Source organism: Desulfovibrio sp. MES5 (genome assembly GCF_002237645.1).
GTDB lineage: Bacteria > Desulfobacterota > Desulfovibrionia > Desulfovibrionales > Desulfovibrionaceae > Desulfovibrio.
The window spans coordinates 57512-114797 of the sequence record NZ_MJUZ01000049.1 but is presented as its reverse complement, the minus strand read 5'-3'; the positions used below and the strand labels follow the sequence as shown (position 1 = coordinate 114797).

Genomic DNA, 57286 nt, shown 5'->3' with positions numbered 1-57286 from the left:
TGTTTCGTTGCGTACCCTTCTGGCGAGCGGCCTTTCATTCCCATTGGAATATGCGGAAGGCGGGGCAGCCAAGGCAGGCATCGTCAAGCAGATCAACTGGGTTCTTACTGACGCTCCGGAAGCGAAAGACGTGGGGACTGAGGAAAAAAAGGCAATTGTTGAAGGCATCGCGGCTGCCAATGCTTCCGGCTTCAGAACCGGAATGAAGTATGTGGACCACCGCCTGCGCCAGTTGCTTATTCCCAAAAAAGACGCGCCGGGCGGCTATGTGAGCATGACGCCTATGACAGCAAGCAGCATTTGTCCGCTGTTTTTTGACCGTGAACAGGGGCTCGTGCAGCGCCATAATGAGGCCGTAAAGGTTGAACCAGACGGACCGAGGCGAAAACTGCGTCAGGCTCAGTTCGGTATAGGAGGTTCCAAACCATTGAATGTCGGCTACTTGGCGAGCTACATGCAACGTCCTCTTATGGTGTCGGCTCCAGGAACGTCTGCCTCAACACGTGAGGCCTTCGCGTTGTACCATAAAGGCCTGTCGCTTGATGTACATGCACTCGGTCCCTTTAGGGAAGCTGTCCAGACGTACGCCGCTTTTCGCGAAGAGGTGCTGAGGGCGGAACCGGATGAAAGCACAGTTACCTTGAGGGAAAGGGAGCGGGAAGAGGAGCTTGTTGCCGCCATTGCGCTCGCCGTGCTGGATATGGCGGCAGAGGCTCAGGAACTGCTGGCGCAGCATGCGCACCTTCTGCCGGAAGACGAGCTTCTGCCCGAACTGGACCCGCCGCGTCATGCCCGTGTTTCGCCCCTCGTGCGGCCGCTGGAAATCAGGGGATTACTGGACCCATCGGTACGCGGGCTTTGCAATAACTGGCCCCGCGCCATGGCACGGCTGGCGGTCAGCAGAATGCTGATGCCCCACAAAGGCACCGGGCAGAGTCTTTTGAAGCTGGATTCGTCTGCCCGCGTCAGCCTTGAGGCCATTATGGAGGAGGCGTTTCGATGACAGCCTATCTTGTTCTACCGCATATGCGGGTTCAGGGCGCCAACATGTATAATGCCGCCTTTCTTGTGGGCGGCCCGCCAGTACTTGCGGCATGGCTCATGGCGCACGCTCTTGGCCGCAAAATAGATATGGCGGACGACGTGCTTGCAATGGCTTTTATACTGCACAGCTACACGCCGCTAGGTGATTCATTTTACGGTATATTCAACCCGCAGTTACGTCGCGGAGCGGCCTATACCTTCGGCTCATCCCTAAACGGATCGGACTATTCCTCCAAAAACAAGCAGGCATTGTCCCTGCAGCCGGTGGCCCGCGCCCATATGGAGGTTTCTCTGGTTATTGGCATCCGGGACCTTGCTACGACTGAAGGCATTGATTCCCATATTGCAACAAGCCGACTTGCCGGCGGCGCGATTACCCGTATGGGCAAAGTCCGTTTGTGCAGTGACGCCAGTGAGGCTCTGGAGCATATAGGCGTCGGCTATGCTGTGATGGATCGCCGCGACCTGTTGGAAAAGGAAGGTGCGGGCAACCGCGCGGAGCAGTTCGTGGCCGCGCTGGGCCACAAACCTGTGGAGGGCGACGGCATGGGCTGGCTTTCTGCCACCTGCCTTGGTTATGCCGCCACCACCCCGTTTGAAAAACGCTCCGGCGTGCGTGAAGGGTACGAACATGCCTTTGCGGAACCGCTTGTGGGGCTTGTGCAGTATGTACCCATACGCCGCTGCCTTGATGAAGACAGGGCGGAGCAAACTTTGTGGAGATCAGAGTGGGCAACGCCCGACGTGTACAGAATATATCAGGAACAACGCTAACCCCCAGTAAAAAGGAAAATATCATGGCAAAATCTCTTAAAAAACTGCCCGGTGTTCTTTCATTTCAGCGTTGCCTCATGGTTACTGACGCCCTTTTTTTCAATGTGTTTGCCGATGGCAGTATTTCGCCGCTCCCCGTCGTGCGTCATGGCATCAGGGGAACGCAAAATATCAATAAATCTGGCAAGAAAGAAAATGACGATGCCAGTGTAAAAAGCGCTTCACGCGAAGAAGTTTCCAATATTCAGACTACAGATTCAGCCAAGCTTGACCCCCTGGCTGAAAAGTTGCGCGTTCGTTTTGATGTGCGTTTTCTTGATCTTTCATCGGCGCTTTTTGCCTGCGCGCCTGGGAAAGCGGACGATATGGACGACCTGACGGCCTTCAGGGAAGGGCTGACTGCCTTTATCAATAATGGCAAGGCCAGCGCTGGCATGATAGAACTCGCATGCCGCTATGCGCGCAACCTGGCCAATGGACGGTTTTTGTGGCGCAACAGAGCCATTGCGGAGCATGTGAGCGTTCGTGTGCGGGACAGGGCTGATCTGGATGTTCGTTTTGACGCTCTGCAAATGCCCCTGAATACGTTTGATTCCTATTCCGAGGCAGAAAAGGCCGTTGCCGAGCGTATCGCCGCCGGGCTGCGTGGGCAGCGTGATGTGTCCTTACTGGTGGAGGCGGATGTGGACTTTGGGGTACGTGGCGCTCTGGAAGTGTTCCCTTCCCAAAACTATCTGGAAAATAAGGCCAAGGGTTTTGCACGTCCTTTGTATTGCGTTGGCGAAGTACCGAAAAATCAGGACAAGCACAGTGTTCAGGAGCGCGGGCAGGCGGCTTTGCGCGACCAGAAGGTGGGCAATGCCCTGCGCACTATTGATACCTGGTATCCAGCTTATACAGAGCGTGGCCTTGCCATCCCGGTGGAACCCAATGGCGCAAGTCTGGATGCGCAGCTCTTTTTCCGTAATGATAAAAAAGTCTCTGGTTTCGGCTATATGTTGCGAGCGGGCGATATGGACCCCGATACGGCCGAGGGCATGTTTTTGATGGCCTGCATCATCCGCGGCGGCGTCTTTTCAGAGAGTGCATAGCCATGATGCCGCGCGTGTATTTTGACATTGAGGCCTTGGCCGCCACTGAAGACACGGGTATGAGCGCTCCCGCATTACGGGGGCGCATGCTGGCTTTACTGCATCCCCTGTTTGCGGCAAAGCCGCATACCTATGCGCTGGCAATACCGGCAGGGCGTCAGGCCGTCTGCGACAGGGGTGGAGGAGCATTACGGGTATTCGCCTCCAGTCGGGATGATCTGGATGCCCTGGTGGCCTCGCTCTCTCGGCTGCCCTGGGTACGGGACTATGCCAGGCTGCAATATCCCGCATCTGTTCCTGAAAATTATGCGGGAGCCTGGGTGGCCTTCAGGCGGTATCGTGTACCTAGTTTGAATAGCGACCGTAGAACTGGTGCGGAGGCCGGGCAACTGCGGCAGCGCCGTATGCAGACCGTGCAAAAGGAGAAGATGGACTACTTTATTGTTAGCAGCAAAACCACGGAGCAGCGTTTTACGCTGGCGGTGCGCCGTGAATCAGGGCCGCCGCCGCAGGCCGAGTGCCTGCCGAATAGTTATGGCCTGTGCAGCGCGCACAACTTTTTTTGTGTACCGGACTTGCCGTGATCTGCCATGAAGGAGAAAAAACAGGTTAATCCCCGGCCCGTGATGCTCTCCAAGCGCGCCAATGTGTTTTATCTGGAACACGTGCGCGTGATGCAGATGGACAACCGTATCGTCTACGCGACGCAGGACGGCGGAGAGATTGAGTCATATTTCAATCTTCCGGAGCGTAACACCGCCTTTGTTTTGCTGGGCAAAGGGTCATCCATAACGGATGCGGCCATGCGGCGTATGGCCGAATCCCATGTGATGGTCGGGTTTTGCGGGTCTGGAGGCTCACCGCTTTTTGGCGCTCTGGATATGGCTTTCATGCCGCCACAAAGTGAATATCGTCCGACAGAATATATGCAGTCATGGATGGTCAAATGGCTGGACGAAAATGAGCGGGTTAAAATTGGAAAACAACTGCTGAAAGAACGCGCCAGCTATGCTGAAAGTCAATGGCGAAAAAATGCGGATCTGCAAAAAGGCGAGTATTGGCATCCCCAATGCTCTTCATGAGTCTTTTCTCAAAGATGTGGAGGGTGCTGAATCCACCCAGCAACTTTTGCTTGCTGAGGCCAGATGGGCCAAGGCCCTTTATGGCATCTTGGCCAAAGCGTTCGACTTCAGCTTTAGCCGTGAGGAAGGCAAAAGAGCCGGAGCCACTCGCGCTGATGTGTGTAACGCTTTTCTCGATCACGGAAACTACATCGCTTATGGGTATGCCTCCGTTGCATTGTGCGGACTTGGGATAAGTTTTTCCTTGCCCGTATTGCACGGAAAAACTCGGCGGGGAGCCTTGGTTTTTGATTTTGCGGACGTAGTAAAGGACGCCTTGGTCATGCCAACGGCCTTTACCTGCGCTGCGGGCAAAAAAACGCATAAGGATTTTAGGGAAGAGCTGATTGAGCGTTGCCAGCAACAGGAGGTGTTGGACTATCTTTTCAGGTTCATTATTGGGCTGTGCGAAAATAGTTAATAGTTCAAACGTATTATGTGTGGCTTGAAATAATGAAGCATACTGCTGCAAAAAACACGTAACATACCTTATATGTTATATTTTTTGCGGAAAGTATCTAGTTAACCGCCGCGTAGGCGGCTTAGAAGTTACCGTCCCCCGCTGGTGCAACCAGCAGTGGGTTAACCGCCGCGTAGGCGGCTTAGAAGAAAACAGACAGCTATGAAAACCAGCTCATCAAGTTAACCGCCGCGTAGGCGGCTTAGAAGGGGGTGCAAGCGCCGAAGGCGGGGGAGGTGAGGTTAACCGCCGCGTAGGCGGCTTAGAAGAGATGGGGTTCAGATTGCCTCGCACAAACCACGTTAACCGCCGCGTAGGCGGCTTAGAAGAAGATCGATTGAAGATCCATCGGGAAGAACCAGTTAACCGCCGCGTAGGCGGCTTAGAAGCAATCCTCCAAAGCTACCGGTGCCCCCATTACGTTAACCGCCGCGTAGGCGGCTTAGAAGGATGGTGAAGCTGAGAGTAGACCCGGCAGGTAGTTAACCGCCGCGTAGGCGGCTTAGAAGTTTTTGTCGCCTCTCGGCGTGGGAGGCGTGCAGTTAACCGCCGCGTAGGCGGCTTAGAAGTTCGGCAATAGCTTCAGTAGCAAAAGCGTGCCGTTAACCGCCGCGTAGGCGGCTTAGAAGTCCAGGGTGGCAGAAGGCGTCAACCCTGTGGCGTTAACCGCCGCGTAGGCGGCTTAGAAGACAGGGTTGTACAGTGTGACAAACACGCAGTCGTTAACCGCCGCGTAGGCGGCTTAGAAGATGTCCTCAATTTAGCATTGAGGCGTATGGATGTTAACCGCCGCGTAGGCGGCTTAGAAGAGCTCTGGACAATCCACGCCGTAAATGCGCACGTTAACCGCCGCGTAGGCGGCTTAGAAGGTCATGCCGTTTTCAGCAAGATACTTCTTTGCGTTAACCGCCGCGTAGGCGGCTTAGAAGCATACAAGACGTACCTTGAAGTGACCATTACCGTTAACCGCCGCGTAGGCGGCTTAGAAGTGAGGGCCACGCGCCCCAACACAGCAGGCCGTGTTAACCGCCGCGTAGGCGGCTTAGAAGCAATACCCTTTGTTTTCCTCCGGTACGCGTACGTTAACCGCCGCGTAGGCGGCTTAGAAGGCGTGCTTGGGGTGCGCTGGCTTGCGCCTACCGTTAACCGCCGCGTAGGCGGCTTAGAAGGTGGCGATTGGACGTTTGAAGACGCGGACTACGTTAACCGCCGCGTAGGCGGCTTAGAAGAGAGTGATGAATGACTTCTGTGTGTAGTTGAGGTTAACCGCCGCGTAGGCGGCTTAGAAGAGCAAGGCGGCGCACGCCAGTAACCAGGCCGGGTTAACCGCCGCGTAGGCGGCTTAGAAGAACGCGAAGGGTGAACAACTCAAGGATGCTGAGTTAACCGCCGCGTAGGCGGCTTAGAAGAAGTTATATACTGCAAACGGGCCAGAAGTATAGTTAACCGCCGCGTAGGCGGCTTAGAAGGGCCCGGCTTCATGCGCCGAGGTTCTGATTTTGTTAACCGCCGCGTAGGCGGCTTAGAAGGGCCCGGCTTCATGCGCCGAGGTTCTGATTTTGTTAACCGCCGCGTAGGCGGCTTAGAAGGTGTGTGGGCGATATACAGCGCGAGGCATTGCGTTAACCGCCGCGTAGGCGGCTTAGAAGACACTCGGCTATTCTGTGGCCTTTGCGCCTGAGTTAACCGCCGCGTAGGCGGCTTAGAAGATCGCGTACAAGCGGCTCAAGGGCTTGCTCCGGTTAACCGCCGCGTAGGCGGCTTAGAAGAGCAGTCGGCGCAAAGCGTGGGCGAAGATCCCGTTAACCGCCGCGTAGGCGGCTTAGAAGTGAGGGCCACGCGCCCCAACACAGCAGGCCGTGTTAACCGCCGCGTAGGCGGCTTAGAAGCAATACCCTTTGTTTTCCTCCGGTACGCGTACGTTAACCGCCGCGTAGGCGGCTTAGAAGACCCGATGAGCATCTCATGTTTTGATCAAGACGTTAACCGCCGCGTAGGCGGCTTAGAAGTTACGTTGAACACGGCGCAACCAACACCAAGAGTTAACCGCCGCGTAGGCGGCTTAGAAGATGCGACAAATCTTGACAAGCTCTTTGGAAAAGTTAACCGCCGCGTAGGCGGCTTAGAAGGACATGCAAGCTATACTGCGCGGCCTTTATAAGTTAACCGCCGTGTAGGCGGCTTAGAAGGCAGTACGGGAGGCAGCGGAAACAGTTGGATCGTTAACCGCCGCGTAGGCGGCTTAGAAGATGTTGTGGGGCGTCACCTATCCTGCATTTATGTTAACCGCCGCGTAGGCGGTTCAGAAGACCAGCAGTAATCCGCCACCGCTCCGTAATCCGTCCCCCGCCGCGCAGGCGGTCAAAGTTGTATGTCGCCGTTCCGTATATCACGTCCGTGTCGGTTCACGACTGCACAGGCGATAGTAGAACAGCAAGATGTAGAGCGGGACGAGATACGCGGCGGCCATAAGCGCTTCTGTAGCACTGAAGAATTCCATACAGACGATCATCAACAGGACGTTGTTGATGACGCCGAATGAAATGAGAAAAGCCAGCCGTGTCTGTCGCGTCATGTGGCGGGTGAGAGGCAGCGCTGCCAGCGTCATGAGCACGCACAGCAGGCAGGCTGCGCCCAGCGCCTGAAGAATGAATGAAGGTGATTGCCGCAACACGCCGCCATAATTGCTGAAAATGGCGATATTGGAAACAGCGATGGCGACCGTCAGCAGGGGAAACTGCTGGCGCAGCAGGGTGCAGCGTAGCCTGTTCCAATATGTACGGGTCAGATGGGCAGCGGCGAAGGGCAGCAGAATGGTCACGGCAAGAGAAAGGCCCATATGCCCAAGTTCCAGATGCGGGGGCAGGTTCAGAGGGGTAAGGCCGAGCAGACGCAAAGCGCTGTCGGTAAAAGAAAGCATGGCAGGCAGGCTCAGGGGCAGCAGCAGCGAGGTAGCGATATTAGCCACAAGAATAAGGGCGGTGTTGGCCCTGAGCATAAGCGAAAAAACCGCAGCCATGACGCCCACCGGCGCCGCGCCCAGCAAGAACGCCCCAAGGGCGAATTGCGGCATGATCAGACGAAAAACAACCATACAAAGTATGGGCAGCAAGGCGAGCCGATAAAAGGTCAGCAGACACAGCGGTACAGCCATGGTGCGGCTTTCCTGCCGCAGTTCCTCCACGCCCACAGCCAGAAAACTCATGAACAGCATAAATATGAGGATAAGACGCGGCATGGCCGCCAGAGGGGCAGCCAACTGGGGTAAAAAAACGCCAGCCGCCATGGAGGCCAGCGACGAAAACACCATCACGAGATCACGAGGATTCATTAAAGCCTCAATTTTTTCGCCACCCTGCCCAAATCGGACATAAAATTCAAGAGGGCGGCAGACCTTGCATTGCCGGGATTTTTACAGGGCCGACCGAAGCGTAAAAGTGGCCGTGCCCGTTCGATGTGTGTGTTTTTTCCGTGACGGTGAAGATTTGTGATGGTGAAGGCTGGCAAAAGCGGCAGCACTAATGAACCCGCTTAGCCCGTCTTTGCCCTGTGACGTCCCTGCGCTTGAGTGACGGAAAATTAATAGGCCATGTACCGCCCATATCCCTCTGAGAGCAACTTCATTAGAGCAGATAACCTTGAGGTGGAATGCTGCCTGAAAGACATTGTTTTAGGAAACCCGCTTCAGATCAGAAAATCCTTTGCCATATAATAAAGCCACTAAAGGTTTTAGGGGGTGGGGGCGTGGGGGAGGGACCCTTTTGCAAAAGGATCCCTCCCCCACAAAGCATTTCAAAAGGAGCTATACGGCTGGGGCAGGGGATAACCGGCACGCCCCCTCCACAAAGCATTTCAACGTACCATTGCGCTACCGGTGCTGTCGCCATCCAGATGGCTCCCCGGTCGCCTGACGGCTGTGCTTGAAATTCCTCGCGGCTGCGCGCATCGGCAAAACGCCCGGCAAGGGCAAAAGCGTTCCGCGCGGAAAGGCCGTTGAAACAGCAAGGCCCCGACGCGCGTCGGGGCCTTGCCAGCAGAAAATTCTCAATGCCCGGCGGCATCACGGCCATGCAGACTACTGGTCCACCCGGATATCCAGAGAGAGCTTGTCCTTGGACAGGACATAGCGGACGCTGGCGGGCTTGCCGGAGAGGTCAATGACAACTCTGGTTTTGCCGTCCATCTTACCCAGCCGCACATTGGTAACCACGGGGTTTTTGGGCACGCCCGGCGCTTTGACCTGCCATTTGCCGTCCAGATCAACCACAAGTCTTTCAGGACTGTTGAGGGTCATGTTCTTGTAATTGAGGGGAGCCGTGCCCACGAGGCGAACGGTTGCTCCCTTGTCGCGGGCAAAAACCACAAATCGCGTGATTTCCAGCTTTTGCGGCGCGGCTTTTGCGGCTTTTTCCGTATTGCCGGAAGCAGGTTTTTCCGCAGGGGCGGCTTTTTCCGGCGTTCTGGCTTTTTCCGGAGCGGCGGATGCGCCGGACGCGGCAGGAGCGGCGGTGCTGGCCGTTTCGGGCTTGGCGGCGTCGGATGATTTTTCAGGCGTGCCGGAAAAATCGGGTTTGTGTTTCGCCGGTTCAGGCAGCGGCGGGTGCACGGGCACGGCTTCAGCCGTGTATGGGGCTTTGTCGCCCAGGTGGGGCGCGGTGTCGGCCGGAGCCGGGGTATGCCCGGACTCCACAGGCAGGGGCGGAAGGTATGGCTGTGCGCCTCCACTGCTTTTGGGAGCCTGCACGGCATCGCCAAGCGACGGCAAAGCCGCCTCCGGCCCTGTCTGACTGTCCACGCCGGGGTCGGCGGCCTGCTGATTGACGCTCGCCTGAGCAACGGGGGCCTGCTCCGGCTTGCGCATCTTTTCATTGAGCATAATGAGGGCCATGCCCAACACGCAGACTGCCAGAAGAAGACTTAAAATCACTTTATTCATGCCAAAAGGCTCCTGCCGAAACGAGTTTGTCCTGGATATGTTCAGCGGTCACGGGAGGCGGATTGTCCCCGTTTTTGCAGCATTTCTTTGCGAATATGCACCAGCATCCGAAAGTACAACGGCTCTTCGCCACCCATATTCATGGCTGTACGTACATGGGCCGCGGCTTCATCAAAGTGGCCCAGCGAACAGAGAATGCGGGCCAGATTGAAGTGGGCATGGTCATCATCCGGGGCCAGTTCCACCACTCTGCGGCTGAACAAAAGAGCCAGCGCGAGTTGCGAATTCTGACGCAGACTGACGCCAAAATCTCTGAACATGTGCTTGTGCGCGGTGCAGATGTTTTCGGTTGATTGTGCAAGCTGTTCCAGCGCGGCCAGCGCGCCCTTGCGTTCGCGCGGACGCCTGAGGCGCAGCAAGGTCTGACGAAAGGTTTCGCGCAGGCGCGCTTCCGTCATCTTGGCCTTGCGCATGGCCTCCAGATCCATCGGGCGGCTCATGGCCGTCGGGCTTACGTCCGGCTGGACCCGACGCGCGGGCGTGTCCGTTGCAGCCGTCAAAATATCTTTTTCTACCGGCTGCAGGCGCAACTGGGGAGTTCGCGCCGGAGCGGCGACCTCGTTTTTCTGCGTAGCAGCAGCTCGCTTCAGGCCCTCTGGCTCATCGGTGGCCACGGGACGCAGCGACTCGGGAGCAAGCTTGCGCGCTTGCTTTGGTCGTAGCGCGCCGGGCGTTGCGGCGCTTTGACTCACGCTGGCGACAAGGCTGTCAGACTCGTTGGCAAAAAGTAGCGAATCAAGGGATTGCGGCCCAGCCTGCGGGGTGGGTTGGGTTCCGCTTTGCGCGCGGCTTTTCAGGGCAGCCGATGCGTTGCCAGTTTCGCCGCCAGAAGTTCTGGCGGGTGTGCCGCCAGCAGCACTTCCAGACGTGGCGGCGTCGGGGGGTGCGCCAGGCGTGGCCGGAGTTTTGGGGCGGGGGCTGGTCTCGCCAGACGGCTCAGAGGCTGCCGTGTCCGCTTGCCCGGCCTGCTGTGCGGTGCCGGATCCGTCAGCGGATTTTCCTTTGGCTTCAAGATGTGAAAGGTCAGGAGTCATGACGGGCATTGCCAGAATTTCTGGTTCTGCCCTGAAGTTTTTTGCAAATGAACTGGCGCTGATCCTTTCTGGCTCGGCCAACGGTTGGAACGCCTTGTTGAGTTCCTGTACCGCAAAAGCTCCGTCAGACAGTTCCCAGACGAAGTAGTGGTTCTTGCGGTTATTTCCCGTCCAGTCGGTGGAAAAAGAGTACACGCCTGAAAATTTTGAGCGACGCATGGCAGAAATGTACATTATTTACGCCGAATGGCAAGAATGCCTTACAGCCTTTACCTTGCCGGGGGTTTGCGTTATTGTGTCGTTATGCACGAAATGGCAATTGCACAAAGTCTGCTGAAGATGTCGGAAGAGGAAATCTCCCGGTTGGGCTGCACACGTATTGAGGCCGTGAACGTCAGGTACGGTGCCCTTGCTGGTATTGTGCCCGAGTCTCTTCAGTTCTGTTTTGAGACTATGATTCAGGGCACGCCTCATGAAGGGGCACGCCTTGAACTTGAAGAACTTCCCCTGCAACTGCACTGCCCCTTCTGCGGCGCGGATTTTGGCGGTGAGGGGCAAGACGCCCTTGTGCAGCCCTGTCCGGGGTGCGGCGAGCAGTTCGGCCATGTGGTCAAGCAGGGCAGGGAACTGTACCTGAACCGCCTTGAGGCAAGCTAGAGCATTGTACCTTTGAAAAAAGGTACATGTTCCAACGCCGCACGAGAGTGCAGCGCGCCACGACGTGGCGTGGGCTCTGTCGAGCTTTGGCCGTTGCGACGAAGGAAGCTACGGATGCTTCAAGCGCTGTGACGCAGGAAACTACGCTTGAAGACAGCATGCGTAACGACACGGCTTGTCCCATATAATCGCTGTCGCCATCCGTAGCGATGCTGTCCTGCCCCGTAAGAGGTTCCGTCAACGGTTCAGGCAAGCCCTGCGGGCAACGGCTGCCGCAACGACAGCACTTGGTTACTTAAACGGACAGCCTACTGATGACTCTCGCTGCTTTAGCCGTTGTGACGAAGGAAGCTACGGATAAAGACAGCACTTGGTTACTTAAACGGACAGCCTACTGATGACTCTCGCTGTCCGTAAGCGGCAAAGACCCGCTAACGGCTCACAAATCACACTTTTGGGCAGAATGGCACATTGAAATGTGAAGTATTTCTATGGTGATCCGGTCTAAATCAGGTTCGTCCGATGTCATTTAACAACGCCAGCCAGATCGCGGCCAGAAATGGCGGCAGGCCATAACGCGGTTTTTTGTTCCGGCTGCGGGCGTTGCTTTGCTGCCGGGCTTTTTTTTGACTTTTTTATAGATAGAGCCAGTTTTCGTTGAAATTGCTCAGGCGGCAGTGTAAGCGAGGCGCTCGCCAAAAAGGCGCATGCGGTTTGCTCGCGCTGCCCAACGCCGTAAAGGGCGTGCCGCAGGCGTTGAAACGGCATATTCTCAATGTTGATCCGCCCCAGTGTTCCCATATCGCCCCATACTTCAGACCAAGGACTCCACACGGAGTCTGTTAGGAGACAGGCATGCAAATTCCCGTGGTTCGCAATGTGCTGGAAGCCAATGAAAAAATGGCGGCCCATGTGCGCAAGCGTTTGTCTGACAATGGGATTCTGACGTTGAATCTCATCAGTTCGCCGGGGGCAGGCAAGACCACGCTGCTCGAACGCACGCTGACCGATCTGGCGGGAGAGTTTCGCATGGCCGTGGTTGAAGGCGACCTGCAAACGGATAACGACGCCCGCCGTGTGGCCGCCACAGGCGCTCAGGCTGTGCAGATCAATACGGATGGCGGCTGCCACCTCGACAGCAACATGATTCTGACCGCTCTGGACAGCCTTGATCTGACAGGCGTGGACATCCTTTTTATCGAAAATGTGGGCAACCTCGTGTGCCCGGTGGAGTTCGACTGCGGCGAAGACGCCAAGGTTGCCCTGCTGAGCGTGGCCGAAGGCGACGACAAGCCCGAAAAATATCCCCTTCTTTTCAATCTGGCGCGCGCCCTTGTGCTCAACAAGGTTGATCTTTTGCCCTATGTGGACTTTGACATGACACGGGCCCGCAACTTTGCCACCAAGCTGAACAAAGACCTGGATATTTTTGAGGTTTCCTGCCGCCAGGGACAGGGACTTCAGGAGTGGTACAGCTGGCTGCGCGACAAACGCGCGGCCAAAAAGGAAGGGCGGCCTGTTTAGGGTAGTCCGGGCTCACTTTGAAATGTTTTGTAGGGGAGAGATATTTTGTGGGGGAGGGACCCTTTTGCAAAAGAGTCTCCTCCCCCACGCCCCCACCCCCTAAAACTCTTATTGCCTTTTCGTATGGACAACGAGTTTTCTGACGTGAAGCGGAAACATTGCATCTAATGCGCAAGTGCGGCTGTCCGTGCGATTATGGGTTCGGTCAAGCGCCGGAGCGGGCGCGCCGCAAACGCGCAGAATGCACTTTCTTGCAGGTAGTCAGCTTCAGATAAAAAACCCGGCCCGGATTTTATCCGGGCCGGGTTTTTGGTAAACATCTTCATGAACGCCTTGCCGTCAAAGAGCCGGATCAGCGGCCACCTTCGCTGGCCTGATACGCGGCCACATCCACCACAAGATTTTTTGAGCTGTGGCGCAGGGTCAGCGTAAACAGCTGTACATCGCTTTGCGGCTTGTCGGCGTCAGCCAGCTTGGGCAGCATGGACGCGGGGGCCAGCATGACTGTGGCTTCGCCCTGGCCGGAAGACATAAAGTAGCCCAGCACCTGCTGCAGTATTTCCTTGTGCTTGGCCGTATCTGTCTTGGGCATTTCAACAAAATTCATATCCAGGCCGGGCAGTTCGGCCTGCCACGGGGCGTAGCCCTGCGCGTACAGGGTTGTAAGCAGCTTGTTCAGCGTTGCGGCGTCCAGTTTGCGGCGCAGTTCCATATGCTCAAGACGGTCAGGCCCGCTTGTACGGGCAATGCCGGTTTTGCCGTTTTCGGCCTGGCCCGGCAGCAGGCGCGCCGCCCACACCATGCCCGCGAAACCAAGACTGGTGAGCACGGCATCATTGTCGTCATGCGGGGGGCTTTGGTCCAGCAGGGCGCACACGTCCTTCATGCGCATGCCGGGGCGAAACTGGTCCAGAGCGCAGACCGGCCCGCTGTTTTCATCCGGCAGCAGGCTGCGCATGCGGGCGCGAAACTGGAGGCTCTCGCCCTTGCCTGTGGCCACGGTCAGGGTGTCGGGCTGCGGGCCGAAGGTCAGACTTATTGCCTGCCCCAGAGAAACGCGGCTGAATGTCCACAGGGCCAGCCCCGTATCAAGGCGCAACTCGACCATGCCGCCGGGGTTTTCAATTTCTTCGCTGCTGCCGGGCGTCATGTCCAGACGCATGAATTGCGTGACCTTTCCCCTCTGCAGGTGAATATTGAGCAGATCTTCGCCCGTTTGGTTGACGATGGACAGGTTTTGCGGCGTTGCCGCCATCGAGGCGGCGGCCCACAAAACGAGCATGAAACAGGCGAGAATCAGAGGCAGAATGTACCGTGAACGATTGCTGATGGTCATGAGCTTACTCCCAATGTCTTTGTAAGACACAAAATATATACCAGAGCGCAGGGCGTGCCCGCAAGTCGCGACGCGAGCGCGTCGCCGCCGCTCTTTACGCTTGAAGCCGCGCCTGTTATGTTACGAAAGGTTTGAAGATTCGTATAAAAAGTATATAGAATTCATTAGCCTTAAGGAAAGATTATGCCTCCAGCGTCACGTAATTCTCCGTCAGACCAGCAAGATTCGCCAAAAAGCCTGTGTCTGCGGCCTTCTTCACTGCTGGCGGCCTGTTTTCTCATTGTGGCGGCCATTGCGCTTGCCTATGTGGGCGGCGTCATGAGCGGCAGAGCCTATTGGCGGGGGCACCCTGCGCAGGTCGGCGTAGCCGGCGGCGCGCTGAAAAAGGGTGTCGTTGTGGAACCGGCGGAAGAAGCCGCTCCCAAGCAGAAAATTCTTGCAGCCGAAGAACTGCGTTTTGCCCGCGTGCTGCGTGGCGAAAGCCTGCCGCCAGGCATGACTGACGGGCCTCAGGCGCGCACTCCCGCCGCAGTCGCTCCGGCTGCCGGGCAGGCTCCGGCGGCGCAGGCTGGTGCGCCCGCAAACGCGCCCGCATCAGGCGCAAACGCGGGGCAAGCTGCGCAGCCTGTCCCGGAAAACCACCCCGTGGTGCTGAACAGCCTGCAGCCCGTGGGCAATATGTTTGATTATGTGTTTCAGGTTGGAGCCTTTAAGGATGAAGAGAGCGTTGACAATCTCCGGCAGCGCCTTGAGGGGCGCGGCCTGAGAACGCGCTTGCAGCGGTCGGGCAAACTGCTGGTTATTCTGGTACTTTTGAGAGGGAACGAAGCCAGAGCGGCCGAAGTGACGCATGCCTGTGAAAGCTTGAATCTAGGCAAGCCCATTTTACGCAGCAAGACTCCGGTGAAGCAGTAAGTTATCCAGTAAGTTCAAAGAGTTTGAGGGGGTTTAAAGGATTGTTGGTAAATAGTAACAATTACTATTTACAATAGGCTCTTTCCATGTCATCGTCGTGTCAGGGCAGGCAGTAGCGCCCCTTGGCCCGCACAGACAAACCAAGGAGAAGACCACAATGCCGAACGATCAAAACAAACTCACCAACAATGCCGGTGCTCCGGTGGCCGACAACAACAGGGTTCTCACCGCCGGGCCGCGCGGTCCCATGCTTTTGCAGGACGTATGGTTTCTTGAAAAGCTGGCCCATTTCGACCGCGAAGTCATCCCGGAAAGGCGCATGCACGCCAAAGGATCGGGAGCCTACGGCACGTTTACAGTCACTCACGACATAACGCGTTTTACCAAAGCTTCGCTCTTTTCTCAGGTAGGCAAAAAAACTGATCTCTTTGTTCGCTTCTCCACTGTGGCTGGCGAACGCGGCGCGGCCGACGCCGAACGCGATATTCGCGGTTTTGCCGTCAAATTCTATACTGATGAAGGCAACTTTGACCTTGTAGGCAACAATACTCCTGTCTTCTTCCTGCGTGACCCCCTCAAATTTCCCGACCTCAACCATGTGGTGAAACGCAATCCGCACACCAACATGCACAGCGCCCAAGACAACTGGGATTTCTGGTCTCTCCTGCCCGAGGCCCTGCATCAGGTCACCGTGGTTATGAGCGATCGCGGCATCCCCGCTTCTTACCGGCACATGCACGGCTTCAGCAGCCACACCATGAGCTTTATCAATGCCAAGAACGAGCGCTACTGGATCAAGTTCCACTTCAAAACCCAGCAGGGCATTAAAAACCTCACTGACGCCGAAGCCCAGGAACTTATCGGGCGCGACCGCGACAGCCATCAGCGTGACCTGTTCGAACATATCCAAAAGGGCGATTTCCCGCGCTGGACGCTCTTTGTGCAGGTCATGCCCGAGCTTGACGCCGAAAAGCTGCCCTACCATCCCTTTGACCTCACCAAGGTCTGGTACCACAAGGACGTGCCCATGTATGAAGTGGGCGTGATGGAACTGAACCGTAACCCCGAGAATTACTTCGCCGAAGTGGAGCAGGCAGCCTTCAACCCCGCCAACATCGTGCCCGGCATAGGCTTTTCGCCGGACAAGATGCTCCAGGGACGGCTCTTCTCCTACGGGGATGCGCAGCGCTACCGTCTGGGCGTGAACCATCATCTCATCCCGGTCAACAAGGCCCGCTGCCCCTTCCACAGCTACCACCGCGACGGTCAGATGCGGGTGGACGGCAACTATGGAGGCCATACCAATTATGAACCCAACAGCTACGGCGCGTGGCAGGAACAGCCGGGCGCGGCCGAACCGCCGCTCAAGATCAACGGCGATGCCGATCACTGGTCGTATCCCTGCGACGACGCGGATTATTACGAACAGCCCGGCAAGCTCTTCCGCCTTATGACGCCCGAGCAGCAGGAAGCCCTTTTTGGCAACACTGCCCGCCAGCTGGGCGACGCGCCCATGATGATCAAACTGCGGCACATCCGTAACTGCGCCAAGGCCGACCCGGCTTATGGGGCGGGTGTTGCCCGCGCCTGCGGCATCGATCCTTCTGAAATATGATAACTGAGGGCCAAGCGCCCTCTGCCTGCCCTTCAGCTTCACAGGTTCTGTAAAACGCCCCAATTCCGCCCCCGGCAGCAATGCCGGGGGCGGCGCGTTATGGCGCTGCACTTTCGTGCAGCGTGAGAGCACGTCAACTTTTTTCAAAGTTGACGTGCTCTATGCCCGTGATCCTTCCAGCGCCATTATAAGGCAGATAACTTCCGAGGCGTGTGATGCGCGCAAGACGCCGTCTCTGGCCTCCGGCTCAGATCAGAGAACACATTGTACTATGCTAAAATACGATAAGAATTTTCGGGGGTGAGGGTGTGGGGGGGGGGCGACCCTTTTGCTAAAGAATCCTTCTCCCACAAGGCATTTCAACGTGCCATTACTCCAGAATGTCGTGGTCTTATGTCGTCGTTTACGCGCATGGCTGTGGACAAGGCGCACGGAACTGGGTATGTTTTGTACAGGTCGCTTTACGTGGTATGCGGCGGCCGGTCATAAAGCAGATTAACTTTGAAATGCTTCACGTTTCAAAGTTTTCATTCAGCTGAAAATCGCATTTTTCGGCTGAACCCACGCCACGTTGTGGCGCGCGGCACTTTCGTGCAGCGTTAGAGCATTTACACTTTTTTCAAGCCAAAATGCTCTGGAAGAGGCGGGCAGACAGTGGCGATTCAAGCCCGACGGCTGCCCGCGCCAACTACGGCAGACGTTCTTTTCTGAAGGCGTCTTACTAAAGATCGGGAGGCCCATGCAAACTTCTCGCAAGGTTATGGGTGTGGTTACTGCGGTGGTTCTGGTGCTGGCAGCCTTTTTTTTGTGGCGCTGGCTGGACGGCCGACACTCAGGCAACCTCACGCTATATGGCAATGTTGATATACGTCAGGTGGATCTGGCCTTTCGCGTCGGCGGGCGCATAGCCGAAGTGCTGGTGGATGAGGGCGACAGCGTGGTCGAAGGGCAGGCCCTGGCCAGACTGGACGCCGATCTGCTGACCCAGCAGCGGGATGAGGCCGCCGCCCGCCTTGAAGGTGAAAAGGCCGCTCTGGCCCGCCTTGAGCGCGGTTACCGTGTTGAAGAAATTGCCCAGGCCAGGGCTGCGGTAAACGCGGCCACGGCTCTGTCTGAGAATGCCGCCATCAATCTGCGCCGCGTCACGGCCATGCGTTCTTCCAACGCCGTCTCCCAGAAAGAGCTGGACAATGCCCGCGCCCAGTCGCGTGAAACGGCGGCAAAACTCCGTTCTGCCCAGGATCAGCTGGATATGCTGCTTTCCGGCTATCGGGAAGAAGACGTGCTGGCGCAGCGCGCCGCCGTGGCTGGGGCGGAAGCCGCTCTGAAGCGCGTTGAAATACAGCTGCACGACAGCGTGCTTGCCGCTCCGCAAAAGGGCATTGTGCTCACCCGCGCCCGCGAGGCCGGGGCCATCGTGCAGGAGGGCCAGACCGTATACACGCTGACCCTCACGGATCCGGTATGGCTGCGGGCCTACGTGGACGAGCCAAACCTTGGGCGCATCAAGCCGGGCATGGCTGTGCGCGTCATGGTGGATGCGGCTCCGGGCAAAAGTTTTCCCGGCAAGGTGGGGTTCATTTCCCCCACGGCGGAGTTCACGCCCAAAACCGTGGAAACCCGCGAGGTGCGCACCGCGCTGGTGTACCGTCTGCGGGTGCAGGTCGCTGACCCTGAAAATCTCATGCGCCAGGGCATGCCCGTTACCATTGTTGTTGACGAGGCCGCCGGGTCATGAGCGTGGCGACAGCGGTTCAAAGCCCTTCCATTGAGGGTGAAGCGGCCGTGCAACTGCGTGATCTGGGCATGACTTTCGGCAAGGGGCCCCACCTCGTAACAGCGCTGAGCGGCGTTTCGGCCACTGTGCCCGCCGGGCGCATAACCGGGCTTGTGGGGCCGGACGCGGCGGGCAAGACCACCCTTATGCGCATTCTCGCCGGGCTCATGCGCCCAACGAGCGGCGAGGCCATGGTTTTTGGCAAAGCCCCGTACAAGCTTGTGAGCGAAAGCGCCAACAGCATTGGATATATGCCGCAACGCTTCGGCCTGTACGAAGACATCAGCGTTATGGGCAACCTGACCTTGCACGCCAGTTTGCGCGGCCTGGAAGGGCAGGCACGGCAGGAGCTTTTTGACCGTCTTCTCAAGTTTACGTCGCTGGCCCCCTTTGCGGACAGGCTGGCCGGGCGTCTTTCTGGCGGCATGAAGCAAAAGCTTGGCATTGCCTGCGCGCTCCTGGGGTCGCCCCGTCTGTTGCTGCTGGACGAGCCGGGCGTGGGCGTTGATCCGCAGTCACGGCGCGAACTGTGGCGGATGGTGCAGGATCTGAGCCGCAACGGCATGACCGTGATCTGGGCCACATCCTATCTGGATGAAGCCGAACGCTGCCCGCAGGTGGTTGTTCTGGACAAGGGCGGGGTTCTTTACTCCGGAGCCCCGCAGGAATTCACGGACAGGGTGCGGGACAGGGTTTTTTTGCTTAAAACGCCCGCCGGGGCCCACAGGCACGAGCTGGCCACCTGGAGTATGCGCCCCGGTATTGAGGACGCGCTTGTTCAGGGCAGCCGTATCCGTCTTGTGCTGGCAAAGGATGCCCCGCCGGAGTTGCAGCGTGACGTTCGGGAAAAGGGCGGCGAACCCGTGTCGCCGCGTTTTGAAGACGCCTATATGAGCGCGGTGGGCGGCATCAACCAGAAGCCGTCGCCGTATGGCAGGCTGTATGCGATAAATGGCTCCGGCCCGTCAGGGGCATCCGGCGTTCCCGGCCCGGCGAACTCGTCCGGCGCAGAGGCAAACCCGTCAGGCACAGGGGCTGACCTGCCCGGTGCTGAGTCTGGCCCGACCCATTCGTCAGGTGCACCGTCTGGCCCCGCTGGCGCGCCATCTGGCTCCGCGCCAGGCGCAAGGGGGGACGCCCCGGCAGAGTCCCAGTCCTCACCCAGCATTGAGGCCAACAACCTCACCAAAAAATTCGGAGACTTTACCGCTGCGCACGACATCAGTTTTTCCGTGCGGCCCGGCGAGATTTTCGGTCTGCTTGGCCCCAACGGAGCGGGCAAATCCACCACCTTTCGCATGCTTTGCGGTCTTTCGCGGCCCACTTCGGGCCAGTGCGCGGTTGACGGCATGGATCTGCTCACGGCGGGCAGCAATGCCCGCGCCCGCCTGGGCTACATGGCGCAGAAGTTTTCTTTGTATCCCGACATCCCGGTGACGGAAAATATAAAAATATTTGCGGAACTGTATGGCCTGAACCGTCAACGGCGCGACGAACTTTTGCCCGTACTGGCCGGGGCCCTTGAGTTGCAGGATTTTTTGCACAGCCGCACCGCTGACCTGCCCCTGGGCCAGAAGCAGCGCCTGGCCCTGTTGTGCGCCACGCTGCACGAGCCGCCCGTGCTTTTTCTGGACGAGCCCACCTCCGGCGTGGACGCCCGCACCCGCCGTGACTTCTGGAAGCATATTTCGGCCATGACCACAGCCGGAGCGGCCGTTCTGGTCACCACGCACTTTATGGAAGAAGCCGAATACTGCGACCGCATAGCCCTCATCTACCGTGGGGCCATGATCCACATGGGTACGCCCGATGAACTCAAGGCCTCCTGTAAAACAGTGGAAGACCCCACGCTGGAGGAGGCCTTTATCGCCAGTATTGAAGAGTATGACAGGCAGCATCCCCAGTAGGGCATGCGCGACAATGGAAAATCCGCGCTGCCCTCAAGGCGCAGCGTCGTCCTTTGTTCTTTTGGTGGAAGGCATATGAAGCAAAACCTCTGGCTCCGGCAGTTGCTTGCCCTTGTCCGAAAGGAGTTTCAGCAGATCGTGCGCGACCCGTCCTCCTATCTGGTGGCCGGGGTTCTGCCTTTTGTCTTTTTGCTGCTGTTCGGGTACGGCATCACGTTGGATGCGGGAATACTGCGCCTTGCGGTGCTCAATGAAAGCGGCGGCAGGCACTCCCTGGATCTCGCGGCGGATTTTGCGCATTCCCCCTGGTTCTCCACGCGCGGCGTCAGCGGTATGGACGAGGCCGCCCGCCTTATGCGCGATTCTGAAGTGCAGGGAATTCTGGTGTTCAGGCAGGATTTCGACGCGACGCTGGATCGCGGCGGGGTAGGGGAGCTGCAGGTGCTGGTGGACGGTTCGGAACCCAATACCGCCCAGTATATCCAGAGTTACAGCCAGGGCCTTGTGACCAGATGGCAGACCACGGCCCTGCCCGGCGGAGTAGCGGCCGAACCTCCCATAAACGTGCAACCTCGCTTCTGGTTCAACCCGGCGGCCAAGAGCGTGCAGTTTCTGGTGCCGGGGGCCATTACGGTCATCATGACGCTCATAGGAACCCTGCTCACGTCTCTGGTTTTTGCCCGTGAGTGGGAGAGGGGCACCATGGAGGCCATGTTCGCCACTCCTGTAAGCCGCATGCAGCTTTTGCTGGGCAAGCTCATTCCCTATTTCTGCATGGGCATGTTCAGCATGGCCCTGTGCGCTACAGCGGCGGTACTGCTCTTTGCCGTGCCGTTTCGCGGCTCGCTGTGGATACTGCTGCTGCTGTCATCGGTATTTATGCTCAGCGCGCTTGGGCAGGGGCTGCTTATTTCCGTCAGTTTGCGCGGGCAGCTTGTGGCTGCGGAGGCCGGACTTTTTTCCGGCTTTCTGCCTGCCCTGCTGCTGTCGGGCTTTGTTTTTGACATCAACAGCATGCCTCCTGCGCTTCAGGCCATTACGCGGTTGCTGCCTGCCAGCTACTTCAACACCTGCCTGCGCACCATTTTTCTAACGGGCGACGTTTGGGCGATTTTCGCCCCCAGCCTGGCCTTTATGGGGCTGCTGGCCGCCATATTGCTGGGGCTGGTGTATAAAAATCTCGTCAAAAGGCTGGATGTGTGATGGCGCGGCGTTTCGGGGCTTCTTCCACTCCGGGCAAGGGGCTGGCCGCACGAGGGGCGGCCCGTCTGAGCCAGTTTTTTCCCCGTCTGAACCTGCGTCGCATGGCCGTTATTGTGCGCAAGGAACTGCTGGTTCTCTTGTGCAACAAGGTTTCGCGCCTTCTTATCATCGTGCCCCCGCTTATGCAGATTGTCATCTTTGGCTGGGCGGCCACTATGGAGGTGCGCAATGTCGACGTGGCCGTGCTGAATCACGACAGCGGACGCTGGAGCAGGGACATCATACACGCCCTTGAGGGATCGCCCACCTTTCGCAGCGTGATGCATTTGCAGGGGGAGGGACAGATACGCCCTGTTGTGGACCGGCAGCAGGCGCTTTTTGTGCTGGTTTTTGACGAGGAATTTTCGCGGCATATCGAAAAGGGCGAACCGGCGCAGGTCCAGGTTATTCTGGACGGACGGCGCTCCAATGCCGCGCAGATCGCGGCCTATTATTTCGAGCGCATCGTGACGCAGACGGCGGCTGCCACGCCGCGCGGGCAGGCCATGCAAAGCGCTGCCGCAGAAGTGCCCCGGTTGGATATACGCATGCGCTGCTGGTTCAATCCCAATCTGGAATTTCAGTGGTTTTTTCTGCCCAACCTCATTGGCATGCTGAGCTTCATGCTGGGGCTGGTGGTCACGGGGCTTTCAGTGGCGCGCGAGCGCGAGGTGGGCACGTTTGACCAACTGCTGGTGTCGCCCGCCATACCTACAGAAATTGCCCTGGCCAAACTGGTGCCGGGCTGTCTTGTGGGCATGGTGCACGGGACCATATTTCTGGTCATATCGGTACTGGGCTTCGGCGTGCCCTTCACAGGTTCCGTGGTGCTGCTCTATCTGGCCATGTTGGTGTTCGCGGCGGCTTCGGGCGGGGTGGGGCTTATGGTGTCCTCCCTGTCGGCCACGCAGCAGCAGGCCTTTCTGGGCGCGTTTACCGTGGGGGTGCCCTGCATACTCATTTCGGGAGGCGTGACGCCCATCATGAACATGCCGGTTTTTTTGCAGCACGCCAGTCAGTTGAATCCGTTGCGGCACTTTACGGCCATCATCCAGGGAGTTTTTCTTAAAGACATAACCGTGGCCGCCGCGGCTGTCAGCCTGGGCAAGATCACCTGCATCAGCATTGTGACCGTGAGCGTGGCCGTATGGATGTTCAGGCGCAAAGCCTGAGGGATCGCGCCCTGCAATTCGCTGGCGGCTGCGTGAAAAGGCGCGTGCCATAAACTGCGCAGCGCGGTTTATGGCACAGTTTATTTACGCGGTTGCACCGAGGCGGGATTTTTTGACCTTTGTATCTGTCAGGCCTGATCGCGCACGGGGTCAGAGTCTTTTGAGGAGTGCTGCGCGGCCTGCGGCGCTTGCTGACCCGTCTGCGGCTCTGCCAGAGATTTGGCCTGAGCGTCGGGTAGAGGGCTGGTCAGAGAGTCGGCCAGCGGGCTGGCCTGTGTCGCCTGATGCGAAGACGCCGGGTGCGCCGCCGGATGTGGCGCGGGGTGGGGCGTAGCCGCCGGTATGCCTGTTGCCTGCCCGGCGGGCGAGGGGTGCGGCACGCGCTGTACCCTGCCCACAATGGTGGCTATGACCACAATGGAATAGACGTACGCGATAAAGCCCACCAGCACGACCGCGTTTTTGGCGATCCAGGTATGCGGCGTGATGTCGCCGTAGCCAATGGTCAAAATGGTGATGTAGCTGAAATAGAAAAGATTGTTAATGGCGTTTTCGCCTTCGCCGAGGCCGTTGAAGGAGCCGGGGTTGGCAAATTCAATGGCCAGAAAGAGATAGAATCCGCAATAGGCGATGAGCATGAGGCCGCAGATGGCCGCGTATATCATGCGCGTGCTGACCATTTGCGCGCGGGCGATCTGCCGGAAAACCTCCAGGGTAACGCTGCCGAAAAAACAGATGTAGAGCAGCAGCACTTCGGCCAGCAGGCTGCTGGCAAAAAAGAGGTTCAGCGACCGGCAGATCATCAGCAGCACGCCAAAAAGCACCACAAGCCAGATGATGCGCCTCTTGAATTCAAAAAGCACCAGGCCAGCCAGCAACTGAAAGGGCAGGTAGATGGACTGGGCCATACCGCCATAGATATTGTCGGGAAAAAAGATATTGAAGACAAAGACGCACAGAAGGGATGTCATCAACAGCTCAAAACGGTAAACGTAGAGCCTTGAACGAAAAGAATTCAGTTTTTGCCGCATGGTATCCCTCACTGGAACGCGATACTACAAAGATTGTCCGCGTCGGGCAAGGGGGCGGCAATGCCCTTTTTATAGACATGAAAGCCTGCGGACCGTACACTGATCCACGTGAGATCTTATGTAAAAAATTCCTTTGAAAAGGTGCAGTCACAAGAGGTGAAGACGCTCGCCGTGCTGCGGACTGACGCAAACAACAGGTAATCTGCTTTTTCAGCGCTGCGCGGTCCTGTGTTGGGGGCTCCGCCCGCAAGGTTTACGGCCCTCAAGGCCAGAGCTGAAACCGCGTTTGCAACTGTGCGCCATGCCTGCCCGTGCATCCGTCAGGGCATCTTCATCATAAATTATTCTGGAAAATACTGGAGAATCCCATGCAGTCTTTTTGCCGTTTCAAACTAATATGGGCAGTGTTCTGCCTGCTGGCCGTGATGGTGCTGCCCCCCCTGGCTGGCAGCGCCCAGGCCGTGCCAGTGACGACAAAGTACTACAGCATCGAGCTGCCTGCCGACTGGGTTGTTGTTAACGGGCCAAGCAAGGTCAAGGATGCCATTCAGGTTCTGCTTGGGCAAAAGGAGCATAAATCCTCGATACTCATTATCGTGGGGCCAGCCAAAGCGGGAGAAGCCGAAACTGCCGCCAGGGCCAATGCGCAACGGTTGGGGGGAAGCACCCCGGTGCTGCGTCAGGGGCAGTGGGAATTTACCTTTGAGCAGCAGGGCGTCAAGGGATATGGAATCGTGCGCGAGGACAAATCCTCCGGAGTGCTGCTCATGATGCTGGCCAGCGGCGACCTGAAGATGGCCGATTTTATCTACAAAATGCGCGGTCCCTATAAGGCGCTTGTGCCTTTGAAGCCGTAGCTGGCGTCAGCCGGACACATTTTACAAGCAAGCCCGGAGGCGCGTAACGCCTCCGGGCTTGCTTGCGTTCAGTCGTCTTTTATCACGATTCTGACTCCGCTCTGGTCGACACGCTTTGCACCATACTAAAACATGCTAAGAGTTTTAGGGGGTGGGGGCGTGGGGGAGGCGACCCTTTTGCAAAAGGTTCCCTCCCCCAAAAAGTATATCAACGCAACATTACAAAAGGGTTAGCGGATGAAGTTGGTGGGTTCCCAGGCTTCAATGGCGGGCGGGTTGACTCCGGCGGCCTTGCCAGCGGCAATGCACTTGATGAGCCATGCCATGTTGTCGCCAAGCGTGCGCATGATCTGCATGCCTTCCTTGTCCTGCACCACTTCCTCGGCATTGTTGCCGTGCACGGAGTTCCAGTACTGGGAGGAAACCACGGGCATGCGGGCAATGGTGAAGTATTTGTTCAGCCTGTCAAAGGACGCGCTGGCCCCGCCCCGGCGACAGCTGACGACGGACGCCGCTGGCTTGAAGGCGTAGCGCGCAGACTTCATGAAGAACACGCGGTCCAGCAGGGCGCAGAGGGTGGCATTGGGCCCGGCGTAGTACACGGGCGAGCCCACGACTACACCGTCGGCGGCGCGCAGCAGGTCAATAACTTCATTGACGGGATCGTCCTTGAAAACACAGTAGCCAGTGTCCTTGCACTTTCCACAGGCAATACAGCCACGTATGGCCTTGGAGCCGATCTGGACCAGCTCGCTTTCAACGCCGTTTTTTTCCAGTTGCGCCGCAACGGTGGACAGCGCCGTAAAAGTACAGCCCTTGGGGTGGGGGCTGCCGTTGATAAGAAGCACCTTCATGAAGAACTCCTTCTGTTCTCAGCTCAGGCGGTAGGCCCGGGCGTCAGGTTTTTTAAAAAGGTTATCAGATCCGGCGTATCGTGGCTTTTGCATGCCAGATAACAGCTCGTGTACTGCGCGTGGGTCAGGCTGGTCTGGTAGACGGGGTAACGCCGTGCGGCACTGGCAAAGGGCAGGCCCAGCAACGCGCCCACCTGGGGATGGATGGGCAGCCAGAAGTCCTCCAGCGGGTGCGCGTAGGCGCGGCGGACAGTTTGCGGCAGGCCGCCCAGCCCAAGCAGGCGCAACAGGCTGTCGGCCATATGGAACATCAGTGTGCGGCCCGGATGGTTGACGGTAATGAAAAGCTGTTCCTCTTGCCACAGTTCGCGCAGCAGAGGCGCGCAAACAATGGGGCTTTCGGCCTGTTTTTCTTCCTCGCGGCGCAGGCTTTCTTCCGCCACGGCGGACACGTCATCCATCATGCCCGGCGTGGCGCGCAGGTAGACATGCAGCGCCTCCTCCGGATTCAGCCCCCGCTCAAGCAGACTTTCCAACAGGCTGTCGCCAAAATTGATGGATGTTTTGCTGGTCCAGAACGGCCAGTAGCCCTTGAAAAAAAGATTGGGAATTTCAACAGCCTGGCAGCTTTGAGGCAGCCGGGGAAGGATCTGCTCCGTGGAAATGTCGCCCCATTTGGGGGCCAGCCTTTGGTACAGAAAGAGCGCGCACTGGCTCAAATCCTGGCTGTCGATATGTTCCCGCGTGTAATTGACGTAGTGGCGGATAGCAAAGCGCCGCGCAAAGGCCGGAGTATTTTGCAGCAGCGGCAGCAGGGCTTCGCCTTGGCAATTGGCGTGCAGAAGACAGAGGGCCTGTGGCATGGGAGCGCTCCGCGAGGGCGATGCCGCTAGTCCGTTTCCAGATAGGTGGCGCTTTGAGCGCCTTTTTCTGAAACCGTGACGCTGTACAGGCGCACCAGTCGGGCCTGGGGATCGTCGTGGGCAGCCAGATGCGCCTCCATGCCCTGCCAGATGTGGCGCGCCAGATTTTCGGACGAGGGATTGATGCGGTCAAAGGGTGGCGTTTCGTTGAGCAGGCGGTGGTCCAGGGCGTCAAGCACAGCCTTGAGGCCTTTTTTCAGCACCTTGAAGTCCAGCAGCATTTCCGTGCCAGCGGCAAGCTGGCTGCCCTCAACGGTAAGCTCCACGGCAAAGTTGTGGCCGTGCATGCGTTCGCATTTGCCTTCATAGTGGCGCAGGGCATGCCCGGCGGAAAAATCATCACGCACAGTGAGACGCCAGAGTTTTTTTGACATCAGGACAGTATCCTGTAGACCACGAAGGCCGAGAGTATGACGATGATAATGGCCAGCACGATACGGACGTTCTGGTTCCACTGAAAACCCTGTCCTCCGTTATCCAGGTCCGGGTCGCCAGTGGAAGGCGGTGTGAAGATGCGCTGCAGCCATGAAAGAAAAGACATGCAATACCAAGGTGTTTAAAGTTTTATCAGTATGGGGCTCTGTTGGGACAATAGCAACTGCGTGAAATTTGTCAAAACAAGCTTACGGCGTCGCCCCGCGCGTGTAGTGGAGGCGTCACGGTATGGCCCCCTCTGTGCGGTCACGCTCCAGATCATCCTGCCAAGGTGGCGCGGCGCGCTGCGACGGCAGGGGCACGCGTGACGTCTGACGGCTCCCGAACGCACGTATCTGTAGAGTGTCACAGGCAAGGCGTTTGTGACGCCAGCGGCGCCCCGCATGCATGTATTGACTGCCGCCCGCGCCCTTGACACACTGCGCGCATGAAATGGCCTCTTGTCACCATCAATGCCGAGTCCGGCCCTGTGCGGGCAGTAGCGCCCACTCTGCTGGCGGTGAGCCGCGCCACGGACATTCCCGCTTTCTACATGCCCTGGTTCATGAAAAGGCTTGAGGCTGGTTACGCGTGCTGGGTTAATCCCTTCAGCGGCAAGCCGCAGCATGTCTCGTTGTCGCGGGCGCGGGTCGTGGTTTTTTGGAGCAAAAATCCGCAGCCCCTCATTGGGTATCTGCCTGCCGTGGAGGCACGCGGCCTCGCTTCCTACGTGCAATACACGCTCAACGACTATGAGGCCGAAGGATGGGAGCCGGGGGTGCCGCCGCTTGCGCGTCGGGTGGAAACATTCCGGCGTCTGGCGGAAGCGGTGGGGCCGGATCGCGCGGTGTGGCGTTTCGACCCTCTTATGCTGGCCGCCAATCCTGGCTGCCGCATGCTTTCGTGCGAGGATTTACTGGAGCGGGTGGAGAGGTTGGCGCAAGCCCTGGCGGGCTGCACCACCAAGCTTGTCTTCAGTTTTGCCGACATTGCCCCCTATCGCAAGGTGGCGGAAAATCTACGGCGCAAGGGCATGACCTGGCGCGATTTTACGCCTGACGAAATGCGCCGTATGGCGGCGGGCATAGCGCAAATCTGCGCGCGGCACGGCATGCGGGCCGCAACCTGTGGCGAAAAGGCGGATCTTTTAGCCCAGGGGGTGGAGCATAACCGCTGCACTGATCCCGAGCTCATACTGCGGCTGACCCGCCGCCATCCGGACGTGCTGGAACTTTTTGGCATCAGCGCCAGCGAACAGATGCTCTTGCCCGGCGCGTCTGGCGTTCTCAGCGTTGCTTCGGGGACGGAGTACCCCCGTGACCCCGGCCAGCGTCCCACCTGTTTGTGCGTGCCCTGCAAGGACATTGGCCAGTACAACACCTGCCCCCACGGCTGTGTCTACTGCTACGCCAATACTTCGGAAGCGGCGGCGCGCAGGAGCTTTAAGACCCACGCTGTGGACGGGGAATCCATAGCCGAACTGCCGGGCGGCAGAGAATAAATCAGCGTTTCCAGGAGGCTCTTTAATCAGGGCTTCCTTAAAATAAGCCGTGGCCAGCGCGCTGCCCTCGCGTGCCTTTTGGAGCCTTAACAAGCTCCAAAAGCTAATAAAGGTTTTAGGGGGAGGGGGTGTGGGGGAGGAGACCCTTTTGCAAAAGGGTCCCTCCCCCACAAAGCATTTCAAAAAAAAGCCGCTCAAAAAAGCTCATAAAAAAACGGGCGCGGCGTTCATTACGAACGCCGCGCCCGTTTTTTGTCGGACAGCTGATTATTGCTGTGTGCTACATGCCCAGATAGGCCGTGCGCACTTCCTCGCTTTTCAGCAGGTTGGCGGCGCTGTCGCTCATGACAATACGGCCGTTTTCCATCACATAGCCGCGTGTGGCGATGCGCAGGGCCTGGTTGGCGTTCTGTTCCACCAGAAAGACCGTGGTGCCGTTGGCATTGACCTTCTGGATGATGGAAAAAATCTGCTGAATGATAATGGGCGCAAGCCCCAGGGAGGGTTCGTCCAGCAGGAGCAGCTTGGGCCGCCCCATGAGGGCGCGGCTGATGGCCAGCATCTGCTGTTCGCCGCCAGAAAGGGTGCCTCCGGCCTGTTTGCGACGTTCCGCAAGGATGGGAAAAAGGCTGAACACGTAGTCCAGGTCGTCCTTAACCGCCTCCTTGTCCTGGCGCAGAAAGGCCCCGAGGTCCAGGTTTTCGCGCACGCTCAGATCGGGAAAAATCAGTCGGCCTTCGGGAACCTGCGAGATGCCGAGCGCCACGATTTCGTGGGGGGGCAAGGTATGTATGGGTTTGCCATACCAGAAAATCTCGCCCTGACGGGGGCGGTTGATGCCGCACACGGTCATGAGGGTGGTGGATTTTCCCGCGCCGTTCGCCCCGATGAGGGTTACGATGTCGCCTTCTTCCACCTTGAGCGAAATATCCCGCAGGGCCTGGATATTGCCGTAAAACGTATCAACATTGCGCAGCTCAAGCATCGCTTTCTCCCAGGTATGCCTTGATGACGCGCGGGTTGGCGCGTATTTCTTCGGGTTTGCCGGTGGCGATGCACGAACCGTACTCCATAACGTAGATACGGTCCGAGAGAGACATGACCATGCCCATATCGTGTTCAATCAGCAGGATGGAAAGTTGCTGGTCGTCACGGATGGAGCAGACCAGCTCCTTGAGTTCGTTGGTTTCCTGGGGGTTCATGCCTGCGGCGGGTTCGTCCAGCAGCAGCATGTGCGGCTCGGTGGCCAGCGCGCGGGCAATTTCAAGGCGGCGCTGCGCCCCGTAGGGCAGGTTGCGGGCCGCTTCGTTCCAGAAGTCCTGCAAACGCACCAGTTCCAGCAAGGCGTAGCTTGCGTCGATGCTTTCCTGCTCCTCACGGCGGGTGTGTCCGTCCCGCAGAATGGCCCCCATAATGCCTGACTTAGTGCGGCAGTGGCGGCCTATCATGACGTTTTCAAGCACAGTCATGTCGCCGAAAAGGCGGATGTTCTGAAAGGTGCGGGCCATGCCCATGGCGGTGATGGCGTGGGGTTTTTTGCCGTTGAGCAATTGCGGATCGCCCTTGCTGTCGTGAAGAAACATCTTGCCCTCGGTGGGGGTGTAGATGCCCGTCACGCAGTTGAAAAACGTGGTCTTGCCCGCGCCGTTGGGGCCGATAAGAGCTACAATCTCACCGCTGTTGACCGTGAGCGACAGCTCGTTGAGCGCGCGCAGACCGCCAAAATCCTGAGAAAGTTCCTGTACTTCAAGCACGGGTTTCACTGGCGGCCTCCTTCGGCGTCGTGGAGGGCGCTGATGCGGTATCTGCGACGCTCGCCGCTGATAAGACCCTGAGGCCGGAAAATCATCATAATAACCATAATGGCCCCGAAGATAAGCATGCGGTACTCAGAGAAGGCCCGCAGATATTCCGGCGCAAGAATGAGGATGAACGCGGCTATGGCAACGCCGGTGATGGAGCCCATGCCGCCAAGCACAACCATGGACAGGATCATGGCCGATTCCATAAAGGTGAAGCTTGACGGGTTGATATAGGTGGTCTTTGCCGCAAAGATGACTCCGGCAAAGCCAGCCCAGCACGAACCGAGGGCAAAGGCGGAAAGTTTGACCCGCATGATATCGATGCCCATGGCCTCGCAGGCGATCTCGTCTTCACGCAGCGCTTGCAGAGCAAGGCCGACACGCGAGTTCTTGAGCCTGCTGATGACCACAATGGTAATGACCACAGCCACAAGCACCAGATAATACACGTAGGTGGTGCTGGTGTTGATGTCCATCTGCATGCCGAAAAGGCCGGGGCGGGGGATGTCGCTCACGCCGCGCGGCCCGCCGGTGAGGGTGGTCCAGTTTTGCAGGGCCAGGCGCACTATTTCGCCAAAGCCGAGCGTGACAATGGCGAGGTAGTCGCCACGCAGGCGAAGCACGGGAAAGCCCAGCGCCAGGCCAAAGATAACGGCCACAAAACCGCCGATGGGCAGGCACATCCAGAAGCCGAAGCCGAAGAACTGGTGCAGCAGGCCGTAGGCGTATGCGCCCACGGCGTAAAAGGCCACATAGCCCAGCACGAGCTGACCGGCCAGGCCCACCACGATGTTCAGACCAAGAGCCAGCATCACATAGAGCAGGGCCGAGATCATGATGTTGGTCTGGTAGAAGGAGCTCACCAGGGGCATGACAACCAGGACGGCAGCCAGAATCGCCAGACTGCCCGCCATGAGCTTGGGCTTTTGCGAAAGCGCGGCCATGGCGGGGCCAATGCCGAAACCGGCAGGCAGCTTGATGATGGCCAGGCCTCTTGCCTTGCGTGAGAAGCACCAGTCCCACAGCATGGCGAGCCCGAAGATGGCAACGCCCAGAAGCGCTATGCGATCCAGCCGCCAGGTGACGGTGCGTTCAATGGTGTTCAGCTTGAGGCCAAGAACGGGCAGGGTGAGCAGCATGAACCAGAGTGCCGCTACGGCGGCCTTGATGACTCTTTGCATGGCTATACCTTCTGCACTTTGGCTTTGCCGAGGATACCGTCGGGCCGGAAAATAAGGATGAGGATAAGAATGGCAAAGGCCAGCATGTCCTCATAGTTGCCTGAAAAATAGCCAGTGGTGAAGCTTTCGGCCAGCCCGAGCACAAGGCCGCCGAGCATGGCGCCGGGAATGGAGCCGATGCCGCCGAGCACTGCTGCCGTAAAGGCCTTGAGCCCCGCCAGAAAACCGATGCCGAAGTTGACCTGCCCCATGTGTGAGGCAATGAGCACGCCGCCCAGGGCCGCCAGTGACGAGCCGATAATAAATGTCAGCGAAATGATGCGGTCGGCGTTGATGCCCAGCAGAAGCGCCATCTTACGGTTCTGCGCCGTGGCGCGCATGGCTTTGCCCATGCGGGTGTAGCGGATAAAGAGCGTAAGGGCCAGCATGGCCAGAGTGCTGACCAGCAGAATAAGAAAGTCGCTGGGCCCCATGACATTGTCGATGTAGTCAAGAAAGCTCATTTCGGGAAGCAGATTGGGAAAAGGCACAAAGTCCGCGGTCTGGGCCAGCAGTACATAGTTCTGCAAAAAGATGGACATGCCGATGGCCGAAATAAGCGGCGAAAGGCGCGGCGCGCCACGCAGGGGCTTGTAGGCTACCTTTTCAAGCGTGAAGCCGTAGGCCGCACACCAAACAATGGCCGCAAGGGCGGCAACTACCAGTATGCCCCCGGCAGGAAAGCCGTAAACGCCCAGAGCTCCGGCCACGAGAAGGGCCGTGAAAGCGCCAAGCATATAAATTTCACCATGCGCGAAGTTGATAAGCTCAATGATGCCATAAACAAGAGTATAGCCCAGAGCTATAAGCGCATAGATACTGCCTCTGGTGAGTCCACCAAAGAAAAGTTCTATAAAAAATTGGATGTCCATGCCGTCCCACGCGCCAGAGCCGGGTGTGCCCTCTGGCGTAAGTTCCGTTATTGCCGTCGACCGGGGCCGAAAATGCGTGTGAAAACGGGGGCGCGACCTTGGCCGCGCCCCCCTTGATCATTTATTCAAGGACAATGCTGTGGTCGAGTTCCACAAACTTGCCGTCTTTAACCTGGTATATGGAAAGTCCCATACCGGCGGCGTCGCCCTTGGCGTTGAAGCTGATCTTGCCAAGCGGGGTGTCCACCTTGTTGTCGCGCAGAATGTCCTTGACCTTGGCGGTGTCGGTGCTGCCGGCCTTTTCAATGGCGGCCAGCAGGCACTGGGCGGCGGCGTAGGCATTGTAGTAGCCGAAGCCGGGCTCGCTGCCGAAAGCCTTGATATGGGCTTCACGCGCCACTTTGTATTCGGGCAGGGTGCTGGTGTCCTTGGGATAGGAGGCGTAGGTGCCTTCGCTGTCCTTGCCGGTCATCTTGAGGAAGGTTTCATCCTTCACGCCGTCGGGGCCGATGAGCGGGGTCTTCAGGTTGTCGCGGCGCATCTGCTGCAACAGCTTGGAGGCCACGGGCTGGTAGCCGCCGAAGACAATGATGTCGGGCTTGGCGCGGCGCAGTTTGCGCACCACAGCGGAAAAGTCCACGGCATCAGGGGTAACGGCTTCAAAAAGCACGGTTTCCGTGCCGCCTTTTTCCATAATTTCGCGGTTCTTGTCGGCAAACCCCTTGCCGTAGTCGCCGTTGTCATGCAGGTAGGCGACCTTTTTGACCTTGAGCTTTTTGAGCATGAAGTCGCTGGTCAGCGTGGCCTGGGCATTGTCATTGGCCACTGTGCGGAAGAAGAGCGGGTTCTTGCCTTCTTCAGTCAGGCCGGGCGTGGTGGCCGTGGGCGACACCGCGATAAGGGCTGCTTCCTGGAACAGGGGCAATGAAGCCTTGGTGGGGCCGGAGCAAATGGGGCCGACTACAGCGTTGACTTTTTCAGAAATCAGTTTGGTGGCCGCGTTGGTGGCCATTTCGGGTTTGCACTGGTCGTCCTGCGGCACAACTTCAATGGTGCGGCCAAGCAGGCCGCCCTTGGCGTTGACCTGATCCACAACGATTTTTACCGCGTTCAAGCTGGGAACGCCGTAAGAAGCCAAGTCGCCGGACTGGGCTCCCTGCACGCCGATCTTGATGGGATCAGCAGCCTGAGCAGGCGCGGCCAACGTCACGCAGACAGCCATTGCGGCAAGCCATGTCATACCTTTTTTCATCTGCCCCTCCTACGAGAAAATTGTGCGCGCAGACTTTGCACGTCATATTAGATGAAGGATTTTCTATTGCCTTATTGCGGTCATTCTGTCAATGCGAGCCCGCCGCGTTTGTCAAGTGCCGCATGGGAGATGGGCGGAAAAAGAGGTGGGCGCGGCGGGGTAAAAAAACAGAAGTCCGAAGCGGACGTTCCGCATTCGGACTTCTTGTATTTTTGAGCAGCGGCGCGCCGGCAACGGCGAACCGCCCGTGCGGGCTTACGCTGTTTTCTTTTTGTGGCTTGAGCGCAAATGTATGCGCATGGGCGCGTGCGTGATTTCAAAGATTTTTCGCAGCGCCCGTTCCAGGTAGCGGGTGTAGCTTTCAGGCACACGTTCCGCGTCGCTCACAAAAAAGACAAAGGTCGGCGGTTCTGATTCGGCCTGGGTAAGATAGAAAAACTTGGCGCGCACGCGTTTGACCACAGGGGGCTGGTGGCGCGTGAGCACTTCTTCCATGGCGCGGTTGAGCTTGCCCGTGGAGATGCGGACGCTGCATTCGTCATGAATTTTCTGCGCCAGAGGCAATATCTTGCCAATGTCTTTGCCCTTCAGGGCGGAAACGAGCAGAACGGGCACATGGGGGCAGAACGACAACAGTTCGCTGACGTTCTTTCGCAACTGGTCAAGCGCGTTGCGGGGGGCAAGGTCGCACTTGTTGATAAGAACCATGAAGGGAATCTTGCGCGTGTTGAGCATGTCCATGAGGCGCTTGTCCTGCTGGCTCACGCCCTCTGCCGCATCCAGGGTCAGAAGGGTTACGTCCGCCTTGGTGGTCGACTTGATGGCCGAGTTGACCGAATACTTTTCCACGCTGTCCGTAATCTTCGTGCGGCGGCGAACGCCAGCCGTGTCCACGAAAACATAGTCCTTGCCATTTTTGGTAAAGCGCACGTCCACGCTGTCGCGGGTAGTGCCCGCCACATCCGAGACAATCATGCGGTCTTCACCCGACAGGGCGTTGATAAGCGAGGATTTTCCCGCATTGGGGCGGCCCAGCATGGCAAGACGCAGCGTGGGCGGGGCCGGGGGCTCCTCCGAGCTTTCTTCGGGCAGCAGGGCAATAAGATCTTCGACCAGCGCGTTTATGTTGTGCCCGTGCTCGGCGGAGACGGCCAGCAGGGGAAAGCCCAGGGCGTGAAACTCCGCCATGCGCTCGTCTTCGTGTTCCGCGCCGTCCACCTTGTTGACAACGCAGAGGGTCGGCAGGCCCTTGCGCCGCACATGGGCGGCCAGATGCTCGTCCAGCGGCAGCAGGCCGTCGCGGCCATCCACCACAAAGGCCACAGCTGTGGCGTCTTTGAGGGCGGCCTCTGTCTGGTTCAGGATATCCTGCTCAAAGCCGCGGATGCCCTCTGGGCCTTCCACCACCATGGCATGTGCGTCAAGGGTGATGCCGCCAGTATCGACAATGCCGAATACGGGCATGCCCTTGCGGCGCACCACGCCGTCCATGCGGTCACGGGTGATGCCGGGCCTGTCATGGGTGATGGCGCGATTGCTGCGGATGAGGCGGTTGAACAGAGTGGACTTGCCCACGTTGGGGCGGCCCACAAGAATGATGCGCGGCGGATTTTCAGCCATATCTATAACCTTGTGGCGGCCTGAAGATAGGCCGCTAGCAGTGCGCGGGGCGCTTTTTGAAAGGCCCGCCAGTGCGAGCTCTAATGTAAAGGAGGAATTGTAGCACCTTCGCCGCCCAATGGGAATACCCCGCACAGGAGTGGCGGCGGCGAGGGCAAGCCGTCGCCGCAGGCAATGGGGTCGGGCAGGGCGGCTACGGCACGCGCGCCCGTCCAGGGGGGCAGGCTGGCAAAAGCCGCGCCATCCGGCAGGATCATGCGCAGGGCGTGCAGGTACAGCGGGCTTCCAGGACGGGCCTGCCCGTATTTGGCGTCGCCAAGCACAGGATGCCCAAGGCTGGCAAGCTGGGTACGAATCTGATGGGTGCGCCCCGTGAGCAGGCGCACCTGCACAAGGCTTGCCCCGTCGTCCACTATCAGGGGCCGCACAAGACAAAGAGCTTCTTTGCCGTCGGCCACATCCGCGCTGACGGTGCACATCTTTTCAAATCCGCGTACTGCGTCCTTGCGCAAAAAATGCCGTACAAGGCAGGTTCTTTCGTGGGGCCAGCGGCCGGCGATCCATGCCACATATTCCTTGACCATGCGCTGACCGCGAAGGGCTCGCTGGGCTTCGTCCAATGCCGCATAGGATGCGGCCACAAGCAGGATGCCCGAGGTTTCCTTGTCCAGCCGGTGCACAGGCGTGGGCATAAAGCTTGCGCTCGCAAAGTGCCGGGCCAAGCGGGTTGTCAGGCTGTCTTCATGCCCGGTGCCGGGATGGGTTGGCAGGCCGGCGGGCTTGTCAAAGGCCCACAGGTAGCCGCTGGAGCCGATAAGGGGCGGCAGCGGAGGGCCGCTTGCAGCGTCTTCACTGTTACGGGGTTTGCGTGCGGGCGCTGGCAGCGGATCGTCGCACTGCGCGGCCATTTTTATGGCAAAAGGAGGCAAGCGAACGAGGTCGCCAGCCTGTACGCGCGAAAAAGGTTTGCATCGGCAACCGTTTATCCTCACCTGTCCAGTGCGCACCCAACGGTGCAGCATGGCTTGAGGGAGGTTCAGACGGCGCTGCAAAAACTGAAGTAACTTCTGGCCGCTCTCGGTCTCTTGCACAACAGGGCATTCCGTTGCGGAAGAGTCGAGGGCCATTGTAGGGGGAGGGTTATCATCCGACATGGGCACACTTTGTCTCAAAGCGCGGGGCGCGTCAAGAGGCATGCGACAGGGACTACATATAGCGGCAGTCTTCTATCTGCACAATCTTGTTTGTATTTTTTTCTATCCAGCTTTTTATGTGCTTGCGCCATCGGATGCGTTCCTTGTGTTTGCCAAGCAACATGTCGCGGTCCGCCATTACAAGAAGCTGGGCCAGAGAGGTGCCCATATCTTCAGCACAGGCGCCGCCGAGGGACATACGGATGGGGATGTTGTCCGGGTCGGCATTGTGCGTTTCAAAGGCCTTGTTGATGCGCACAATGGCTTTTTCAAGCTGCTCCTGCGTGCAGCCGGGCAATATGGCGACAAACTCGTCCCCTCCCATACGCGCTATGCAGTCGGGGGCGTAAAGGCTGCTGCGCAGAATAAGCGCGGCCTGGCAAAGCATCCTGCTGCCTTCGGGGTGGCCGAGATAATCGTTGATAAGCTTGAGCCCATCCATATCACAGGCGACAATGCCCACAGGGCGTATTTTTTGCTGCTCCAGCCTCTCAACCGTCATGCCATAGTAGGTGCGGCTGCGCAGGCCGGTGAGCGGGTCATTGCGCACAAGGTTTTCAAGCTGCGCCCGGTCGCCCTGGCCTGCGCTGACATCGGTGTGCAGACCCACTATACGGGTGGCCCTGCCGCTGGCGTTCCGTTGGGTCACGTAGCCGCGGCCCAGTATCCAGGCCCAGGTGCCGTCAGCCCGTAAAAAGCGGTACGTGCATTCAAAACTGTCCCCGTGTTCGGGACTTTCAACAATGCGCAGCTGCATGGGCACAATGTTTTCATAGTCATCGGGATGCACCCTGCTGATCCACGACTCCACCACCTGGGGGAAGGCGCTGGCGGTGTACCCCAACATGGAAAGATAGCGCGGGCTGAAATACACGGTGCCGTCAATGGGGTTCCAATCCCAGAGGCCGTCACTGGCAGCGTTGAGGGCCAGCAACAGACGGCTTGCGTCGGAGCTTGGGGCAGGGGGATTGATCAGGGAACGGCTGTTCAGGACAGGCGTAAAGGTCGGTTCGATTTTTTGCCTGTCAATGGCGGCCAGGGCGCCCACCACAATGGTGCCGCGGCCAAAGACGTCGCGCTGTAAAACCGTCATCTGGGCTCGCACCATAAATTTGCCCAGCATGTAAATAAGCTCAAGAAAAGGGCCTTGCGAACCATTAAGGATTTTTTCCACCGATTCGAGGTAGGGCACCAGCCCCTCCAGGGGACAATGGCTCAGAAAATCCTTCATGCTGCGCGGCACATGCTCCTCAAATTGCAACAGCTTGATTGCCCCGGCGCTCAGGTAGAGGCTGTCGGAAGGGATATGCCATTCCCATATGGGGTCGCGTGTTTCAGTTTGAATAAATTGAGGGCCAATATTTGGCAGTTTTGACATAAAAAAGCCTTTGCTGTCGTCTCTTCGCAAAAAAAGGCGAACGGAATGGGCGAGTTTTCAGTTGCAGGCTGGCCAGAGCTGACACTGCTCGGGAAGTACGCGAATTATATCAAAGGTGAATTGTGCCTTTGGAAAATTATCTTATACCAGCAAGGAAATCTAGTACTGACAGGCAGCACCGGGTTTGGAAGATGTGATTAGTAAAAAAACTATTGGGGGCTCCTGTGTTGAGCCATCTGGAACCCCTGAGCCATGCCGGAATAAAATCTGGTGTTGGCGTGGAACATTATAGTATTATTACATAATATTGTTGATAAACTCTTCTGCGGCGTCTCTGACTGATCATGCCGCCGGGCCGCAGTCAAGGCTATGCCCGCAGCGCCAGCGAACCACCGGCTGAAGCCTCGCTGCTGCTTGCCTGTGCGGTGCGGGCCGGACAATCCACACTTGAGTCTCCACAAAGAGCGCCCGCTTGCAGCAGCCAGCGCGGTGTCACGTACACGCTTTCAGAGCAGATAAATTGAGATGGCGTGAGGCCTGGAAGGCGCTGTCGCTTGATCCTCGCACCAGATCAGTAAAGGCCCTGAAATATTACAGACAGGATAAAGATTTTGGGGGGTGGGGACGTGGAAGAGGGACCCTTTTGCAAAAGGGTCCCTCTTCTACAAAATATTCAAAATATCGTTGCTCTAATGGGCGTGGGGTTCGTCGCCCAAAGGATGGGCATGGGCGTGCGTGTGGCTGAAACTGGGGGCGCAGGCGTTAAGGCGGCCATGAGCAAGCGTCAGATAGGTGGTGGATACGCGGGCGAGAAAGTCCCAGTCATGCGAGATGGTGATGCGGGCGGTGGGGAGCTTTTGCAAAATATCAATGATGCGTTCGCGGGCCTCATTATCAAGACCGTTGGTGGGTTCATCAAGCAGCAGGGCTTCGGGCCGCATGGCCAGCACTGCCGCGAGGGACACCAGTTTTTTTTCGCCGCCTGAAAGCCGGTGGGTAAGGCGGTTTTCAAAACCGTCCAGGCCGAGGTTGCGCAGGGTTTCATGCGCCCGCTCGCGAGCGGCTTCGGGCGACAGCCCCAGGTTCAGCGGCCCAAAGGCCACATCTTCGAGCACGGAGGGAAAGAACAGCTGGTCTTCGGCATGCTGCAGCACAAAACCCACGGCGCAGCGCAGGCTGTGAAAGTCTTTTTCGGCGCGCATTTCACGGCCATGAAAACGCACACAGCCCTGCTGCGGGGTTATCAGACCTGTAATACAGCGGAAAAGCGTCGTTTTGCCGCTGCCGTTGGGGCCATAAAAGCCGATATGCTGCTCCGGCAGAAGGGCCAGATCAACCCCTTGGAGCACCTGGCGGATCTTGCCGTCCCGTTCATAATGAAAATGAATGTTCTCGAGGCTGAAGATGCAGTTTTTTTCTGTATTACAGTCCATACATTTGATCCCGGTATTCCATAAGCACAAGTCCTGCAAGGCAGAGCAGCATCAACAGGGCAAAAAGGCCGTCCACGGGACGCGCCTTAAATACCGTCACAGAACGGAACTGGCCCGAAAATCCCCGCAGCAGCATGGCTTCGCGCACTCGTTGTGAACGTTCGTAGCTGCGTACCAGCAACAATCCCAACAAAGAAGCCACTGTGCGGTATGTGTGCATGCCGGTGCGCGGGCGAAAGCCGCGTAGCCGTGCGGCAACGCTCAAGCACTGCCACTGCTGCGCGATATCGTGCACCTGCCGGGCAGTGAACAGAAAAAGAAACACCAGCTTGCGCGGGCAGTGCAGGCGTTCAAGGGCATGCCCTGCCGTTGGCGTGTCCATTGTGGCCACAAGGGCCAGAAAAACACAGACAATGGCATTGGACTTGATGGTGACCAGCAGGGCCAGATGCAGTCCCTCGGCGCTCAAGCCTATGAAGCCCCACCGCGCCACTTCCTGTCCGGGCATGGTCAGTGGGGTAACGCACCACAAAAAGGCCGCAAACATGTTGACCACCGCCAGACGACGCAACAGCGGCAGCAGGGGCGGACGGGCCAGTATCAGCAACGTCAGACCCAGACCAAGCCCCGCGCAGCTGGCCGTTACGTCCTGCAGCATCGAAAGGCACAACGCGGTCAGCGCGGCAAGGGCCATACGCACACGCGGGTCAATGCGCTGTATGGCCGAAGGGCGTACAAAGGGTTGGTCAAACATGCCGACAGTTACCGCCGTCGGGAACGGAAGTAAAGGGCCAGTCCGGCCAGCCCCACAAACCAGCCCATACCGCCCACGATTTCTCGTATGCCCGGTTCGTCTGTGCGCATTTCGGCCAGCTGCCGCCGCACGGGGGACAGGCGGGAGTCCAGCAGGGCGGAGAATCTTGCCTCCTGCGCCTCAAGAGCGGCATCCACAATGGCCTGAACTTCTACAGCGCTTACCGGGCCGGAACCAGAGATTTTTGTGGCGTCGGGTTGCCCCGTGCTTGCGGCCAGCGGCGCGGCGATGTGGCCGCCGGTGTTTTTCGCCGCTGTACTGGCCGTGGTTTCGGCATTATGGGGCGCAGGCGAAGCCGCGGCGGGAGCCTGCGCCAGTTCGGCCGCTTCCATCTGCCACTCGTTCTGATGCCCTTCACCAGCATTGATACGTATGCGCAGGCCGTGCTCCCGTCCTTTGGGCGGAATATCAAAGCGAAAAAGTCCTTCCGCGTCTGTCCGGCCAGTGAGCAAAACTTCTCCGCCAGCCGCATCGTATACCGTGACCTCTCCGTTCCTCACGCTGTTGCCCCCGCTGAAGCCGCATTTGACGGCAACCAGCGGCCCTTCGGTCCAGGCGAAGATATTCACCCGGTGCGCCAGAGCAGGAGTCTGAAGCGCAAGCAGGAGCGCTGCGGCAAGCAGCAGAACGGCCAGAGACGCGGACAATGGCAGCGATCGGCCAAGAGGGCGCTGCAACGGCAGGCAGCCGGGGGGGGTACGGCCAGCCCATTTTGCGCGGACTATCCGGAATGAAGCGGCATTGAGAAGGAACATGAAAACTCCTTTCCGGCTGCTCAGGCCTGGCCCGGCTGGATTGCGGCGCTGGAAATGTGCAGCATTTCCGGGCGGACGCGGGCAATAAAGCCAACGGTAAACATTGTGATGAGCCCTTCAACCAGCATGACAGGCAGGTGAGCCAGAAAAATGAGCCGTGCGGCGGTGAGAAAGCCCTCATTGCTCCACGCCAGGGCCAGGGCGGTGAGCAGGCCTGCGCCCAGCACGCCGATGGCTCCCCCGCAAAAGGCCGCGACACGTAAACCCTTCACGCCCGGCCAGAGACGAACGAGGCTGCGGAAAACGTACCAGGCCACAAGCCCTGAAAAGCCCATGGTGAACGTATTGACGCCCAAAACAACGAGGCCGCCGTACTGAAAGAGCAGCGCCTGCAAGGCAAGGGCGGCCAGAATGGCGGGAAAGATCGCCCATCCCAGCAGTACGCCCAGAAGACCGTTGAGGATAAGGTGCGCGCTGGAAGGGCCGATGGGAACATGTATGAGCGAACCCACAAAAAAGGTTGCGGCCAGAATGGCCACAGTCATGAGCTTGTCATAGTCCAGGCGGCGCAGGCCAAGGGCCGTGCCCACGGCCGTCAGAGCATAGCCTGCGGCCAGAACGGGAGGGGACAGAACACCTTCGGCAATATGCATGGGTCATCCTTATGCTGGAGCGTCGGCTATGGGCGCATTCCTGAAGTTTCACAGTAAGCTTTTACAGTAAGCTTTCGTAATCCGGCCCCATGCCGTGGCGAACGGTATGGGGCCGGATTGCGCGTTTCACACGAGTTCCCTGTTGCATTCCTGCGGCATGGGGCAGTCACCCTTTGAAATTGCCCGGCGGCAGGGTGGGCGGATGCCCTCAAGTACTGGCGCATGTGCAGGCGCGCACCTGCGCCGCAATGTTCAGCCGTTTTTTATTTTGTGCGGGGAGCCACAAAGTTGACCCAGATAACAGCGCCCAGCTCAACGGATTTGGCTTCGCCCTCATAGTTCATTTTTTCTTCCGCCGTATTCAGGGCGGCAAAGCCCCACCAGCCAGCCCAGGGCACGCCATACGTGAACACGCCATTCTGGTCGGCCCTGACTACCTGGGTGACGTAATATTCGTTGGGGGCGGTATGGCCCTTGCCCTTGTTGTAGCTTTCAACCTCGACCTCCGCGCCTGGAACGGGCTTGCCGTTAAGCAGCACCTGGCCCTGAAAAACATTGCCAGCGTAGTTGGCGAAGGGGCGTGCAAGAGGAACGATCTCGGTCTTGAGGCCCAGCGGCTGCCCCCAGTTTTCCTCTTCGCCAAAAGCGGCTACTACGGTCTTGGTATAGTGGATGATGAAGCAGTCTTCGGCGGGTTCAAAATAGGGCTGCGGCTCAACAGCGAACTGATAGACGCCGGGCTTCTTGATGGCGTATGAGGCTGTCCAGGCTTTGTTGCCCATAATGGTGGCGGGCTTGAGCAGGCTTTTGATATCCTCGGTCGCGCCGTCATGAGTAACGGTGAAGGCCTTGGGCTCCGCCATGGGCATGCCTTGCAGTTCCATAGGGTGAGCAAAGGCTATGTCCAGTTTGAGCGGAGATTCTTTTTTGTCCGTGATAGTGGGGGTGGAAGGAATGACCATGCCAAAATGGGCCTGAGCCTGGGTCCCCCAAAAAAGTGCAAGGGCCAAGCACGCGCAGCAGAACTTCCACATAATCGTATCCTTCCGTTGAGTTTTTTGACCGTGGACAATGTTTGACGGCATCATGTTGCTTGGGCCGTATGTAGCACAAAAAAATAAAAAGTAGCAAGAACATTGTGGGCGCTCATCTGGATGCAGATGATCCTATGGTGCTGCCATTGCAGGTCTTAGCGCATTTTTTGAGGGGGCCGCTTGCGCTTTTGCGGCAGGGTGGCTATGGGAGTTAAGAGGGTTTATTGTCACTATCTATCCTGACGGCAGGCTCAGGCTGCTCGCGTTAATCAATGTGAAGACAAGGGAACCGCAGGCCGTGCTGTGTCTCAGGTAAGTCTGCTTTCGGGTGAAGAATAGCCGCAGCTCCATGCCGGGGTGCCGGGGCTGCGCAGGGTTTGTCCGCTGGAAAAAACGATGTCTCTGTCCAAGTTCGTCATATGACTGATTTGGTTGGATACAGTATGGACGGCAGTCAAAAGGAAGGAGTAAACGTGTCTTCTCCTCTTGTGAATATAACAATTCCCGTATTCCACAGGCCTCTTTTGACGCAAAAAACTATTCTTGCTCTGCGTAAGACCAGCTCTGCAATTCCGTATACAGTGACTGTGGTGGACAATGGCAGCTCGCCGGAGTTGCGTGAACGTCTGCGTCAGTTTAAATCTGATGGAATCATCGATAATCTTTTTCTTTTGCCGCAAAATATGGGGATAGCGTGCGCCTGCAATATCGGCTGGGACGCCGTGGACGCCCCCTATTACATGAAGCTCGACAATGACATCTGCGTTACGGGGCCAGACTGGCTGGAAAGACTTTTTGCCCTGTGGCGGCACGGAAAACCCTTTTCTACCCTTGGGCCCTGCCATAACACGGAGCAGATGCACATGAACCCCGGTGGGCTGGAGACTCCTGACGGGCGACTGGGTATTTGCCTGACTAACCTGCAGGGCCAGTGCATACTGGTTCCCAAGATAGTATCGGATGTTCTCGGAGTCTGGAACGAAGACTACGGGCTTTATGGCGCGGAAGACGGCGACTATGGCGTGCGTATGGTTTGCGCCGACTTGCCCCAGTACTACTATTACTCCGCATCTTATTTTACGGATTTTGGCGTCGATAACGTTACCGATTACGGCAAGACCGACCTGAATAAACACAAGGAACACTCCGAACTTTTTGTGGCCAGTGACGGCGGTTTGGGGCTTTTCAACGTAAACTGCTTTCTGTTCGACCTGTGCATACGCCACTGGAAAACGCCCAGGCGGTACCGGGTCGTGGATGTGAACCAGAACCATGAAGTAACAGTTGAGGAAGACCCGGCGTATAATCCGGTGCGGGAAGCGCTTGTGCGCAGCAAGAGGCTGCTGGACAACAAAATAGTAAAGTACGGAAAGGCCAGCGCATTTGATCCAAAGTTGATTATGTACCTTAAAAAAATATGGCAGGATTGCGGCCACGGCTAGGGCGATTCAAGTCCTGAAGCCTTCGGCGGCAACGGTTCCGCCTGCCGGAGTATTTTGTCTTTGAAATGCTTTGTGGGGGAGGGGCCCCCACCCTCTAAAACCTTTATTGCTCTACCGCTGCACGAGAATGCAGTGCGCAACATCGTGACGTAGCGTCTGAATCGCATCTCGAGGAAAGAATTGTCAGGAAAATCCTTTTAGAGCAGTGAACTCATTTCATTCGTAAAATGCTCTGATCAGATATGAAGACTGGCGTTTGTGACGCCATAAATGAAAAACGGCCATGTCGCAGATGACATGGCCGTTTTTTCGTCAAAACAGACGAAATTTATTTGGGCAGCAATGCGGGATAATCGGCGCTCTTGACGTGCTTTTTCACAAAAGCCGCAGCAGATTTGCGGTCGCCAGCCATAACCGTGATCATGAACACGTCGCCCTGAGAGGCGACCCACGCCTGGCTCGTGATGTCCTGCTGCGCAAAGGTGAAAGTATACTGACCGCCCTTTTCAACAGGAGGCTTGGTGGACTTGAACTGTTTGGCAAACATGTCCGCAATGGTTTTGGTATCTGCGCCGCTGTTAGGGCCGATCACAAAAGTCACGGAGGCATCCCCGGCGGAATTGGCGAAGATGGCGCTGGTGGTGCCCTGCTTTTCAGTGGGAGGCATGATGACCTTCCAGCCTTCGGGAACAGAGACAGTAAAATATTTGGTGTTCAGCTCTTCCGCCAGAGCCGGCATGGCCAGAAGCATAACAAACACAAAGGCCACAAACTTTTTCAACATGAAAATTCTCCTCAGAGGGGTGCGCAGTATACGCTGTGGTGCGCCGCGCCTACGGGAAAACATTTTGCCCGCGCGGGCCTGACGCCGCCTGAGGCACTTTATGCAATGCCCTTGTAAAAGACAATGGATTTTGGCGCGGTCCGCACGAGGTGACGATTTATTTACGTAACACCGATATATCGCGGCAAGAAAGGTCCGCTTACAGTTCTGTGCGGCAAAAAAGCCCCCATGCGGCGTGGCATGGGAGCTTTTGTGAGGCGGCTTCGTTTAATGCTTACAGGGCTGCCAATGCCTGATCCAGGTCAGCCAGGATATCGTCAATGTGTTCGATGCCTATGGAAAGGCGCACGGTATTGGGCCATATTCCCGTAAGCGCCAATTCTTCTTCGGTCATTTGTGAATGCGTGGTGGACGCGGGGTGGATCACAAGCGATTTGGCGTCAGCCACGTTGGCCAGCAGCGAGAAGATGCGCAATCTGTCGATAAAGGCTCTGGCCTCGGCCGCGCCGCCCTTGACTTCAATGGTGAAAATGCTGCCGCCCCCATTGGGGAAGTAGCGCTTATACAAACCGTGGCTGGGGCTGTGGGGCAGGCTCGGGTGATTGACGGTCTGCACCTTCGGGTGATTGTGCAGATGGCGCACCACGGCCAGGGCGTTCTGCACATGGCGTTCCACGCGCAGCGACAGTGTTTCAAGCCCCTGAAGGATCAGAAAAGCGTGCAGGGGGGCCATCGTCGCGCCAAGATCGCGCAACAGGATGGCCCGTGCCCGCACTATATAGGCCGCCGCCCCGACGGCCTTAGTGAAGCTCAGACCGTGATAACTCGGATCTGGCTCACTCAGGTGGGAAAACTTGCCGGACGCGGCCCAGTCAAAGCGGCCGCTGTCCACGATGACGCCGCCAAGGGCCGCGCCGTGTCCGCCCATGAATTTTGTGGCGGAATGCACGACGATGTCCGCGCCGTATTCAATGGGGCGCATAAGCCAGGGGGTGGCAAAGGTGTTGTCCACCACCAGAGGGATGCCGTGGCGGTGGGCCAGAGCTGCCAGCGCTTCCATATCCACAATGTTGCTGTGGGGGTTGCCCATGCTCTCCACAAAGATGGCGCGGGTCTTGGGCGTGATGGCTTCTTCAAAGGAATCCATCTTTGCGGGGTCCACAAAGGTTGTCTCAATGCCCCAGGTTTTGAGCGTATGGGCAAGCAGATTGTAGGTGCCGCCGTACAGAGTCTTGGCGGCAACAATGTGGTCCCCGGCGCTGGCGAGATTTTGCAGTGCGTAGCTCACGGCTGCCGCGCCGCTGGACGTGGCAAGAGCCCCCACGCCGCCTTCAAGAGCCGCCACTCTCTGTTCCAGAGCGTCCTGCGTGGGATTGGTCAAACGGCTGTAAATGTTGCCGGGGTCGGTCAGGTTGAAACGGGCCTCGGCATGGGCACAGTCGTCAAACACGTAGGAGGTCGTCTGGTAAATGGGCACGGCCCTTGATCCGCTGGCTGCGTCTGGCTTCTCCTGCCCGGCGTGCACTTGCAGGGTTTCAAACCGCAAGCCTTTTTCATGATTCATTGTGGTTCCCCTTTGCGGCAGGCCGCTCTATTCCTCGCATCATACCGGCTTTCTGCGCCGTGCGTATATTACTTATTGATTTAGTATGTAATACCATGTCGTAAGCGATTAGCTTTGTCAATACCTGGGCATGGGCAGTACAGGCCATCAGGCTCTTTGTCAAAAAGTGCCTGTGCCCTTGCTTGTCTTCGGGCCAGAATACGGATCAGAGCGCGCGCGTCGGCCTGAGGCGCAGTTGCCCGGCATGAGGGCAAATCATGTGCCGTCAACACCGCCTGGTCCAAGCCGAACCCGGTTGCATGGCATGCGGGCAAGCGCTAATATGCTTGTCCTGTCGCTCTGTCGGGGCGGCAAGGCTCTAAGGATGCAAGGAGGCCGCATGAGGGCGGAAATCATTTCAGTGGGTACGGAACTTCTGTTGGGGCATACTGTCAACACCGACGCCGCCCACGTGGCCAAAACGCTTTCAGCGCTGGGTCTGGATCTTTTGCAGGTGCATACGGTGGGGGATAACGGCGGACGGCTTGAATCCGCCTTACGCGAGGCCCTCGGGCGCGCGCAGATCATCATAACCACCGGCGGTCTTGGACCCACGGATGACGATATGACCAAAGAAACCGTGGCGCAGGTCACGGGGTGCCCCCTTGAAGAAGATGCGGACAGCCTGCGCCGTCTGCGTGACTATTTTGGCGAACGCCCCATATCGGCCAATCAGCTCAAGCAGGCCTATTTGCCGCGCGGTTCGGTGGCCTTTCCCAATGAGGCGGGCACTGCCCCGGGCTGCGCCGTGCCAGCGGGCTGCGGGCAATGGGTCATCCTGCTGCCGGGGCCCCCGTCCGAACTTCTGCCCATGCTGGAAAACAGCGTCGTGCCATTTTTGCAGAACATGACGGATTCGGTCATTACATCCTTTATGGTGCGCACCTTCGGTATTGGCGAAGGCACGGCGGCGTTGCGCATCGCTGACCTGACGGAAGGCGTCAACCCCACGGCCGCCCCTTACGCCGGAGACGCGGAAATGTTCGTGCGGGTGACGGCCAAGGCGGAGAGCGCCGCAGCTGCCGAAGCTCTGGCCATGCCCGTGGTGAACGAGGTGCGCGAGCGTCTGGGCGACGTGGTCTATGGCGTCAATGTGACGGGCCTGGAGGCCGTGGTGGTGGAGGGGCTGCGTCTGCGCGGGCAAAGCGTGGCCACGGCGGAATCCTGCACCGGCGGGCTGCTGGCCAAGCGTATCACAGACCAGCCCGGCTCATCGGAAGTCTTCGGCTATGGCCTGATCACCTATGCCAACGAAGCCAAGACCCGGCTTTTGGGGGTGCCTGAAGAACTGCTGGCGCGGCACGGGGCCGTAAGCCCGGAAGTGGCCCGGAGCATGGCCGCAGGGGCGCGTGAGCGTTACGGGGCGGATTACGGCCTTGGCATTACTGGCGTGGCCGGGCCCGGCGGCGGCACTGAAAATAAACCCGTGGGGCTGGTGTATGTGGCGCTGAGCCATGGCCAGGATGTATGGCTGCGTGAACTGCGGCCGCAGGGACGCTATCTTGGGCGGGACTGGACGCGGCGTCTGGCTTCAAGCCACGCGCTGGACATGCTGCGCAGGCATCTGGCGGGTCTGCCCGTGGAAGCCCTTTGGGCCGTGGCAGCCATTTAGACCAGGCTATTTTTGAAATGTTTCATTTTTCAATGTGTCATTCAGCCGAAAATTGCGTTTTTGGCCGAATCCACGCCACGTTGTAGCGCGCTGCACTCTCGTGCTCCGTTAGCGTGGTTAATTTTTCAAAGGTAACATGCTCCAAAGCGGAGCTGATTTTACAAAGGCCGGAGCACGTAACGTCGCTCCGGCCTTTGAATTTTCAGCTATATCCATGCCTTCTCAAGGCATTTGTTCCGTGCTGCGGCGCTCAGCGACGCAAGCAGAAAGCGCTCGCGCCGCAGGGGCACAGGCCCGTGGCGTAATCGTCAGGCCATCTCAGGATGCAGCAGCGCAAAAGGCATTGGCATAACACAGCTGCCGGCGGTTCACGCCTGCCGTCACGCGCCCGCTTCAGGCCGAACCGGACGCTGATGGCATCAGGCATTGAGGGATATGTAGCGCTCAATGCTGGTGGTAAAGACAATGCCGCCCCCCGGCTCGCTGAAGACCGGCTGACTGCCCAGCGCCTGTAAGATGGCGTCTGTTGAGGTGTTCTCGCTTATGATGAGCAGAAATTCCTTTTCAGGCGTCAGGCTGATGCCGAAGAATTTTACGTCTTCTTCAGTGCCCGTTCCTCTGGCGCCCAGTATGGTGCCGCCGCGAGCTCCGGCCTGCCGGGCCACGGCCATGAGCTCTTCGGCCTGTCCGTGATTGATGATGCTGCATATCATGGTGTAGCCGGATTTCATGTCTTCTCCCTCGATGGTATGTAATAAAGGCTCGTCGCTGGCTGTCTGGCCGGCACGCAGCAGGGCCTTGGGCACGTCCAGCACTATGGCTGCGCCTGCACGGCATTGGGGATTTTTCAAAACCCCTTCCACAACGGCTGTAATAACGCTTTCAGCCTCATCCTGCATGAGGATGAGGATAATATCCTGATCAACACAATCCGGGCACGAGCCGCAGACGCAACCGTCTTCAGCCAGACAGCGGCCATGAAGCCTTGTGCCGCCGCGTGCGCCTCCTTCCTTGGAGGCGTCAACGATGGCCATGCCGCAGCCGCATTCGCCAAAGACCACAAGCAGCTTGGCGGGCGTAAACTGAATATTCATTGGTGTGTTCTCCACATGTATTGCCAGGGTCGGGCGGCTACAGGAAAAAGTAGATGCAAAGGGCTCCGGTGGCAGTCATGGTCACGGTATAGGGAAATGCCAGTTTGACCATCCGCATATACGAGAGCTTGATGAGCGGCGCCAGCGAAGACGTGAGCAAAAAGAGAAAAGCCGCCTGCCCGTTGGGCGTCGCCACAGCGGGAATGTTGGTGCCCATATTCACCACCACGGCGATTTTTTCGTACCAGTCGCTGGAGAACAGGCCTGCCGTATGGGCTTTGTCCATTTCGGTAATAAAGACAGAGGCGATGAAGACGTTGTCGCTCACAAACGACAGCGTGCCGTTGACCACATACAGCGCCAGCAACTGGGGTTTGCCCTGGAACTGGAACACCCATTCCACCAGCGGCGTCACCAGATGCTGGTCGTGCACCACCGACAGAATGGCAAAAAAGACGATGATAAGGCAGACAAAGGGCATGGCGTTGTTGAAGGCTTCGGAAAAGTCGTGTTCCTTGGTTTTGCCCGTCATGGCCGAAAGCAGGATGATCAGCGTAAGGCCAAGCAGGCCGATTTCGGCCACGTGCAGGGCCAGGGCCAAAATCAGCAGTATGCCCACCACGCACTGGGTGATGTAAAGAAAGCGCGTCTGGTCTGAAAGCTGGCGCGCTTTTTTGGCGGCGTCTTTGACAATAAGCTCACGGATGGCTTCCGGCAGCTGGTATCCAAAACCGGGAAAGCGAAAGATTTCAAGCAGGGGGCAGAGGGTAAAGCCCACAATGGCTACCGGTACCGCGATGACGGCGTTGTGCATAAAAAATTCTGCAAATGACCAGTTCATCATGGTGCCGATCATGAGGTTCTGCGGTTCGCCCACAATGGTCATGGTGCCGCCAAGGGCTGTTCCCAGAGCGCCGTGCATGATGATATTGCGCAAAAAGCCGCAAAATTCTTCAACTTCAGGGGCTTCTTTACCGTTGGTCGGGGTAAAGGCCCCGGCCACCTTGCGAAAAATGGCGTAAAAATTGAAGCAGACGGCAATAATGATGGCCATGAGAGTCAGGGCGTCCAGAAAGGCGGAAAGTGTGGCGCTGACAATGCAGAATGCCAGCGACAGCCAGTGTTTTTTTCGGATGGCGATAAACAGTCGGGTAAAAACGACAAAAACCACGTCTTTCAGATAGTAGATGCCCGCCACCATAAAGATGAGCAAAAGCAATGTGGGCAGGTTGGTGGCTACCTCCTGGTACACGGCATCAGGCGTGGTCATGCCGATGATGATGGCCTCCAGGGCCAGCAGGCCGCCTGCGGGAATGGGGTAGCACTTCAGCGCCAGAGAAAGAATAAAGATAAACTGGAGCAGAAGCAGCCAGCCCGTTATAAAGGGGCCGACCACAATATTGAGAACAGGGTTGGCCACCAGAAAGGCCAGCACCGTATATTTATACCAGAGTGGCGATTTGCCTAGAAAGCTGCTGAAAAAAATATGCTGCATAGTCGTCTCCCTGCACCGCTCAGAATTTAATGGAAAGAAAATCACGAGATACTGGCTGTGTAGCAGGAAATGCAGCCCCGGCGCAACCTCTGACCATGCTGCGCGCTGATTTTATGCGATAAGGGATAACTGCCGCCAGGCGACGACAAAGAAGGCGGAAGGGCGGGGTTAGAGAAGGCGCCAGGCCGGATTTAGGGAAAATAATTTTCCAGATCAGAGCACGGTTGAAATGCTTCATATTTCAACCGTCATTCTGCCAAGAATGCGATTTGCGGGAGCCGTTAGCGGGTTTTTGCCGCTTGTCGTCGCAACGCTGAAGAGCGGTAGGGTCCACGTCATGTGGCGGAGCGCCACGCTCGCGTGCAGCGCTTGAGCAATGGACTTTTTTTAGAGCTACCATGCTCGATTGTTTTGAAAACTTGGGGGACGACGCGGGAAAACGGTTCAAGCACTCCCCAGAAAAGAACGAATGCCAACCACGCTATGGCAAAGCCTGCAAAGGCCTACAGGGGGTGTTTCCAGATTTACGAACATTTTCACAAAGGTAGGTAAATACTGGCAGTCGTGATGCACAAAAATCCTGATTCATAGCTCACCCTTTCTTGTACGTGCGCAAAATACGTTTGATTGCGCATGCTAGGCGGGGTGAAGTTTTGATTCCATCATCTGGATGATAATTTGAGAAAAAAATCATTTTTATTCTGGCTGCGCGCCATGGCCCTGATTTCGGGCGGGCAGGGGGAAAGAGCGGCAAAAAAACAGGCCCGGAGCATATTTCTCCGGGCCTTGGTATTGGTAACACAGTGTTTATAAAGATTTTTGCGCAGCACATCCGGTTTTGCCGCGCATGCCGCAGCCGTGTAGACAAACTGTGCAGATGTCTGGACGGCGGGCGTCTGCACAGAGCCGCCAGCCCCATACTAAACTACAATAAAACTTTTAGAGCAATTTCACTTTGAAATTGCTCTGCTGACGCGAAGGCGGCAGCCGCCACGAAGCGGCGTGGATTCTGGCGAGCTTTGGCCGTTGCGACGAAGGAAGCTACGGATGCTTCAAGCGTTGTGACACAGGAAGCTACGCTTGAAGACAGCATGAGTAACTATACGTCTTGTTCTGTGTAGTCGCTGTCGCCATTCGTAAGGCTCGTAGACTCGCCAACGACTGCCGCAAAGACAGCAATTGGTTAATAGAGCGAGCAGCCTGCTGATGGCTGGCGCAAACCACGTTTTCCGCCAGAATGATGGGTTGAAACAGGGAGTGTTTCAAAAGCAAAATGCTTTAGGGGGCGTGGGGGAGGGACCCTTTTACAAAAGGATCCCTCCCCCACAACGCAGCCCAAAGTGAAACCAGCTCTAACCGGGTTTTTTCGCGGTCACTACAGCGGACATGCTGGGCACGTCAACGGCGTGGACAATCTCGGTGAAGCCTGCCAGCTCGAGGTCTTCCCTGATTTCTTCATAGGTGTAGACCATGCCGTTCTGTGTGTTCACAAGCATGTTGATGCCAAAAAGCGCGCCGTCAACCGGGTAGGTGCGGTTTTGGCGCATTACGTAGTCGCGAACGGCCACAATGCCGCCAGGTTTCAGCGCATCCAGGGCTTTGGCGTAGAGCATGCGGCTTTTTTCGCGGTTCATCTGATGGATTATGGCGCTTATCCAGGCAAAATCGAAACCAGAGGGCAGGGCGTCCTTTGTAAAGTCGCACTCTATCAGGCTGACGCGCGACTCGAGGCTCGTGCCCCCGAAGCGGTTTTTAGCCTGTGCAATGGCGACAGGCAGGTCGATGATGGTGGCGGTGCTCTCCGGCAAGTTATTGAGAAAGGCTTCAGTATAGGTGCCGGATGCGCCGCCAATGTCCAGAATCCGCAGCCCCTTGCTGGCGGCAGGCAGAACCCCGGCACTGAACAGCGAAGCTACCGTGCTGTCCACCAGCCTGACGGCTATGGAATTCATGGCCATAATGAACGATACCCTGTCCTGTTCCGCTCCGAGAATACTGGGGATTTTGTCCTGCGGTTTGCCGTCCCGCACGGCCCACGCAAGACGTGCCCACGAGCGCTGCAAGCCAGCCATGTGCCGCATCATTGGAATAAATGTTGATGGGTGGCGGCTGTCCAGATAGGTTTTGTATTCTTCTGCCACGGAATACCGGGCCGCGGCTCCAGTTCCGGTTTTGGCGAAATAGCCCAGAGCGGCAAGCGCATCCAGCAGGGTCTCGGCGCCCCGTTCATCGCACGCGCACAGCCGGGCAAGCTCGGCAACGTCGAGGCTGTTGCCGTTCTGGAGGATGACTGTGCCAAAATCAAGTTCGGCCAAGGCAGCAAGAACGCTGGAACGCATGAAGGATGTCATTTCTCGGCTAAGATGGTCAAAAGGCGCTGAGCCCATAACGGTTCTCCTGAAAAGTGTTGAGATTGCCGTCATGCCGCCTGGGGCGGCACCTGGAGGAATTTCAGGGTGAAATTGCTCTAGGCTGCCTGCGGTAGCCGGGGCTGGCGCAGGACACTGCAAGCAGAGCAGATATTTCAGACCATCATATCCGTACCAGACCATGGTGCCAACCATACTTTTGCCATATGCACAGGGGCCTGTACGCGGGAGCACCCGTTGTTTTTGTAACAACCTTGCGTCAGATTTTATTGTATGATTGTGCATACGCAATGGTATAAGGGTAACAGTAACAGGCTGTTGTCCACTGCCGCCTCCACTGCCGGAGGGGTTGCGGCAGCCCCGGCAGCAGGCGCAGTGGTGCGCCGTTGCCCAAAAAATGTGGCGCAATGGACATAAGCAAAATCGTGAATATTTTCTGACATCGGGCACCATTGCCTCCATCTGCCCGGCGCGTGCTGCTGCCGTGCCGTTCAAAGTCGCCATTCTGCCGAAAAATATGATTTTCGCCAGAAGCCACGTTACGTTGTGGGGCGCTGCACGCGCATGCAGCGTTGGAGCATGCAACCTTTTTCAAAGCCAAAATGCTCTAGTATACAGGAAATCAAGCATGTTCATACATTTGACGGGCGGGATCGTCTTCCTATATCTGGCGGTCCGGCTTTTGCTGCCCCTGCGGGCAGGCTGGAAAACCAAAATCGCGCTGGCCGTGCTGCTGCTTTTCATCACACAGCAACACTTTATCAACCGTGTAGTCTTCGGAGGGCTGGCTTCTCCTGAAATTCCCGCTTTTCTGCTGCTGGCGCAGGGTTGGTGCTTTCTCTTGCTGGTGCTGTTGCTGGTGTTCACACTTTTGCGCGATCTGGTTCTTATCATTGGGTGGCTCGCGCGAAAAATCCGTGGCGGCGCAAAGCCCGCCGCTCCGCAACCCGCTTTTTCATCTGGCAGACGGCAGGCCATAATGGTGACTCTTGCCGCAGGCACGGCATTCTGGGGCCTGCGTGAAGCCGTTGGCGTGCCGGAGGTGCGAAATATTGAACTGGTTGTGCCGAGGCTCCCCAAGGCTCTGGACGGGCTGAGCATCGTGCAGATCAGCGATATGCACGCAAGCCCGCTTTTGCAGAGCGCCTGGGTGAATGCTCTGGTGGACCGCGTCAATGCCCTGAAGCCGGATCTGGTTCTGTTCACAGGTGATATGGTTGACGGCAACCCCACAGTCAGGGCTGCGGATGTGGCTCCATTGCGGCGGCTGCGGGCGAGCTACGGCATTTGGGGCTCTGTGGGCAATCATGAGTATTACAGCGATTTTTCCGGCTGGATGAAGGCATTTCCCGCCCTGGGTATGCGTATGCTGCTGAACCAGCATGCGGTGCTGCACATTCAGGAACAGCCGCTGGTTCTCGCCGGTGTTACGGATGTGGCCGCAGAGCGCCTTGGTTTGCCCGGGCCTGATCTGCCTGTGGCGCTTCAGGGCGCGCCTCAAGACGCGGTGCGCATCCTTATGGAACACAGGCCCGCCAACGCGCCGGCCAACGCCCTTCACGGCATTGATGTGCAGCTTTCGGGCCATACGCACGGCGGCCAGATACTGGGCATGAATGCCCTGGTGGCGCAGTTCAACGGCGGCTATCTGTATGGGCGGTACTCGGCTGACGCGCTGAAAATGTATGTTACCTCCGGAGCGGGGGTATGGAACGGATTTCCCGTGCGGCTTGGCGTGCCGTCGGAGATTCCCAGGATAATTTTGCGTAGCGCCTGATGCCCGGCCACAATGAATAATAGTGAAACAACACGGGTGATGCGGCCTGCATGCCACGACAGTATGTTTTTCAGCCAAGAGGCCGTGGATAAAAGTGCTGTAAAGTTCTATAGTTAGGTCGTATTTTTTTCAGCCTTTACAGGGGCGGCGTCAAAAACTGGCGCTGCCCTATTCTTTTTTTTAATAAAACCGAAAATACGTTATAGATTATTAGTTGCAATAGGGGTAGTTTTTGATAATAAGAAGTTAGTGATAACAGCCGTACGGCATAACCAACCTTACCTCTCCCGCCCTGTTTTCTTTGTCCGCCCTTGCCACACGGGCTAACAGGGCAAGCGTAATTCCTGTCAATATCGCGGTTTGAACCAGGCAATCATCCTCGTATATGCATATGCCCATCATATAGATTAATAAATATATATTGTCATGGCTAAAATATAATTAACGAGCAGCTAGCGGAAAAAACGGCACGATTGTCGCCAGCCAAGATTATGTAGCAGTTCCGCAGGCGAATGCATCTTCAACCTCCCACGGATGCCAGCATGACAACCAAGTACAGAATAATTATCGGATTCGCCTTCATGGTGTTGCTGCTTGTTTCTATGGCATTTTTTGGCCACAGGAACATCGGCATGTCTTCAGCGAACTTTGAAGAATACCAAAAAATCGCGCAGCTGAACGCAATATGCAGCGAGTCCTCCAACGCAATCAATGCGATAACGTCCGATGTTTTTCGGTTCCAGCACGATACCAAAAATAAAAACGCCATCAAGGTGGCTCATGATTCCGTGAACGCTCTGATAGCGCAAATCAAGCGTTCTGACGGGCTGGTTGAGAGCGCCGAGCGCACTGGATTTCTCAAAAAAATGCTCGCCGCTGCGCAAAAACTCGACGAGCAGATTGATGTGATTACCAATAGCCTGACTGGAGCGAGAGATCTGTTTGACAAAGATGTGCTGCCCGCCATGAAAGCAATGTCTGAAGACATGCGTGGGTTGGGACAAGGGCTGCATGATGCAGGCACAGGTGAAGCCCTTGCTGGCATTGCCCAGGCCTGGCCTTATCTTGCGTCGGCCCAGGCCAGCTTTGAGCGTTTTGCAAACTCGCGTGATATGGAAGAAGCAAAAAAAGCCCGTGGCTATTTGGAATCGCTCAAGGGGAGTATGGAAAAGATAGCGCCATACCTTTTCACGCAAGAAGGCCGCGATTTGTATGCACGCCTTGTGAAGAACAGGGACGCCATAAGCGTAAACCTTGCCAAGCTGGAAAAGCTGTTGGAGCAGGGCAATACCGGCATGACTGGTCTGTTTGCTGAAATAGCCAAGGTACGTGACGCGCTTGGGGCGCTGAACGACAGCGTGACGGTGGAACTGACCACGCTGGGGCCGCAAATACTGGATGAAAATCGGAGCGCCCAGCAGTACATGCTGGTCACAAGCCTTGCGGGCATCTTTTTTGGCGCAGTCCTTGCGGCAGGTATAGTTATTGGCTTTATTCGCCTGCTTACCGATCTTTCTGGCTACGCAAGCGCAATGGCCCACGGCGATTTCTCCCATCACCTGAAATCACGCGAAAAAGGTGAAATCGGAAGAATGGTTGAGGCCATGAAGATGGTTCCCACAGCACTCAACAGAATTCTTGAAGAATACAAGTGGCTGGAAAGGAAGATCGAAGAGGGCTACCTGAACTCCGAAGGCGACGCGGGCAAGTTTGAAGGTGAATTTGCAGTGCTTGTTCACGGCACAAACAATATTCTTGATCGCTTCCGCATGGTTCTGGAAAACATCCCTTCGCCTGTCATTGTGTTGAACAAGGACCTCAAAGCCGCGTACATCAATAAAATCGCCCGCAAACTGGTTGGAGAAGATTGGCACGGCATGACCTGTTATGAAATGTTCCACCGCGATGACTACGGCACTGACCGCTGCGGTCTGACCACATCCGTGAATACCAAGGCTCCCGCCAGCGGCGAAACCAAGGCCCACCCGCGGGGCAAGACTATGGATGTGGCGTACACCGCCATTCCCATGCTTGATGAGCAGGGCAACATTACGTCGGTGATGCAGCTTCTGACCGATCTTACCGAAATCAAAACCCAGCAGAGGACCATGCTTGAGGTCGCCAATCATGCCTCAAACATAGCTGACCGGCTCGCGGCGGCCTCTGAAGAGCTTTCAACCCAGGTTGGAGAAATTTCCCGTGGCGCCGAAATTCAGCGCACACGTGTGGAATCCACGGCCAGCGCCATGGCGGAAATGAATTCCACCGTTCTGGAGGTTGCGCGAAACGCGGCTCAGGCCGCCGACCAGAGCCAGAACTCGCGGCACAAGGCCGAGGACGGCTCCGGCCTGGTCAACAGGGTTGTCCAGTCCATCAATGCCGTGAACAACGTGGCGCACACCCTGCAAGGCAATATGAGCGAACTGGGAAACCAGGCAGAAAATATCGGCAGCATCATGGGCGTTATTTCCGATATTGCCGATCAGACCAACCTGCTTGCACTCAACGCAGCCATTGAGGCCGCACGCGCTGGCGATGCGGGCAGGGGATTTGCTGTGGTTGCGGACGAGGTGCGCAAGCTGGCGGAAAAAACCATGAGCGCCACACTGGAAGTAAGCGCCGCCATCACCGCGATTCAGGGCTCGGCCCGCACCAATATCGACGAGGTGCACAGCGCCGTGCAAAGCGTGACAGATGCCACGGGGCTGGCCAATGCTTCTGGCGCTGCCCTTGATGAAATAGTGACGCTCGCGTCGGACAACTCCACTGTGGTCAGCTCCATTGCCGCGGCTGCGGAAGAGCAAAGCGCCGCATCAGAGGAAATCAGTCGGGCCATTGA

48 protein-coding genes and 1 CRISPR repeat array (2 of these 49 cut by a window edge) are annotated in these 57286 nt (G+C 57.5%); of the genes, 20 read left to right on the top strand and 28 right to left on the bottom strand.

All coding sequences use genetic code 11. From position 1 onward, the window contains the following. The 6 genes in view from BCS36_RS12565 to cas1f (BCS36_RS12540) are tightly spaced (at most 23 nt apart) and all read left to right on the top strand, a layout consistent with a single transcriptional unit that may run on beyond the window. Window positions 1–1003, top strand: partial view of a hypothetical protein gene (locus BCS36_RS12565; RefSeq protein ID WP_291303218.1) — the 3' portion only. Its footprint begins 146 nt before the window's first position; 1003 of the gene's 1149 nt are visible here — the last part of the coding sequence; its start codon lies beyond the left edge, outside the window; it ends in the stop codon at window positions 1001–1003. Then, complete coding sequence (locus BCS36_RS12560; protein ID WP_291303217.1) at window positions 1000–1818, top strand: type I-F CRISPR-associated protein Csy2; 819 nt, start codon at window positions 1000–1002, stop codon at window positions 1816–1818. Before BCS36_RS12565 ends, BCS36_RS12560 begins: the two co-directional genes overlap by 4 nt. Window positions 1819–1841: 23 nt before the next feature. Next, the gene (csy3, locus tag BCS36_RS12555; RefSeq protein ID WP_291303216.1) at window positions 1842–2909 is read left to right on the top strand and encodes a type I-F CRISPR-associated protein Csy3; all 1068 of its coding nucleotides are present in this window, start codon (window positions 1842–1844) and stop codon (window positions 2907–2909) included. Between the two features lie 14 nt (window positions 2910–2923). Next, complete coding sequence (gene cas6f / locus BCS36_RS12550) at window positions 2924–3493, top strand: type I-F CRISPR-associated endoribonuclease Cas6/Csy4 (protein ID WP_291303215.1); 570 nt, start codon at window positions 2924–2926, stop codon at window positions 3491–3493. 6 nt (window positions 3494–3499) lie between these two features. Then, complete coding sequence (gene cas1f, locus BCS36_RS12545) at window positions 3500–3991, top strand: type I-F CRISPR-associated endonuclease Cas1f (RefSeq protein ID WP_291303214.1); 492 nt, start codon at window positions 3500–3502, stop codon at window positions 3989–3991. Further along, window positions 3918–4451: a type I-F CRISPR-associated endonuclease Cas1f gene (gene cas1f, locus BCS36_RS12540; protein ID WP_291303213.1), complete on the top strand. Its 534-nt coding sequence runs from the start codon at window positions 3918–3920 to the stop codon at window positions 4449–4451. Before cas1f (BCS36_RS12545) ends, cas1f (BCS36_RS12540) begins: the two co-directional genes overlap by 74 nt. A 100-nt stretch (window positions 4452–4551) precedes the next feature. Further along, window positions 4552–6859: a CRISPR direct-repeat array (repeat unit 28 nt; unit sequence GTTAACCGCCGCGTAGGCGGCTTAGAAG). A gap of 20 nt (window positions 6860–6879) precedes the next feature. Here the strand turns inward: cas1f (BCS36_RS12540) and BCS36_RS12535 are convergent. The 3 genes from BCS36_RS12535 to BCS36_RS12525 form a co-directional block, all read right to left on the bottom strand. Next, window positions 6880–7821 (bottom strand): symporter, encoded by a 942-nt coding sequence (locus BCS36_RS12535; RefSeq protein ID WP_291303212.1) that lies wholly within the window; start codon window positions 7819–7821, stop codon window positions 6880–6882. Between the two features lie 744 nt (window positions 7822–8565). Then, the gene (locus tag BCS36_RS12530; RefSeq protein ID WP_291303211.1) at window positions 8566–9426 is read right to left on the bottom strand and encodes an AMIN domain-containing protein; all 861 of its coding nucleotides are present in this window, start codon (window positions 9424–9426) and stop codon (window positions 8566–8568) included. A 41-nt stretch (window positions 9427–9467) separates the two neighbouring features. Then, window positions 9468–10739: a hypothetical protein gene (locus BCS36_RS12525; RefSeq protein WP_291303210.1), complete on the bottom strand. Its 1272-nt coding sequence runs from the start codon at window positions 10737–10739 to the stop codon at window positions 9468–9470. Window positions 10740–10775: 36 nt separating this feature from the next. Here BCS36_RS12525 and BCS36_RS12520 point away from each other — a divergent pair, with 36 nt between their 5' ends. Then, the gene (locus BCS36_RS12520) at window positions 10776–11177 is read left to right on the top strand and encodes a hydrogenase maturation nickel metallochaperone HypA (protein WP_291303209.1); all 402 of its coding nucleotides are present in this window, start codon (window positions 10776–10778) and stop codon (window positions 11175–11177) included. Window positions 11178–11702: 525 nt separating this feature from the next. Here the strand turns inward: BCS36_RS12520 and BCS36_RS12515 are convergent. Next, window positions 11703–11978: a hypothetical protein gene (locus tag BCS36_RS12515; RefSeq protein ID WP_291303208.1), complete on the bottom strand. Its 276-nt coding sequence runs from the start codon at window positions 11976–11978 to the stop codon at window positions 11703–11705. Between the two features lie 54 nt (window positions 11979–12032). Here BCS36_RS12515 and hypB point away from each other — a divergent pair, with 54 nt between their 5' ends. Further along, entirely contained in the window at window positions 12033–12701 is a 669-nt protein-coding gene (gene hypB, locus BCS36_RS12510) for a hydrogenase nickel incorporation protein HypB (protein ID WP_291303207.1), read from the top strand. Window positions 12702–13053: 352 nt separating this feature from the next. On the opposite strand, the gene BCS36_RS12505 is transcribed toward hypB, so the two are convergent. Next, window positions 13054–14037: a peptidoglycan glycosyltransferase gene (locus tag BCS36_RS12505; RefSeq protein WP_291303206.1), complete on the bottom strand. Its 984-nt coding sequence runs from the start codon at window positions 14035–14037 to the stop codon at window positions 13054–13056. A 183-nt stretch (window positions 14038–14220) separates the two neighbouring features. Here BCS36_RS12505 and BCS36_RS12500 point away from each other — a divergent pair, with 183 nt between their 5' ends. The 6 genes from BCS36_RS12500 to BCS36_RS12475 all read left to right on the top strand — a co-directional run bounded on the left by BCS36_RS12500 (window position 14221) and on the right by BCS36_RS12475 (window position 22665). Then, window positions 14221–14952, top strand: coding sequence for an SPOR domain-containing protein (locus BCS36_RS12500; protein ID WP_291303205.1), 732 nt, complete (start codon window positions 14221–14223; stop codon window positions 14950–14952). A 157-nt stretch (window positions 14953–15109) separates the two neighbouring features. Continuing rightward, entirely contained in the window at window positions 15110–16567 is a 1458-nt protein-coding gene (locus tag BCS36_RS12495; RefSeq protein ID WP_291303204.1) for a catalase, read from the top strand. A gap of 739 nt (window positions 16568–17306) precedes the next feature. Beyond that, on the top strand, window positions 17307–18305 hold the full coding sequence (gene hlyD / locus BCS36_RS12490) for a secretion protein HlyD (protein WP_291303203.1): 999 nt from the start codon (window positions 17307–17309) through the stop codon (window positions 18303–18305). Further along, window positions 18302–20251 carry an ATP-binding cassette domain-containing protein gene (locus BCS36_RS12485; protein WP_291303202.1) on the top strand — a complete coding sequence of 650 codons (1950 nt, stop codon included), beginning with the start codon at window positions 18302–18304 and terminating at the stop codon, window positions 20249–20251. The genes hlyD and BCS36_RS12485 overlap by 4 nt, the downstream gene beginning before the upstream one ends. Window positions 20252–20326: 75 nt before the next feature. Then, window positions 20327–21454 carry an ABC transporter permease gene (locus tag BCS36_RS12480; RefSeq protein ID WP_291303201.1) on the top strand — a complete coding sequence of 376 codons (1128 nt, stop codon included), beginning with the start codon at window positions 20327–20329 and terminating at the stop codon, window positions 21452–21454. Then, a complete protein-coding gene (locus tag BCS36_RS12475) occupies window positions 21454–22665 on the top strand; it encodes an ABC transporter permease (protein ID WP_291303200.1) in 1212 nt (403 codons plus the stop codon). Before BCS36_RS12480 ends, BCS36_RS12475 begins: the two co-directional genes overlap by 1 nt. A gap of 128 nt (window positions 22666–22793) precedes the next feature. Here the strand turns inward: BCS36_RS12475 and BCS36_RS12470 are convergent, their stop codons facing one another. Then, on the bottom strand, window positions 22794–23636 hold the full coding sequence (locus tag BCS36_RS12470; protein ID WP_291303199.1) for an ion channel: 843 nt from the start codon (window positions 23634–23636) through the stop codon (window positions 22794–22796). 428 nt (window positions 23637–24064) lie between these two features. On the opposite strand from BCS36_RS12470, the gene BCS36_RS12465 reads away from it, so the two are divergent. Next, window positions 24065–24553 (top strand): hypothetical protein, encoded by a 489-nt coding sequence (locus tag BCS36_RS12465; RefSeq protein WP_291303198.1) that lies wholly within the window; start codon window positions 24065–24067, stop codon window positions 24551–24553. 230 nt (window positions 24554–24783) lie between these two features. On the opposite strand, the gene BCS36_RS12460 is transcribed toward BCS36_RS12465, so the two are convergent. The 4 genes from BCS36_RS12460 to BCS36_RS12445 are packed head-to-tail and all read right to left on the bottom strand — an operon-like array spanning window position 24784 to window position 26871. Continuing rightward, complete coding sequence (locus BCS36_RS12460) at window positions 24784–25407, bottom strand: flavodoxin family protein (protein WP_291303197.1); 624 nt, start codon at window positions 25405–25407, stop codon at window positions 24784–24786. A gap of 23 nt (window positions 25408–25430) precedes the next feature. After that, window positions 25431–26270: a WcbI family polysaccharide biosynthesis putative acetyltransferase gene (locus BCS36_RS12455; protein ID WP_291303196.1), complete on the bottom strand. Its 840-nt coding sequence runs from the start codon at window positions 26268–26270 to the stop codon at window positions 25431–25433. Between the two features lie 26 nt (window positions 26271–26296). Next, window positions 26297–26704: a 6-carboxytetrahydropterin synthase QueD gene (gene queD / locus BCS36_RS12450; RefSeq protein ID WP_291303195.1), complete on the bottom strand. Its 408-nt coding sequence runs from the start codon at window positions 26702–26704 to the stop codon at window positions 26297–26299. Continuing rightward, window positions 26704–26871, bottom strand: a complete 168-nt coding sequence (locus BCS36_RS12445; protein ID WP_291303194.1) for a hypothetical protein — start codon at window positions 26869–26871, stop codon at window positions 26704–26706. Before BCS36_RS12445 ends, queD begins: the two co-directional genes overlap by 1 nt. A gap of 321 nt (window positions 26872–27192) precedes the next feature. Here BCS36_RS12445 and BCS36_RS12440 point away from each other — a divergent pair, with 321 nt between their 5' ends. Beyond that, the gene (locus BCS36_RS12440) at window positions 27193–28245 is read left to right on the top strand and encodes a DUF1848 domain-containing protein (protein WP_291303193.1); all 1053 of its coding nucleotides are present in this window, start codon (window positions 27193–27195) and stop codon (window positions 28243–28245) included. A gap of 280 nt (window positions 28246–28525) precedes the next feature. Here the strand turns inward: BCS36_RS12440 and BCS36_RS12435 are convergent, their stop codons facing one another. The 13 genes from BCS36_RS12435 to BCS36_RS12375 all read right to left on the bottom strand — a co-directional run bounded on the left by BCS36_RS12435 (window position 28526) and on the right by BCS36_RS12375 (window position 42271). Further along, window positions 28526–29230 carry an ABC transporter ATP-binding protein gene (locus BCS36_RS12435; RefSeq protein WP_179979511.1) on the bottom strand — a complete coding sequence of 235 codons (705 nt, stop codon included), beginning with the start codon at window positions 29228–29230 and terminating at the stop codon, window positions 28526–28528. Further along, the gene (locus tag BCS36_RS12430; protein ID WP_291303192.1) at window positions 29223–30008 is read right to left on the bottom strand and encodes an ABC transporter ATP-binding protein; all 786 of its coding nucleotides are present in this window, start codon (window positions 30006–30008) and stop codon (window positions 29223–29225) included. Before BCS36_RS12430 ends, BCS36_RS12435 begins: the two co-directional genes overlap by 8 nt. Continuing rightward, complete coding sequence (locus tag BCS36_RS12425; protein ID WP_291303191.1) at window positions 30005–31228, bottom strand: branched-chain amino acid ABC transporter permease; 1224 nt, start codon at window positions 31226–31228, stop codon at window positions 30005–30007. Before BCS36_RS12425 ends, BCS36_RS12430 begins: the two co-directional genes overlap by 4 nt. Window positions 31229–31230: 2 nt before the next feature. Beyond that, the gene (locus BCS36_RS12420) at window positions 31231–32139 is read right to left on the bottom strand and encodes a branched-chain amino acid ABC transporter permease LivH (RefSeq protein WP_291303190.1); all 909 of its coding nucleotides are present in this window, start codon (window positions 32137–32139) and stop codon (window positions 31231–31233) included. A 121-nt stretch (window positions 32140–32260) separates the two neighbouring features. Next, window positions 32261–33391, bottom strand: coding sequence for a branched-chain amino acid ABC transporter substrate-binding protein (locus tag BCS36_RS12415; RefSeq protein WP_291303189.1), 1131 nt, complete (start codon window positions 33389–33391; stop codon window positions 32261–32263). 255 nt (window positions 33392–33646) lie between these two features. Continuing rightward, a complete protein-coding gene (gene der / locus BCS36_RS12410; RefSeq protein ID WP_291303188.1) occupies window positions 33647–35011 on the bottom strand; it encodes a ribosome biogenesis GTPase Der in 1365 nt (454 codons plus the stop codon). A gap of 80 nt (window positions 35012–35091) precedes the next feature. Continuing rightward, a complete protein-coding gene (locus BCS36_RS12405) occupies window positions 35092–36165 on the bottom strand; it encodes an RNA pseudouridine synthase (RefSeq protein WP_291303187.1) in 1074 nt (357 codons plus the stop codon). Between the two features lie 52 nt (window positions 36166–36217). After that, entirely contained in the window at window positions 36218–37582 is a 1365-nt protein-coding gene (locus tag BCS36_RS12400; RefSeq protein ID WP_291303186.1) for a sensor domain-containing diguanylate cyclase, read from the bottom strand. Between the two features lie 689 nt (window positions 37583–38271). Then, a complete protein-coding gene (locus BCS36_RS12395; RefSeq protein WP_291303185.1) occupies window positions 38272–39015 on the bottom strand; it encodes an energy-coupling factor ABC transporter ATP-binding protein in 744 nt (247 codons plus the stop codon). Further along, the gene (gene cbiQ, locus BCS36_RS12390) at window positions 39005–39769 is read right to left on the bottom strand and encodes a cobalt ECF transporter T component CbiQ (RefSeq protein WP_291303184.1); all 765 of its coding nucleotides are present in this window, start codon (window positions 39767–39769) and stop codon (window positions 39005–39007) included. The genes BCS36_RS12395 and cbiQ overlap by 11 nt, the downstream gene beginning before the upstream one ends. A gap of 8 nt (window positions 39770–39777) precedes the next feature. Further along, window positions 39778–40584: a cobalamin biosynthesis protein CbiL gene (locus tag BCS36_RS12385; protein ID WP_291303183.1), complete on the bottom strand. Its 807-nt coding sequence runs from the start codon at window positions 40582–40584 to the stop codon at window positions 39778–39780. A gap of 20 nt (window positions 40585–40604) precedes the next feature. After that, a complete protein-coding gene (gene cbiM, locus BCS36_RS12380; RefSeq protein WP_291303182.1) occupies window positions 40605–41237 on the bottom strand; it encodes a cobalt transporter CbiM in 633 nt (210 codons plus the stop codon). A 263-nt stretch (window positions 41238–41500) separates the two neighbouring features. Then, complete coding sequence (locus BCS36_RS12375) at window positions 41501–42271, bottom strand: DUF4198 domain-containing protein (RefSeq protein WP_291303181.1); 771 nt, start codon at window positions 42269–42271, stop codon at window positions 41501–41503. A gap of 419 nt (window positions 42272–42690) precedes the next feature. Here BCS36_RS12375 and BCS36_RS12370 point away from each other — a divergent pair, with 419 nt between their 5' ends. Next, window positions 42691–43713 carry a glycosyltransferase gene (locus BCS36_RS12370; RefSeq protein WP_291303180.1) on the top strand — a complete coding sequence of 341 codons (1023 nt, stop codon included), beginning with the start codon at window positions 42691–42693 and terminating at the stop codon, window positions 43711–43713. Window positions 43714–44041: 328 nt separating this feature from the next. Here the strand turns inward: BCS36_RS12370 and BCS36_RS12365 are convergent, their stop codons facing one another. Together BCS36_RS12365 and BCS36_RS12360 are read right to left on the bottom strand one after the other, a co-directional pair. Then, window positions 44042–44497: a hypothetical protein gene (locus BCS36_RS12365; protein ID WP_291303179.1), complete on the bottom strand. Its 456-nt coding sequence runs from the start codon at window positions 44495–44497 to the stop codon at window positions 44042–44044. Window positions 44498–44771: 274 nt separating this feature from the next. Further along, window positions 44772–46061, bottom strand: a complete 1290-nt coding sequence (locus BCS36_RS12360; protein WP_291303178.1) for an O-acetylhomoserine aminocarboxypropyltransferase/cysteine synthase family protein — start codon at window positions 46059–46061, stop codon at window positions 44772–44774. Between the two features lie 379 nt (window positions 46062–46440). Between BCS36_RS12360 and BCS36_RS12355 the strand changes: the two genes are divergently transcribed. Next, on the top strand, window positions 46441–47712 hold the full coding sequence (locus tag BCS36_RS12355; protein ID WP_291303177.1) for a competence/damage-inducible protein A: 1272 nt from the start codon (window positions 46441–46443) through the stop codon (window positions 47710–47712). Between the two features lie 419 nt (window positions 47713–48131). Here the strand turns inward: BCS36_RS12355 and BCS36_RS12350 are convergent, their stop codons facing one another. The 3 genes from BCS36_RS12350 to BCS36_RS12340 all read right to left on the bottom strand — a co-directional run bounded on the left by BCS36_RS12350 (window position 48132) and on the right by BCS36_RS12340 (window position 52688). After that, entirely contained in the window at window positions 48132–48806 is a 675-nt protein-coding gene (locus BCS36_RS12350) for a hypothetical protein (protein ID WP_291303176.1), read from the bottom strand. Window positions 48807–48843: 37 nt separating this feature from the next. Further along, window positions 48844–50301, bottom strand: a complete 1458-nt coding sequence (locus BCS36_RS12345) for an SLC13 family permease (protein ID WP_291303175.1) — start codon at window positions 50299–50301, stop codon at window positions 48844–48846. A 1352-nt stretch (window positions 50302–51653) separates the two neighbouring features. Continuing rightward, a complete protein-coding gene (locus BCS36_RS12340; protein WP_291303174.1) occupies window positions 51654–52688 on the bottom strand; it encodes a methyltransferase in 1035 nt (344 codons plus the stop codon). 610 nt (window positions 52689–53298) lie between these two features. Here BCS36_RS12340 and BCS36_RS12335 point away from each other — a divergent pair. Both BCS36_RS12335 and BCS36_RS12330 read left to right on the top strand, forming a co-directional pair. Further along, entirely contained in the window at window positions 53299–54447 is a 1149-nt protein-coding gene (locus BCS36_RS12335; protein WP_291303173.1) for a metallophosphoesterase, read from the top strand. Window positions 54448–54989: 542 nt separating this feature from the next. Continuing rightward, window positions 54990–57286: the 5' portion of a methyl-accepting chemotaxis protein gene (locus tag BCS36_RS12330; RefSeq protein WP_291303172.1), read on the top strand. It continues 118 nt past the right edge of the window; 2297 of the gene's 2415 nt are visible here — the first part of the coding sequence; its start codon is at window positions 54990–54992; its stop codon lies off the right edge, out of view.

Bases quoted from the DNA above. Each gene is read 5' to 3' on its own strand.
- cas1f (WP_291303213.1), top strand. From the start codon at position 3,918: ATGCTGAAAGTCAATGGCGAAAAAATGCGGATCTGCAAAAAGGCGAGT.
- hypB (WP_291303207.1), top strand. From the start codon at position 12,033: ATGCAAATTCCCGTGGTTCGCAATGTGCTGGAAGCCAATGAAAAAATG.
- BCS36_RS12435 (WP_179979511.1), bottom strand. From the start codon at position 29,230: ATGCTTGAGCTGCGCAATGTTGATACGTTTTACGGCAATATCCAGGCC.
- BCS36_RS12415 (WP_291303189.1), bottom strand. From the start codon at position 33,391: ATGAAAAAAGGTATGACATGGCTTGCCGCAATGGCTGTCTGCGTGACG.
- BCS36_RS12345 (WP_291303175.1), bottom strand. From the start codon at position 50,301: ATGCAGCATATTTTTTTCAGCAGCTTTCTAGGCAAATCGCCACTCTGG.
- BCS36_RS12470 (WP_291303199.1), bottom strand. From the start codon at position 23,636: ATGACATCCCTTCTGTGCGTCTTTGTCTTCAATATCTTTTTTCCCGAC.
- BCS36_RS12515 (WP_291303208.1), bottom strand. From the start codon at position 11,978: ATGGGAACACTGGGGCGGATCAACATTGAGAATATGCCGTTTCAACGC.
- BCS36_RS12525 (WP_291303210.1), bottom strand. From the start codon at position 10,739: ATGCGTCGCTCAAAATTTTCAGGCGTGTACTCTTTTTCCACCGACTGG.
- BCS36_RS12505 (WP_291303206.1), bottom strand. From the start codon at position 14,037: ATGACCATCAGCAATCGTTCACGGTACATTCTGCCTCTGATTCTCGCC.
- BCS36_RS12370 (WP_291303180.1), top strand. From the start codon at position 42,691: ATGACTGATTTGGTTGGATACAGTATGGACGGCAGTCAAAAGGAAGGA.
- BCS36_RS12440 (WP_291303193.1), top strand. From the start codon at position 27,193: ATGAAATGGCCTCTTGTCACCATCAATGCCGAGTCCGGCCCTGTGCGG.
- BCS36_RS12495 (WP_291303204.1), top strand. From the start codon at position 15,110: ATGCCGAACGATCAAAACAAACTCACCAACAATGCCGGTGCTCCGGTG.
- BCS36_RS12350 (WP_291303176.1), bottom strand. From the start codon at position 48,806: ATGAATATTCAGTTTACGCCCGCCAAGCTGCTTGTGGTCTTTGGCGAA.
- cbiM (WP_291303182.1), bottom strand. From the start codon at position 41,237: ATGCATATTGCCGAAGGTGTTCTGTCCCCTCCCGTTCTGGCCGCAGGC.
- BCS36_RS12365 (WP_291303179.1), bottom strand. From the start codon at position 44,497: ATGTTGAAAAAGTTTGTGGCCTTTGTGTTTGTTATGCTTCTGGCCATG.
- BCS36_RS12400 (WP_291303186.1), bottom strand. From the start codon at position 37,582: ATGTCAAAACTGCCAAATATTGGCCCTCAATTTATTCAAACTGAAACA.
- csy3 (WP_291303216.1), top strand. From the start codon at position 1,842: ATGGCAAAATCTCTTAAAAAACTGCCCGGTGTTCTTTCATTTCAGCGT.
- BCS36_RS12535 (WP_291303212.1), bottom strand. From the start codon at position 7,821: ATGAATCCTCGTGATCTCGTGATGGTGTTTTCGTCGCTGGCCTCCATG.
- BCS36_RS12385 (WP_291303183.1), bottom strand. From the start codon at position 40,584: ATGTTCCTTCTCAATGCCGCTTCATTCCGGATAGTCCGCGCAAAATGG.
- BCS36_RS12530 (WP_291303211.1), bottom strand. From the start codon at position 9,426: ATGAATAAAGTGATTTTAAGTCTTCTTCTGGCAGTCTGCGTGTTGGGC.
- BCS36_RS12455 (WP_291303196.1), bottom strand. From the start codon at position 26,270: ATGCCACAGGCCCTCTGTCTTCTGCACGCCAATTGCCAAGGCGAAGCC.
- BCS36_RS12500 (WP_291303205.1), top strand. From the start codon at position 14,221: ATGCCTCCAGCGTCACGTAATTCTCCGTCAGACCAGCAAGATTCGCCA.
- BCS36_RS12405 (WP_291303187.1), bottom strand. From the start codon at position 36,165: ATGTCGGATGATAACCCTCCCCCTACAATGGCCCTCGACTCTTCCGCA.
- BCS36_RS12420 (WP_291303190.1), bottom strand. From the start codon at position 32,139: ATGGACATCCAATTTTTTATAGAACTTTTCTTTGGTGGACTCACCAGA.
- BCS36_RS12360 (WP_291303178.1), bottom strand. From the start codon at position 46,061: ATGAATCATGAAAAAGGCTTGCGGTTTGAAACCCTGCAAGTGCACGCC.
- BCS36_RS12520 (WP_291303209.1), top strand. From the start codon at position 10,776: ATGCCTTACAGCCTTTACCTTGCCGGGGGTTTGCGTTATTGTGTCGTT.
- hlyD (WP_291303203.1), top strand. From the start codon at position 17,307: ATGCAAACTTCTCGCAAGGTTATGGGTGTGGTTACTGCGGTGGTTCTG.
- cbiQ (WP_291303184.1), bottom strand. From the start codon at position 39,769: ATGTTTGACCAACCCTTTGTACGCCCTTCGGCCATACAGCGCATTGAC.
- BCS36_RS12445 (WP_291303194.1), bottom strand. From the start codon at position 26,871: ATGTCTTTTCTTTCATGGCTGCAGCGCATCTTCACACCGCCTTCCACT.
- BCS36_RS12480 (WP_291303201.1), top strand. From the start codon at position 20,327: ATGAAGCAAAACCTCTGGCTCCGGCAGTTGCTTGCCCTTGTCCGAAAG.
- BCS36_RS12560 (WP_291303217.1), top strand. From the start codon at position 1,000: ATGACAGCCTATCTTGTTCTACCGCATATGCGGGTTCAGGGCGCCAAC.
- BCS36_RS12485 (WP_291303202.1), top strand. From the start codon at position 18,302: ATGAGCGTGGCGACAGCGGTTCAAAGCCCTTCCATTGAGGGTGAAGCG.
- BCS36_RS12335 (WP_291303173.1), top strand. From the start codon at position 53,299: ATGTTCATACATTTGACGGGCGGGATCGTCTTCCTATATCTGGCGGTC.
- BCS36_RS12395 (WP_291303185.1), bottom strand. From the start codon at position 39,015: ATGGACTGTAATACAGAAAAAAACTGCATCTTCAGCCTCGAGAACATT.
- BCS36_RS12375 (WP_291303181.1), bottom strand. From the start codon at position 42,271: ATGTGGAAGTTCTGCTGCGCGTGCTTGGCCCTTGCACTTTTTTGGGGG.
- queD (WP_291303195.1), bottom strand. From the start codon at position 26,704: ATGTCAAAAAAACTCTGGCGTCTCACTGTGCGTGATGATTTTTCCGCC.
- BCS36_RS12460 (WP_291303197.1), bottom strand. From the start codon at position 25,407: ATGAAGGTGCTTCTTATCAACGGCAGCCCCCACCCCAAGGGCTGTACT.
- cas1f (WP_291303214.1), top strand. From the start codon at position 3,500: ATGAAGGAGAAAAAACAGGTTAATCCCCGGCCCGTGATGCTCTCCAAG.
- BCS36_RS12340 (WP_291303174.1), bottom strand. From the start codon at position 52,688: ATGGGCTCAGCGCCTTTTGACCATCTTAGCCGAGAAATGACATCCTTC.
- BCS36_RS12425 (WP_291303191.1), bottom strand. From the start codon at position 31,228: ATGCAAAGAGTCATCAAGGCCGCCGTAGCGGCACTCTGGTTCATGCTG.
- BCS36_RS12475 (WP_291303200.1), top strand. From the start codon at position 21,454: ATGGCGCGGCGTTTCGGGGCTTCTTCCACTCCGGGCAAGGGGCTGGCC.
- BCS36_RS12465 (WP_291303198.1), top strand. From the start codon at position 24,065: ATGCAGTCTTTTTGCCGTTTCAAACTAATATGGGCAGTGTTCTGCCTG.
- BCS36_RS12355 (WP_291303177.1), top strand. From the start codon at position 46,441: ATGAGGGCGGAAATCATTTCAGTGGGTACGGAACTTCTGTTGGGGCAT.
- der (WP_291303188.1), bottom strand. From the start codon at position 35,011: ATGGCTGAAAATCCGCCGCGCATCATTCTTGTGGGCCGCCCCAACGTG.